Raw genomic sequence first — 57,671 nt, forward strand, 5'->3', positions numbered from 1 at the left:
AGAAGGTTTTCCACACAAGGGCTGTAGCTTTTGATCGCCTCAAAATAAATTGAAATTCGGGTAAAAACGATTAAAGCTATTGCTGTCCAATACTTGGGCAAATCTAACTAACAATTTAGCACACTAACTACGGAAGACCCAGAAAGCGCCAGAGCCAGAATGAAAGTTATGGTCAAGCGTCTACTGCGACAATATGGCTATCCACCCGATATGCAGGCTTTGGCGATTGAACTGGTCTTAGAGCAAGCCAAAGTATTTACCGAGTCACAACTCTAACAATCCTAATCCCAAAATTGCCGCCGTCGTTACACAAAACATCGACTTCTATCCCTGAGCAGCTTCTACCTGTTGCCTGTGACACACCGAGCGAAGTCGAGGTGTTGCCTGGTGCGTAGCGCTATATCAGCAAAACCTACCCCTACACCCCTGTGTAATACAAAAAATCTCCATTTTTGGTCTATCTGTCTTACAGCGACTCTGCGTAGAAATCACCGAGAGAAAAACTTCACAACCCTTGTGTTGTCTATATTACGTCTATTGTAGACTATAGCAAAATGTTTCAATATATCACAAACTGTTTTGTATTAACACTGAAAGCGTAATACTAAAACTCTCTAATTCTGCCACAAATTGATAAACCATCTAATCTAAAGAAGCATATTTTATCACGCAACTAAAACTATTAACATTTTTTTTAATAAAAATTTTCAATTTACGAGTATTTGCTTAAATATACTTTGAGTTATTTTCACAATTCCGTCTTCTGTCCGAAGGTAGAGGCTATCCCCCCAAACGAACAATTAGTGTTAGTTCTTAAGGGTTTTCCGCCATTTTCCGATAAATCAGCCTTGTTTCAGTAAAAACACTACATATAGCGTTTTTGAAGTTTACACTCCCTACATCTATTACTTTTGCCGCTTATTTTGCCTAAGCATTTAAGTCAAAATGAATCATTTTACATAAAAAAACTGTAAAGTAATACTTTGACTTTTTTAAAGAAATGATGAAGTTTGGCAAAAACTATACAAAGAGGTTGCAAAAGTTAAAACTTATTCGTTAATATGCTATTCAGAACGAAAAAACCAGGGAAACTTGCATGTCAAACTCGGCTTTGCCTCAAGATAATCCGATGCATCTCACCGATTCAAGCGCGAGCAAAACACGAAAAAAGACAAGGAATAAAATTTTAATTGGCACCCTTGCCGTATGTATTGGTGTAATTGGTTTAGGAGGAGCTGGACTGGCGTATCGACAGACCACTCGATATAAGGTCAGCGATGCAATGGAGGTTAATCTCAAGGAATTAACAAATACTCATTATCCCGCCAACACATCAGGTTTAAGTAAAAAATTCCGCCGCTATAACGATCGCACCTTAACCGTTGTCAAACGGGATGACACCCATGTCGATTTTGTCCTAGAGCCGAATAACGATCACACGGCTAAAATTGTGATCAAAAATATTGATTTAGAACTTTTAACCCCGAAAGTCCCCGAATGGACTAAAAACGATGAAGGCTTAGAAGTCATTGCCTTTACTGACCGCGAATGGAACCGTCAACAGGTTAGTTTTCCGGCTGACTCCGAGCATATTGAAATTAGTGGCGGCGATGGATTTGAAAAAGAAAACCTCTACCAAGTCGCCTTAGCCAACAATTGCATCAATGGTGGATTGTGGGAAGTTATTCTCACCACACAAGAAGATGGCAATAAAGCCATGTACTACCAAGGATGGTTTGACTTTCCCCTAGGGATGTACAAGCAAGTCTTTGAAAAAATCAACAATATATCCTATTGGAAATACTGGCGACGCATGGAACATTGGCAAGATCCCAGTGGTACCGTGGTCAAAACTGACTTGCTGCGAGATGTCATCGATGAGCAAGAGGTTCAAGCCGATTTCCCGCTGGATGAAAAAATAATTGCATCCGGTGAGCAAATCCGTAAAGTCCGCACCGTTCTCGCCAATAACTTGCAAACCTGGGGCGATTTCTATAGCGGTGAACATGAAATTCAATTTGGCTCCTTTGTTCCCCCTGGGTACTACAATACCGATAAACCGTGGGGAAATGAATTCTGGCGCATTGGTCAATTTGACCAAGCCGTTCTCCGCAATATTGACCCGGTAGGTGTCGATGAAACCTTACAAGAATTAGAGTTGACATTCACGGATACAAAAACTAATGAACAGAATAAGTTGTTTATTAGTGGTGTCAATATCAAAGACCTACCGCAGTTACCTGTAGAGGAGTATAATAAGGGGTTATATATGCCCCTAGGGATTGGTATTCCTCCGTTCTATCAAGACTACGAAGAACTGAAAGCCAACCATCCCGATAAAAGTCCTTATTTCAGCGTATTACTGGATTCTAAGGGCGGGTGGATTGACCATCACAAAGTTGCCCTAGATGGTGTGGTCATGCATCGGGATCAAGATGACCCAGAACTGTTGCATCTGTACTTCTTGTCCTACGAGCGGATGACCCTAATTGCCCATTTCAAAGTTGATATCAAATCCCTCTACTAGGCACTCGTTGTAACTCACCAATAAGATACCCGATTTCTCTCAGAAGTCGGGTATCTGAAACTCACTTGGTTAGGGCGGATTTAGTCACATCCGGGTGCTAAAGAAAAGATAATCGTGAAACCCGCCCCTACAAAACTCTATGTGAAAAGTCAGACTCATTCTCTTGTGCCTCCTGCTTTCTTGCTGCCTTATCCCAGATGTTGCTGCACCATCTCCAACAATTCTTGAGCTTGAGGCGGTTTCGCTAAAAACCCAGTTGCACCCACCAATTGAGCGCGAGTCCGGTCAATTGACGTATTTTTAGCCGTCAATATAATAATGGGTGTCTTTTTAAACACAGGAGTTTCTCGCAGAAACTTACAAATGCTATAGCCATCAGCATTCGGTAAAAGGAGGTCAAGCAAAATTAAATTTGGCTTATGTTCAATCAGTTGAGAAAACCCTCGCATCGGTTCGGGAATACTCAACACTTGATATCCATTTGGAACTAAAATTTTTCGTAAGGTGAGCGTTAACACCGGACTGTCATCAATGCAAGCAATTAAAGGCGTTTTAGTTTTGAGTGGAGTTTGCTTGATTTCAGGTGGCTTTTTATCAGCAACTATCGGAGTATCCCCACCATTATCGTTGCTGCTTGGTAACGTCAAATCAGGAATGTATTGAAATTTAATCATCCCTCGTTTAGTCCAATCCACCAAAGACTGACTAACTTCAATGATGGATTGATTTCGCTCAACCGCAATATCCCACAAGGTTAATTTTCCATTGAGATACTTGTCTTCAATCGGCAATTCGGATATATCTGCTCCCTCTTGTAAAATAGGAGCACTAGTCGGGTGAAGGTGACTCAACCCAGCCGCTTGCCATTGTTTCTGCATTTGCTCGGCTGTACCCAGAATTGTTTGTATTTCGTTGCTGGATAAAGCAACAACTTTGCAAAATGTCGATATCGCTGTTTGGGTGGGCTTCCAGTCTCTGTCCAAATCCGTGTAAGGCGTGAGTTCAAATAAACATTCTTGAACTAAACTGCGAATGATTAACTTGGCTTGAATCAGGCTAAGTTGTTTTTGGCTCAATCCGCGATCAATGAGCTGACATTCCCAACTAGGATTGTCGGAAAACTGGGAGTAATCAGCCCTCCAGTGCCAATTCGACCGATGCTGATTGATTGCCCGGTTCCAGCGTCTCACGGGATGATGTTTACTCTTCGGATAAAGTAATTGACCCCGAACCAAGTACAATGTCCAAAATGCCTGAGAGTTTTTTAGAATTAGCTCTCCGTTTCCATGTTTACTATAGTCGTTTAACTCTTGAATTAGACGGGTTAAGTTCATTCGTAATAATTAAATTATTTTTTATAAATAGAAATTTGTGACCTGGTACAAGTGGCTTCCCGACCTACGTGATAACACGAGAGTTTCAGGTCACTGCTAGTATTCTTTGCCAAAAGAACTAGCATCTGATTCAAAGATGGAACCGATGCACTAGAAGAGTAGATGCTTGCCTTGAAACGTAAATGTTCTGAATTATACTTCGCGCGGTTAAATTTGTCATTCTGAACGGAGCGATAGCGGAGTAAAGAATCTCACCAGATGTTACGCTGTACTTCACTAAGCTCTGCATGAAAAAAGCTCAGTTTGTAACCGCGAGCAGTATAACTCAACGGCGCGATCGCGCTCAAAAAACGGATACTTAATCGGAAACACCTGTATCTGCTGCTGGAAAGGTTTTCACCCCATGCACCGTCTGACTAGCAGCAAGATACCATGTCTGAGTATAAACTAACCTACTTGGTTAAGATTTGTCTACTTATTCCCCGTTAGCACGTATGTTTGAGCAATTTACCCAGCATCGAATTACCACCTCAGACACCACGATTAATCTGGTGATGGGTGGCGCAGGATATCCTCTATTATTACTCCATGGTTATCCGCAAACCTATGTAATGTGGCATCAGGTTGCACCCGTTCTGGCACAGCACTTCACCGTGATTTGTGCCGATTTGCGCGGCTATGGTGACAGCGATAAACCCAACTCTGATCCAGCCCATCTGGCCTATTCTAAACGGGTAACTGCCCAAGACCAAGTGGAACTGATGGATATCCTGGGTTTTAAGCGCTTTTTTGCCGCCGGACACGATCGCGGCGGACGGGTGTTGCATCGTCTCCTGCTTGACCATCCTAACCGAGTTGATAAAGCGGCGGTTTTAGATATTGTACCCACCCGCACGATTTTTCAAACGGTGGATAAGGAGTTAGCCACGGCTTACGAACATTGGTTTTTTCTGATCCAACCCTATGATTTTCCCGAACGACTGATTGGTGCTGACCCAGAATTTTACCTGAAAACCAAGATGCACCAATGGAGTGCGACACAGGCGGGGTTTACCGAAGCGGCGATGGCGGAATATAGTCGCTGCTTTAGCCAACCTGCTGTGATTCACGCCACCTGTGAAGATTATCGCGCCGCCGCCTCCATCGATCTAGACCACGATGAAGCAGATATTGACCAAAAGATTCAATGTCCTCTATTGGTGTTATGGGGCGCAAAAGGCGTCATGCAACGCCGCTACGATGTCCTGCAAACCTGGCGCGATCGCGCGATCGATGTTTTGGGTCAGGCGTTGGAGTGCGGTCATTTTCTCCCAGAGGAAGCGCCGCAACAGACAGCCAAGGCGCTGTTAGATTTTTTTACTAAATAGGTTGGTGGAAATAAACTCAACCCGATTAAGTTATGCAAACCAGCCTCAAACCCTTACTGTTGCCTATTGCCTGTTCCCTGTTGCCTAATCTCAACCATTAACTTTAATTGTGTCCGACTACTTATCCTATTGACTTCTGAGTTGCCTTGATTCATCATGTTTGACATGGGCGATGCCGTATGTTAATAATAGTCCGTCAAAATAGCTCAAACCATGATGGGGTAAAGCTGGAAACATTGTGTCGTCCATCTGCACCGGAGGAACTTCAGTTTAAAAGTCCCCGGACAATATAACCTCTGCGGGGTCAAGGAATTAGCCATGAACAGAGTGCATCATTTAACCGCCGCTGTTACCGGATTTGGGTTGGGGATTGCAAGTCTGGGTACGTTCTCTGAAGTCCTAGTTCTGGCGCAACCGATTACCTCAGCCAGAGATGGGACGGGGACAATTATTACACCCGATGGCAACCGCATCGATATTTCTGGGGGTAGTCTTTCTGCTGATGGCAAAAACCTCTTCCACAGTTTCCAGCAATTTGGTTTAGATGCCAACCAAATCGCCAACTTTTTGGCTAATCCGACTTTAAACACTATCTTCAGTCGCGTCGTGGGTGGTGACGCCTCTGTGATTAACGGGTTGATTCAGGTCACCGGAGGCAATCCGAACTTATATTTAATCAATCCAGCCGGGATGGTTTTTGGGGCGTCTTCCCGATTAAATGTCCCGGCTGACTTTATCGCCACCACCGCCACGGGTATGGGGTTTGGCGATAATCATTGGTTTAATGCGGTGGGTGAGAATGCTTATCAGAACTTAGTCGGGACACCTAACCAATTTGCCTTTGATCAGTTGGAGGCGGGAAGTATTGTTAATGGGGGTGACTTAGCCGTATCCCAGGGGCAAAATTTAACCCTACTCGCTGGTAATGTGATTAACACCGGGACACTAACTGCACCTGGGGGAACCATTACCGTGGCGGCGGTTCCCGGTGCCAATTTGGTCAAGATTTCTCAAAAAGGACAACTCCTTTCGTTGGAAATTGAAGCACCCAGAACTCCCAGCAGGGAGTTGTTGCCCATCAAACCTCTGGATTTAGCTCAATTGTTAACCGGGAAGGGGGAAGAGGTTGAGACAGGCGTTGAGGTTAACCAATCTGGTGATGTCCAACTGACAGATACGGGAGTCACCTTGCCCAAACAGACAGGATTGACTATTGTATCCGGTGAAATTGATGTTTCTGTCGGGGATTCACGCCTTGACTCCTCATCCTCACTTGGGGGTGAAGTCAATATTATTGGCAATACAGTGGGTTTAATCGCCGCCAACGTAGATGCATCAGGACGCCAGGGTGGGGGTAATGTACGAATTGGCGGCGGTGAAAAAGGTCAAGAACCAATCCCGAATGCAGATGTGACGTTTGTCAGTAACGATGCGACGATTAATGCCAATGCTCTCGATCAGGGGCATGGGGGTCGAGTCATGGTCTGGTCTCAAAAGACAACTCGCACTTATGGTCATATTAGCGCCCGAGGTGGGGTAAATGGGGGGAATGGGGGGTTTGTGGAAACCAGTAGTGCCGGATTCTTAGATGTTCCGGTAGCGCCCGATATCACCGCACCGACAGGGAATGGGGGAACCTGGCTGATTGACCCTTACAATATCACCATTAGTGGGGTAGCTGATCAAACGAGTGGCACTGCGCCTAATTTTACGGCGACGGCGGATAACTCCGTCCTAAATATTAATACCCTGTTAGCGGCATTAACTCAGGGTGATGTCACTGTGGATACAGGATCTTCCCCACCGGGAATCGGTCAAGCGGGGAATATTACCCTAGCAACAGACTTAGATTTTAATGGCAAGGGTGGGAAAACCCTAACCTTAATCGCGGCGAATAATATCTTCATCAACGGGCAGATATGGGATAGCGATAGGATCACGACACCGACGGATGGATTGAATTTAGATTTTCGCGCAGGTGGCGCTGTCGAATTTAATCAAAGTATTTCAACAGCAGGGTTTGACCTAACCGTTACGGCGAAGGGGGCGATTACCCAAGGGAATGACAGCTCATTGGATATTGGCGGTAGAACCCGATTAACCGCCGGTGATGCGGAGAATCCCACGAATATCACGCTTAACCATGCCAACAACAACTTTAATGAAGTCGTGATCACCAACGCCAACCAGGTCAAACTGACCGATGTGAATGATATTGCTTTGGGTTCTAGTCAAGCGCCTACTATTTCTAATATTCAAGGCAATTTTAGCTTGACCAGCCAAGGTGTGATTCAACAGGTAGATGCCAATGATTCTCTGGTTGTCGCAGGGAAAACTCGGTTGGATGCTAACGGGAACGACATCATCCTCAACAATGATAATAACTTGAATCAGGTTATCGTTACCCGTGCGAATAATGTCTCCCTCAACGATATCAATGAAATACAGCTAGGAACGTCCCCGGATGATCCAGAATCTACCATCTCTGGGACACTTGATGTCACCGCGACGGATGTGAGCATCAACTCCACAGTAAATGTGGGAAATGCTACTTTTGAGCCAATTAATCCTACCTCAACAATCGGTATTGGGGACGGTGCGCCAGGGAATTTCCTCCTAACTGAAGCTGATTTAACTAACTTGGAATCAAGGGGTACAGTCAAAATTGGCAGTCCCCGTGTCACAGGAGAGGTGACTATCGGTGATGTTAACTTGAGGCGGGAACGGTTTAACCTGACCGTGCAAGGTGGCAATCCAACGTTCCAGGGAAACCTTAATGTAGCGAATGACCTAACTGTTACCGCCACCACAGACAATATTAACCAAAATAGTGGCACGATAATAAAAGTCAACGGCACAGCTACCCTGGCAGCAGGAAATAACCAGGATATCACTCTTGATAATACCGATAACGACTTTAATACTATCGTGGTTAATCGGGGCAATGATGTCACGCTCAACGACAAAGATAACCTGAATCTGAATTCAGTCTCGATTGCGGGAACCCTAGGGGTGACAGCCGAAAATACTATCTCGACGACGGGAGACATCAATGCCGGAGCGGTTAACTTAAGGGGTGACGGGATTACTCTAAACAGTACGATTGAAACGTCAGATCGAGTGGATAACAATGTTATCTTAACTGGATCGGTGAGGTTAAGGGAAGAGGCGACGATTAATACGGATAATCCCAATAATGACGGTGATATTACGATTAATCAATCCATTAATGGTGCAGGTGACTTGACCCTGGATGCGGGAAACGGCGATATAACCATAAATGAAGCCATTGGTCGCACCACAGCGCCCTTGAACGTAAGCTTAAATGGGGGAACGATTACCTTAGCGAATATTGGCAAGGTAACCGAAGCCGGCGTGAGCGACACAGCGACAATCAATGCCACAGAAGCGATTAATTTTACCGGAGAAATTTACAACGCCCAGAACCAAAACTATACAGCAGGTACAGCCTTTAATCTCAACCAAACCACAACGTTTACCTCGGATGGGGGTGCGATCGCGTTCAACACAGGAACAATCCGGGGAACGGAAACGAACCCAGCCAACCTCGCCCTGGACGCCGATACAGGTCGGGTGACAGTAGGTGCGATCGGTAATGGCAATGAAATTAAGAACCTGAGGATTCAGGGGCGTGAGGGGATTACCCTGAATGGCGATATCACGACGGCTGATGCGGCGAATAATACAATTAACCTCAACAGTCGAGTCACTCTAGGTGAAGATATTACCGTGACTAATCAAGGGGGTAAGATTAATTTCAACGATTCTGTGGATGGATCTCAAGATTTAACCGTAAATGCCGATAATAGCACTGTCGTGTTTGCCGACGATGTGGGTAATCGCACAGCGTTAACAAATTTGACGGTTAACAAGGGGGAATCTGTAACCTTTGATAACCGAGTCACCGTAGCCGACAGTATAAACCTAACGGCTGATGAAATTGACTTCAATGGCGGAGTTAACTCGGTCAGTACCCCGAACCAAGGCACCATTTCTCTGAAGCCAACCACCGATAAGGCTTCGATTGATATTGGTTCACCCGCCAACGGAGAAGGAAGTTTAGATATCAGCGATCGGGACTTAGGGGCTATAGCAGACGGCTTTAGCCAGATCACGATTGGACGGGAAACGGGTAATGGAGAAATTGTCCTCGACTCCCAGGGCGTCAGTTTCCACGATCCAGTGACGATTCAATCCCCGACTTCTGGGGGCGAAATTAAGGTAAATGGCAATCTGACTGGAACCGATGATGCTGCCATTACAATTAATGGTGAAAATATCTATCTGGGGAACCCCAATCAGCCAAACGTCACCCTAGAAACTGCCGGACAACCGATTACCTTAAGTCAAACCATCTGGTTGTACGCCCAAGAAGACGTAGAGGTGAAAATCGGTGGGGGAGGCGGTGATGTTACCTTCAGGGGTGATGTCACTGGCAGAAAGCCTGAGACGCAAAGTCTGATTGTGACACCAGGGACAGGGAATGTTTCCTTTCAGGGGGAAATCGGTCAGCCTCATGCCTTGAAAACGTTAAGGATTGGTGATGATACGACTATCAATGCAGATATTGTCGGCACTTCGACGACGGTTTTTGATAGTTTATTCGTGAATGCCCAACAGAGTCGAGTTTCGGGTAGGATTAACACTCGTGGCGGTTCAATTGAATTTACAGGTGATGTGATTCTGGTGCGAGATACCCAATTCGATACAATTTCTCAAGCATCACCAGGATCGAGGGGCGGTGATATCAGCTTCGGTGCTACCGTATCCAGCGCCAAGGAAACCCTTGGGAATTCGTCCTCTACATCACCGTTTGACTTGCACCTAAACAGTGGGTCGGGAAATGTCACCTTTGCTGGTGCCGTCGGCGCTCAAAACTTTGGCGGTGGATGGACGACAACAGATTTGGGGGCGCTGACGATTGAAAGGGCGACAGAGGTGATTGCGGATTCGACAATGACTACCCTTGACTCAGACGGGATTAAGATTACCGCTGATACGATTCAACTTCGAGACGATATCCAGGCGACAGTCGTAGAACTGAATGGGACGGATGATATCAGTACCGCCAGTATTACTGCAACTGAAGACGGTATCACTATCGATAGTGCAACAGGTTCTATTGATACAAGTCAAGGAAAACTCACAGCACCTCAGGGTGATGTCAATCTCACCGCTAACCAAGCTGGTATTACGACAGCCGATATAGAAGCCGAAAGCGTCAACCTGCAAGCCAATAACACAATTACCACAGCGGATGTCTCTGCCACCCAGGGCGGAATTACCATGACCAATCCCTTCGGCTCTATCCAAAGCGGCGATTTAACTGCCCAGGGAGAGACTCCAGAAAATGCCGTGATGCTGACGACTCCAGGTAATATTACCACGGGTCACATTGATACATCATCAGCAATGGGGAAAGGGGGTGCGATCGCCCTGACGAGCCAAACTGGAGATATTACCAGTGGAAATTTGAACTCATCGGGTGCATTGGGGGGTGGTGCGATCGATGTTTCCAGCTTGGGTCAACTGACAGTCGCAGAAGTTAATTCCAGTTCGACGGCGGGTTTAGCAGGTTTAATTACCCTGAACAACCGTCAACCCGAATTTATCAAAAACTCTCCTGGCATTGATTTAATTTTTATCAATGCTCAGGGTTTGCCCAGAAATCAGGGTGCGATCGCCACCCGTCCCTCGGAAACAGAAGGGATTGAAATTACAATTAACATTACCACCGATGGGTATTTTAGAGCAACAGGCACATTCCGTTCTCAAACTGGCATAGAAGCAACCCTAGCCACAGGTGGTGATCCGATTGTGATTCGCCATGGTGGTGGTACCGCCTTTGACCCCTTTGAAGTGGGAAATCCGACGCAAAATGGCACCACCGGGGCAATTACAAATGGTAAGGGAGTTCTTGGTTCAATTTTACCCATGCAATCGTTTACGCTTCCGGTTGTTCAAGACAATATTGAAATCATTCCTCGGATACCCTCTCAAAGCAATCTGCCCTTAAGCAACATCTCTCCTCAACTACCCGTGAGTAGTCAAGTCGCGGATGCTGACCTAGCCATTTCCACCCTTGACCGTCTGCTTGCCGATACCTTTTCCGGATATTTAGGACCCAAACCCAGCGTTAATAACCCCGCCGATGCCGCCGAAATTCTGGAGCAAATTGAGCAGCAAACCGGGGTTAAATCCGCGTTTATTTATGCCATCTTTGTTGCCGATAACCTGGAACTGATCATGGTTTCCGCTCAGGAGAAAAAGGTTGTCAGTCTCCCGGATACGACACCAGAGACGATCCGGCAAACGGCACAAAAATTACGCCGAGAAATTACCAATCCGATTAAACGGAGAACCAGTAGTTATTTAGCACCGGCGCAGCAACTGTATCAATGGTTAATCGCCCCCTTAAAAGCAGATTTAGACACCCAAGGGATTCAAAATCTGGTGTTCATCATGGATAGGGGCTTGCGTTCCTTACCCGTGGCGGCGCTGCATGATGGTCAAGGCTTTTTGGTGGAAAACTATAGTGTGGGGTTAATGCCCAGTCTGAGTATTACTGATACTAGCTATAACAATATTCAGAATGTTCCCGTTTTGGCAATGGGAATTGCGGAATCGAGTGATCTAGCCAAGGAACTGAACCTGAGTTCTTTACCCGCTGTCCCCCTGGAACTACAAACAATTGCCAGCATTCGCGATGGAGAATCATTCCTGAATGAAAAAGTCACCCTAGAATCACTCAAAGCCCACAGCCAAAATGCTTCTATTGTGCATTTAGCCACCCATGGTGAATTCAAACCCGGTTCTCTAGAAAATTCTTATATTCTGTTATGGAATGATCTACTGCGCCTGAACCAACTGCGAGAATTAGGCTGGAATAATCGTCGCACCCCCATTGAATTGTTAATCCTTTCCGCCTGTCGTACCGCCGTCGGTGATGAAAAAGCGGAGTTAGGTTTTGCTGGATTAGCCGTGCAAGCTGGGGTCAAGTCAGCGCTGTCAAGTTTGTGGTATGTCAGTGATGAAGGAACCTCTGGATTGATGACGGAGTTTTATCGCAAGTTGCAAACCGCTCCGATTAAAGCCGAAGCCTTACGCCAAGCGCAGTTAGCGATGATCAAGGGAGAGGTGCGTTTGGAAGGGGGACAATTACGGGGAAGTGGACAACCTGTTCGATTACCGCCAACATTAGAAACTCAAGAGGACAAGTCTCTCTCCCATCCCTATTATTGGGCAGCATTTACCCTGATTGGAAGTCCTTGGTAAATCCTATCAATTTCCCCACATCCTACACCCCACACCCAGTCTCTTAGGTTTTTTCATCGGCGTGATCGCTAAATTTATCAAATTCATCATATTGACTTTGTTTTTCCCTTAATTTACCCTGCTAGACAGGGACAGATGCTGGAACGGTATGTGGCGCAACTGAGAAATCAACCTCTTGACGAGGAACTGGGGTTTTCACCGAACCTGGAAGAAGCGGTCAACGTATTCCAGCCACCCGCCTTGACTCAGCTTTGTCGTGCCTTGGGACTATCGCGGTTTGAGCGCTATGTGCTGCTATTGTGTGCGGCGATGGAATTAGACCCGATAATTGGGCGCTTATGTGCCGAGGCGCAGGGGAATGAACAGTGGACGTTCCCTACACCTTAGGGAGCTGCGTAAAAATAAAGTACCAGTGAGGAAAGCTGTATTCATCAACTCAGCCAAGCTTGATTGGTATATTATTAAGCCGCAAGTCCCTAAGCAGGTGGACGTTCAGTAGAGAAGCTTTCTGATTTTTCCTCTTCCGTCACATAATCTGGACTTTGCATGACAAACGGTAAACAAGCACCCGATAACCCTTGTTGAATCCGTTGGGGTGTTTCCGGGAAGATGACAAATAAGGGATAAATCCGGTCAACGCCTTCACTGAGAATATGTTGATGGCGGGGGGGCATTAGCCACTCATAGTCTTTATCGAGCAACACTTGCGTCTGACGCCAACGACTCAATAAATCCGAAAAATCTTCATGAGGGCGATGAATGAAAATGATAATTTCCACCCCCATTTTTATTTTCCATTCTGGGTCACACATTAACATGGCAACATCACAGGGTAAGCCAACCGTTCCATTCAAGCTGGTTAGATTAGAATGTCCTGTTGATGATTGAAGATGGCGTAGGCGCACAATGGGTAGAGGAATCGTGATCACACTTTCTGAGGGGCGGCGCATACTCGGAATCATTTCCAAGTAAGGTCGATGTTGTTTCAGCAGCGCCAACGCCCCCTCATGGTGGCTATATTCGGCTAAACTTGTTTCGTAATTAGATGGCTTAACTGGCATTTTTAAATAAGTGGTAACGTCTTATGGACTAGTTTAAATACTATTCACGAACCGTAGTGGAGAATCAGTAGAGGTTGCTCAGGTTGTTAGTACCGTTCCCTGGGAATGCACGCATTCAAAATGCTTTCCTTATCAGCGTTTCAGTAATACGTGAAGGATAAGTTTTTTTTCCGTCATGCTCTACGAGTAGCTGAATCAACACGGCAAATCCTCTACCATCAAACGGTTGTAGGAATGGACGCCCCATATCCTGGAAATGCTGTCCAATTTAACCCAACGTTTCAAACACTTTAAACATGGGCAGATACATAGAGACCAGAATTGTACCCACCATTCCCCCGATGACAATAATCATCACAGGCTCTAAAATACTGGTCAACGCTTTTACAGTTTGCTCAACTTCATCTTCATAGAAATCGGCAACCTTCATCAGCATTGAATCCAATTCCCCAGTTTCTTCACCAACACTAATCATCTGAATAGCTAGACCGGGGAAAACTTGCTCATTTTGCATGGCAACACTGATCAAACCCCCTTGCTGAATTTCCTGCTTGGTCGCTTCCACCGCGTTAGCAATCACTTGGTTTCCTGAGGTATCCCGAACAATGTCTAAGGCATTAAGAATGGGAACTCCGGAACGAGTTAACGTACCGAAGACGCGGCAAAACCGGGCGACTGATGATTTTTCATTCAGTTCACCAAACAGAGGTACTTTTAATAGGAGTGCATCGATTTGCAGGCGACCGGGTGGGGTTTTGTAGTACTGCTTGATGGCAAATGTGGTAACGATGATCACCCCAACTGGAATCAGAGCGTACCAGCTTCTGAGAACACCACTCAACCAGAGCATAAAGGCAGTCAGGGCTGGTAATGTTCCGCCGATTTCTTCAAAAATCCCGGCAAAGATAGGGATGAGAAAAATGGTCATTCCCAAAAACACCAGTACAGCAAAGCCACCAACCACCAGAGGATAAGTCATTGCCGACTTAATCTGGTTTTGCAGCCGCGCCATATCTTCCAGCAGCTTGGCTAATCGGTTGAGAACTTCATCTAGGACACCCCCAACCTCCCCCGCTTGCACCATACTGACATAGAGTTGGTCAAAACAGGCGGGATGTTCACGCATGGCATCTGAGAGACTGGTTCCCTGCTGAACTTCACTACTGATTGCTGTCAGTGATTTTTTCAGCTTAGGATTGTCACATTGATCCGATAAGATACCCAGACAACGCACGATGGCGACTCCAGCATTAACCATTACCGCAAATTGCCGGGAAAAAACGGCTCGGTCTTTGACACTGACGCTCGTCATTTTTTCCTGGAGTGCGTCTAAATTTAGGTCTTCCAGGCTAAACGCTTTCTGAATACTGCCGACAGTGGGATATTGATTTTGCAAGTGGGCGCGGGCTTGATCCGTAGAAAGAGCTTGAACTTTCTCTTTTTTGGCGTTTCCTTTGGAATCCCGAACCTCAGCAATAAAGGTAGGCATAGCTTGCGTCTGAATGAAAAAAGGATTGAAGGAAAGGGTTAGTTGTCCGGTGATATTTTTTGCAGTTCACGAGAGAACTAACCCCGATAACTTAACGAGTCTTAGCACCAACTTTTCCGCCTTTGGCACCAGCACCAGCCATGCCAGCAGCACCGCCGAGAATACGCTGTAACTCGTCAGGCTTAGAACTCTTGGACACGGCTGTTTCAAAGGAAATCGTGCCTTGTTTGACTAAATTGGCTAATGTCTGTTCCATGGTGATCATGCCCATTTTCATCCCGGTTTGAATGGCGGAATACATTTGGGACACTTTCCCTTCACGGATCAAGTTAGAGATAGCCGGGGTGACGATCATAATTTCCTGTGCCATTGCCCGACCAAACTCACCAGGTTTCGGGTTTTTCTTGGGTACCAAGGTTTGACTGAAGACGGCGACCAAGGAGTTCGAGAGCTGAGCTTGGACTTGAGCTTGTTGTTCAGGAGGAAACACGTCCAGCATCCGGTTCACGGTTTGAGAGGCGGAACTGGTGTGCAAGGTTCCCATGACCAAGTGACCCGTTTCTGCAGCTGAAATCGCCAGTGAAATGGTTTCCAAGTCCCGCATCTCGCCGACCAGAATCACATCCGGGTCTTCCCGTAAGGCGGCTTTGAGCGCATTGGCAAAGCTTTTGGTATCTTCACCTTTTTGACGTTGGTGAACTAAGCTTTTAATGTTGGGAAAAACGTATTCCACCGGGTCTTCGACGGTGAGAATATGTTCAGGTCGGGTGCGATTAATTAAATCAATCATTGCCGCCAGTGTGGTGGTCTTTCCTGAACCCGTTGGTCCGGTCACCAGTACTAACCCCCGAGGACGTTCGCTCATTTCCCGTACAATATCAGGCAGACCTAGCTGATCAAAGTTGGGAATCTTGGAGGACAAGGCTCGCAAGCAGGCGGCGTAGTAGCCGCGCTCCTTATAAACATTGACTCGGAAGCGAGCCAATCCCTTCACCCCATAAGAGCAATCCAATTCCCAGTTCTGCTCCAATTCTTTGCGTTGACTATTATTGAGCATACTGAAAATCAGCTTCTGACATTCTTGGGGATTCAGTGGGTCTTCCCCAAAGGGTTGGAGTTTACCACTAATGCGGAAATAAACCGGTGCCCCAGCTTGAATATGCATATCTGAGCCACCCATTTCAACGAGCTGCTCCATCAAGTCTTCAATCATTAAATCCATTGGCATGGCATTGTCTCCCAATCAGAATCAGTTGTTGCTTTTTACTGTTTTTGGCTTAATCAATAATTGTTGGAGGTTGAAGTCTACAACAATTCAGGAATACCGCAGCACTTAGTCCCGGAAACGTGGGGTCATACAGTACGGACAGTCTAACCACTCCTGTTCTAACCCAGCGCCGCAAGTGCTACAGGAGAGGGATTGCTTACGTTTGGCTTTCATTTCTGCCTCAAGACCGGAATCAGTAAACGTGACTCGTTCAACTTCTTCCAACGTGGTATGACCGTCCTGCACCAGGTTTAAACTGTAGGATAATAGGGTTTTCATCCCTTCTTCAACCGCTGCTTCTTTGATCCGTTCGGTAGGCGCTCCTTCATTGATTAGGAGTTGCAGTCGTTCGGTGTTCCGCATGACTTCATACACACCTACTCGTCCTTTGTACCCAATCCCATTACATTTTTGACAGAGTGTGCCTTTGGCACGAGCGTCGGTAATTTCTTCGGGTTGTAGGGTATTGGCTTTATAGAACGTGACTTCCCCTTCGCTGGAAGCGGCTAAACCAAATCGAGCCAGTTCAGCAGCAGTAGGCTGGTATGGTGTACGACACTCCGTACAAACTCGCCGCATCAGGCGCTGGGCTAAAACTCCTAGAAGCGCACCTGATACCATGAACGGTTCAACTCCCATTTCATCCAGGCGGGGAATGGCACCAGCCGCGTCGTTGGTGTGCAGCGTGGTCAAGACTAAGTGTCCGGTGAGCGCCGCTTCAATCGCGGTTTTTGCCGTTTCCTTATCTCGCGTCTCACCCACCAGAATTACATCCGGGTCTTGCCGTAGAAATGAGCGTAGAATCGAGGCAAAGTCCATGCCTTTTTCCCGCAGTACCTGTACCTGGGTAATACCGGGTAAGGAATATTCAATCGGATCTTCTGCGGTGCTGATATTGACTCCTGGGTCATTGCGCTCAGCCAGCATAGAATATAGGGTTGTGGATTTCCCGGAACCCGTCGGACCCGTGACCAAGATCAGCCCAAAGGGTCGTGCTGTCATTTCCCTGACCATTTCTAAGCTTTCTGGGTCAGTGATCAAAATATCCAAACCGAGTTGGGTGCTAGAGTTATCTAAAATCCGCAGGACAATCTTCTCACCATAGCGGCTAGGTAAGGTACTGACCCGGAAGTCAACCTTGCGCCCTTGGAACATGCGCCGAATTCTGCCATCTTGGGGCAATCGGCGTTCAGCGATGTCCAAATCTGACATAATTTTGAAGCGGGCAGCAACGGCATTTTTGATTGTTTTAGGTAAGTTCTCAAAGGCTTGCCGCAGTACGCCGTCTTTGCGGAAGCGAACCCGCAAGTATTCTTCTTGGGGTTCGATGTGAATGTCCGAAACGTCTTCTTGTAAGGCTTTGGCGAGGATTTTATTCACCAAGTTAATTACCGGGGCACCACCGGCATCACCCGCGACTTTCGATATGTCTTCTTCCGTCGTTTCCTCTGGTGCATCAGACAGGGTTAAATTATCAAGATCCTGACTGATGTTTGTCTGCTTGGCGGCTTCCTGTTCCTTCTCTTGTGCCAGTTTTTTATCCCGATATTGATTAATCAGATGCTGATAATCTTCCTGGGTAATCACCATCCGCCGTAGATCAATCCCGTGAGGGCGCAAAATCCGGTTCAGATCATCTTGGGCGTCAAGGTTATCCGGATCAACCATTGCTACCAAAAGCGATGGGGGTTGACCATCATTTTTGGATAACGGCACTAAACGATAGCGACTACAGATATCAATAGGAATTAGGCGTTCGATGAGTTCCTTGACTTGGTGACCAGAAATATCACCAAGTTCCGGATCAAGAGATTCAACACCGTAAAGTATTTTGAGTTCAAACAGTTGCTGTTTCTTGTACTGACGGATTAAGTCGGGTGGCAACTGACGCCCGGTAATTGATTCAACGACATCGGTTAGAGGTCGTCCTGACTTACGGCTTTCCGCCAATGCCTGCCGCATTTGACCGTCATCAACGTAACCTGATTGAACCAGTTTATTTCCAAAGGGCGAAAAATCGTTTTTGACAACAAGGGCACGTCTTGCTGATGATGATGGGGATTGAGTCATAGTGGGTGAGACTATCTCCTTAGTTACAGAATTCCTAAAAGTTTTAGCGTTTGTCGTACTGGAGGAAGCGACAACGGTAACCCCATTGCCTTGCCGCCAATTTGAATAAAAGGGCTTGACGGATCTCAGAATGGCTCCCTTCTCACTGGGTTTAGATCAGAGTACCCATGCTGGGAAACACTTTGAGGCGTGAATAAGGTTGGATGCCAACATGCTGGAGTTACCAATATCCTGGCAAGGGTGAAATGCAAGTCTTCAGATCATCTAAATGTGATAGAATTCTGACTGAATTCAAAATTAGTCCTCTATACCCTGATAGAATACTCTATTCCTTATTATAGATGGGGATACCGCCTCAAGTTTTATCTTAACCGTTTCCTCGGACTCCTAGAGTACCTCTGCCCCCAAATCCTCAACGTAACAGGCTATGTCTCTACGGCGAGAACTCCTGTTTAGCTGTGATTGAATCAATAGACACATTAACAACAGACAATTTTCCCCAGTATGTACTAGGATTTGAGGAGGTAGCAATCCGGACTTGATGCCTGGGACTTTAGCCTACCCAAAATCTTGCCGTTAATCTGGGCAAGGTAAATGTTGCCATCCCTTGAAGGAGCAGGAGATTGATTGAGTTTTTAGTACGAGTGAATTATGAGTGACGAAGACAAACAACCAAATACTACGTTGCAACAAACAGATGAGCAGAAGGCCGTGAATTCAGATAACCCCGATTTAAATGAGGCAACTTCTGAGGAGGAGGTTGGCACACAACCCGATGTTGAATCACCATCAACGGCAGAAGCGGCAACCGCTGAAGTGACAACGGAAGCGGCAGAAACTTCGGCAGGACAAGGCGTGGAGAGTGAGTCTGCTGAATCGGACTCTGCCGGATTGCCCGGTCAGCAGGAGGATGTCGCGGTTATCGAAACCTTGCAGCAGGAAAATGAACTCCTCAAAGCTCAACTGGAGGAAGTTAATCAGCAATTTGAAGCCTTTAAAACCCAATCCATGCGGATGGCTGCCGATTTTGATAACTTCCGCAAGCGGACGGCTAAAGAAAAAGAAGATTTAGACCATCAAGTAAAGCGTAATACTCTGGGCGAGTTATTATCCGTGGTCGATAACTTTGAGCGGGCGCGATCGCAAATCAAACCTCAAAATGATGGGGAGATGGCGGTGCATAAGAGTTATCAGGGGATCTACAAACAACTGGTGGAATCCTTCAAACGTCTTGGGGTTTCGCCGATGCGTCCGGAAGGAACAGAGTTTGATCCCAATTTCCATGAAGCAGTAATGCGACAGCCGAGTGAGGAATATGACGAAGGAATCGTCATCGAACAACTGATGCGTGGCTATTTCTTGGGCGATCGCGTATTGCGTCATGCCATGGTTAAAGTTGCTGCGGCTCCAGAGCCCGTGGTAACCTCAGAGGAAGAAACCTCAGAACCAGAAAGTTAAGCGGCACGGGGATACTCCCCCCTTGGCTGTCCGTCTCTAAAACAATCAACCCCAAACAACGGTTGAGCGAACGTTAGGTGAGTGCTGTAGCCACAGATTACCACCTTAAAAAGAAAACCTTACCGATCAGATAGGCCGAAGCGCTATGGGAAAAGTCATTGGCATCGACCTGGGCACAACAAATAGTTGCGTGGCTGTCCTCGAAGGAGGTCAGCCCCTCGTCATTTCCAGTACGGAAGGCGGACGAACCACACCGAGTATTGTGGGATTTGGTAAATCGAATGAGCGCTTGGTTGGTCAACTAGCGAAGCGTCAGGCAGTTCCCAATGCTGAAAATACTGTCCATAGTATTAAACGGTTTATTGGTCGCCGATGGGAGGACACGGTAGAGGAGCGATCGCGAGTTCCCTATAACTGTGTTAAGGGTCGCGACGATACGGTTGATGTCCAGATCCGCTCCCATCAATATACCCCGCAGGAAATCTCTGCCATGATCCTGCAAAAGCTGAAAGCCGATGCCGAAAACTTTCTCGGTGAACCCGTAGAACAAGCGGTGATTACAGTCCCTGCCTATTTTACCGATGCTCAACGGCAAGCAACCAAAGATTCCGGCACCATCGCCGGTTTAGAAGTGCTGCGGATCATCAACGAACCAACCGCCGCAGCATTGGCGTATGGGCTGGACAAGCAAGACGAAGAACACCAAGTTCTCGTCTTTGACTTAGGCGGCGGTACGTTTGATGTCTCGGTGATGCAACTGGGCGACGGCGTATTTGAAGTCAAAGCCACGTCTGGCAACAACCATTTAGGGGGCGATGACTTCGATAACGTGATCGTGCGCTGGATGATCCAGGAGTTCAAGGAACAAGAAGGCATCGACATCGGCGCAGATAAAATGGCGCTACAGCGTTTGCGAGAAGCCGCAGAAAAGGCAAAAATTGAACTCTCTAGCATGTTGAACACCTCGATCAACCTGCCGTTTATTACCGCAGATGAAACGGGTCCGAAACATCTAGAAATGGAATTGTCGCGAGCGAAGTTTGAAGAACTGGCGAGCGACTTGATCAAAGGCACAGTTGAACCCGTAAAACAGGCGCTCAAAGATGGCGAACTGAAGCCCGATGATATTGACCGGATTCTGCTGGTCGGGGGTTCGACTCGCATCCCCGCCGTCCAGAAAGCGATTAGTAAGTTTTTTGGCGGTCGCCAACCCGATAAGTCGGTCAACCCCGATGAAGCGGTTGCTCTAGGTGCAGCCATTCAAGGGGGCGTCTTGGGCGGTGAAGTTGAAGACTTGTTGCTACTGGATGTAACTCCATTGTCACTGGGGATTGAAACCTTAGGCGAAGTTTTCACCAAAATTATCGAGCGTAACACCACGATCCCCACCAGTAAATCGCAAATCTTTTCCACGGCGACGGACGGACAAACCTCTGTGGAAATTCACGTCCTCCAGGGTGAACGGGCAATGGCTCGTGATAACAAGAGCCTGGGTAAGTTTCTACTGGCAGGCATTCCTCCGGCTCCCAGGGGTGTGCCTCAAATTGAGGTATCCTTTGATATTGATGTTAATGGAATTCTTAACGTCTCAGCGGCGGATAAAGGCACAGGACGAGAGCAAAGCATCCGGATTACCAACACCGGTGGATTAAATAGTGGTGAAGTGGAACGGATGCGCCAAGAAGCCGAGCAATTTGCCGAAGAAGACCGCCGTCGGATGCAACTGGTGGAACTGAAAAATCAAGCCGAAAGCCTCTTCTACAGTTACGAATCGACCCTAAAAGACAATGCCGATTTGGTACGCGAGGACTTGAAGGCGCAGGGAGAGAAGAAAAAGCAACAGCTACAAGCTGCACTCAAAGACCCCTCGATTGCAGTGGAGGACATTAAACAGCAACTAGAAGATTTCCAACAAACCCTGTTTACCATTGGTGCAGCCGTCTACCAAGAGAGTGCGCCCGATTTGGAACCCGATGAGATTAGCGAAAGCGAGGAGGAAATTGCCTCACCTGTAGAAGTTAGCGAACCTTCTGAGTCGGAACCCGAAGAAGAAGAGTTAATTCTGAACTTTGATGATGAAACGGTAAATAATACTGACTATGAAACAGTTGACTAAGGCAATGCCTACATGTAAGTAGCAATTCGCTGGTTTTTTATCCAAAATGGATAGACGTGCAGGTGATCTGGATATCAGCCCTCGGTGGCGATCAAGCCGATTCTCTGTACAAACTATCCCGATTAACCCACCTCCGTAACGTAATCCAACCCTCCCGCATTGCTCTATGCCTGACTACTATGAGACTCTCGGCGTCTCTCGCGACGCTGACAAAGAAGAAATAAAGCGGGCTTACCGTCGCCTTGCCCGAAAGTACCATCCCGACGTTAATAAGGAACAAGGAGCGGAAGAGCGATTTAAAGAAATTAATCGAGCTTACGAAATCCTTTCCGAACCCGAAATGAAGGCACGATACGACCGCTTTGGTGAGGCGGGTGTATCCTCAGGTGCTGCTGGAGCCGGCTATCCCGATTTTGGGGATATGGGTTTTGCTGATATTTTTGAAAGCTTCTTCAGCGGTTTTGCTGGGGGTATGGGTCAGCAAACGGGACGTCGGCGGGGTGGACCGACGCGAGGGGATGACCTGCGCCTAGACTTGAAGCTAGAATTCCGGGAAGCTGTATTCGGTGGGGAAAAGGAAATTCGCATTCCTCACCAAGAAAACTGTAATACCTGTAACGGTACGGGGGCTAAACCGGGAACTCGACCGCGTACCTGTTCGACCTGTAGCGGCTCAGGACAAGTGCGTCGCGCCACTCGTACCCCCTTTGGCAGTTTCACTCAAGTGTCAGTCTGTCCAACCTGTAATGGCGAAGGACAGGTGATTGAGGATAAGTGTGAAACCTGTGGGGGAGCAGGTCGCAAACAAGAAACCAAAAAGCTAAAAATTACGATTCCGCCCGGTGTGGATAATGGAACCCGGCTACGGGTTTCTAAAGAAGGAGATGCTGGATTACGCAGTGGTCCTCCAGGAGATTTATATGTCTACCTATTTGTTGAGGAAGATGCGGAATTTCAGCGAGATGGAATTAATGTTCTGTCGGATCTGAAAATTAGCTATTTACAAGCTATTTTGGGCTGTCGCCTCCAGGTTAATACTGTTGATGGTCCGGTGGAGTTGAAGATTCCCCCAGGAACCCAACCGAATACGGTGTTGACATTAGAAAATCATGGCGTGCCAAAATTAGGAAATCCGGTGAGCCGGGGCGATCATTTGATTACAATTCAAATCGACATTCCTACCCGAATCACAGCGGAGGAACGGGAGTTGCTGGAGAAGCTGGCAAAAATTAAAGGCGATCGCACGGGTAAAGGAGGGCTAGAAGACTTTTTGGGAGGACTGTTTCGCGGATGAGTAAGCCCACGGGATCGACAATTAATCAGACACCTGATGCTCAACTGGATTTGCGAGGAACACCTTGCCCCATTAACTTTGTGCGGACTAAGCTACGTCTAGAACAAATGACGCCCGGTTCTTTATTAGAAGTATGGCTTGATCCAGGGGAACCGATTGAACAGGTTCCCGATAGTCTGACGATGGCAGGGTATCCGATTGAGGCACTCGATGATCGCAAAGGCTACTTTGCTCTAAGAGTACGGCGTCCTCAAGTCTCTGCATGAGCGAAGTAGTCGATATCCCACCGTCTGAGTTATCTGCCCCCTTATTGGGGACAGTTCTGGCAGTTCAGGCGAATTTCTATCAGGTTCGATTAGAGTCAAAACTCAGCCAGGGCGGGTTTTGTACAAACGATACAATCCATAACCAGCAGCAAATCCCTAAACCCGCCCCTACAAATCAGGTTCCCGATCAACCTAGCTTTGGGTCAACACTCAACACTCAACACTCAACACTTTACTGTGTACCCGTCGTTCCCGATTGAAAAAAATTGGTCAACGGGTGATGGTGGGCGATCGCGTGGTCATTGAGGAACCCGACTGGACGGGTAACCGAGGTGCGATCGCAGAAGTTCTCCCCCGGAAAACCCAACTGGATCGTCCTCCTGTGGCTAATGCTGAACAAATTCTGTTGGTGTTTGCTTTAGCAGAACCTACCCTAGATGCGTATCAACTGAGTCGCTTTTTAGTCAAGGCAGAATCGACAGGTTTCCAGGTATGTTTGTGTCTCAATAAAAGTGATTTAGTCACACCAGAAGAACAACAGCAGTGGCAGCAGCGCTTGAATGCGTGGGGATACCAACCCCTATTTATCAGCGTTTACAATAATATCGGTTTAGCCGAACTGAGCGATCGCTTAAACCAGAAAATTACCGTCTTAGCTGGATTGTCTGGCGTGGGAAAATCTAGCTTAATTAACCAACTCGCCCCTGAAGCCAACCTGCGCGTGGGAGAAGTAACTGGAAAATTAGGACGGGGACGCCACACTACCCGCCATGTAGAATTGTTTGAATTACCCCAAGGGGGTTTATTGGCAGATACGCCGGGATTTAATCAGCCTGACTTGGATTGCACGCCAGCCGATTTAATCCATTACTTTCCCGAAGCGCGACAACGGTTAGCGGTAGCCAGTTGTCAATTTAGTGACTGCTTACATCGAGATGAACCCAACTGTGCGGTACAGGGAGACTGGGAACGCTACGATCATTATCTGGGTTTCTTAGAGGAAGCGATCGCACGTCAAGAACGGTTGAACCAACAAGCTGATCCAGAGTCAACTCTCAAGGCAAAAACCAAAGGAAAGGGACAAACTGAGTACGAACCCAAGTTACAAACAAAGAAATATCGGCGGCGTTCTCGGCGGACTCAACACCAGGATTTAGAGGAACTGTATCAGGAAATGGAAGATTTATAACTGAGTATTTGCCTCTGACTCATTCTCAACTGAGAGTTTACCGGGAATAATAATTTCATTGGATGGTGTATGAGCAGGGTGATTTTGAGCCAAAAATTGCCGTAATTGTACCATTAAGTTAGTGTTATACTGAGGATATTCTTGATAGTTAGGTGCAGGGCTAGAATAAGAAACCAGGAATATTAATGCTGGAAAAGTCAGGAAAAGACTTGTATACGCAACTCCCATAGGGCTAAGTAATTTTTTAAAGTGATTCAAATTATTTTTTAGCATATCATTTATCTTTATTGTTGATAAAAGTCACTTTTTGGGGCTATATGCTCTGCCTAGTCTCCATATATTAATCCTAATTCTCTATTTATAGCGTCTACCCCAAGTTTCAAGTTTAAATTAAATATTTATATCTATAGACAGATGGAATATTATGGAAAAACTGTTCCTGTTCTCTGTTTCCCTTTCCTTACTTCACCAATCTACTTATTCAGCAGTCCCTAACTTAGTCCCACAAATTTTGCAAAACTGAGCATCAGAATCATGAAAAGGTAAACCACACCCGCCACAGACTTTTTCCACTTGGTTAGCCGTTTTAAGTAAGTGCTTGACTAAATCGCCCAATTGCCAAGGAATCAAAGCAATGCCTGTCAAAATCATCAGCACTGTTAGTAATCGACCCCCTTCTGAAATTGGTGTTAGGTCACCAAATCCAACGGTGGTCATCGTTACTACAGCGAAATAGAAGGCATCTAAAAATGTCTTGAATTTTTGAGGATTTATTCCATGTTCAACTTGATAAATTAATCCTGAGTAAACAAATATTATGGTGAACAATGTAAATAATATTCGAGCTAAGATAATGGCATCTTGATTGCTAAGTCTAAAAACATAAATTTTTAAAGTCAGGAAGCGAATTAACCGTAAGATCCGAAACCAACGGAAAATTAAAATAAATCGGATATCCGTCACGCCAATAAAGAAAGGCACGATCGCGATTAGATCGATGAGAGAAACAGGGCTAAAGAAGAAATTAACTTTAGATTCAGCAACCCAAAAGCGGAGTAAATACTCGGCAACAAAAACAATTAAGATAATTCGATCGATAATATCCAGACTTAGGCGAAGCAGCGGCGGTATGGGATAAGTCTCGCACACGAAAATTGCTGAAGATAAGAGGATTAACCCCATAATCAGCAAATTAATCCGCCTACCCACAGGCGATTCAATATCTTCTACGTAAAGAGCAATAGTTTGTCGCAAATTATCGGGCATTAATCTGGCACTAGCAAAGGAAACTTAAAGACTGGAGTTGAGGTATTTACCAAGATGCCCTCAATCAAACCCAACCGATTCAGCACTAACTTAAATTGTAAGATAGACCACTATCTGTATGAGGCTCGAATTGCGTCCGCCCGACAATCTCGCAACCAGAGCTGCACAGCTCGACCCATAATACCATCGCTACTCTCTCGTGGCGGCGTGGGTGGGCGTTCTGGTGAAGGTGAACCTAGGCGCGTAAACATCAGAGCCAAACGCCATCCACTATCGGTATTGGTTAAAAATAGCCAGTGAAAACTTTCTCGTTCGATCGCACCTCCCTCGACATATTGGCGTTCTAGAGTGGTGAAAAACACTTGCTGTGGGGGTTCTACGTTGGTAGCTGTCACAGAATTATAGGAACCGGGACCAAGGGTCAGGGGTTGAAATTCCGCTCGCCCTGCCACGATGATATATAGATCTATATCGATGTCCTCATTTACAGGTCGCGATCGCTGAATCACCCGATTCGCGTAGTCAGGTAAATCCCGCAGCATTAGAGAAGTTAAAGTTTCTACATCTGAGGGACACGCCGATTGAGCTAGAAGTGTGGGTTTAGGAAGACAGGGGTGCAGGAGTGCAGGCGTACAGGGAAGGACTCTTAGCGTTGTTGGTTTCGTCTTCAGCGTTTGTGAGCCGGGGGTAACATTGGGGTTAAATGCCCCACAATCCATCTGAAATCCCAGCCAACAGGCAACTGTTAAGCATTGGATTAACTTATAATTCATACCTTACTAGATAGGGCTTACACTTATCAGGCGGGTTTTGTTGATACGTTATCGGTGAGCTAGGGCGGGTTTTATTGATACGTTATCGGTGAGCTAGGGCGGGTTTTATTGATACGTTATCGGTGAGCTAGGGCGGGTTTTATTGATACGTTATCGGTGAGCTAGGGCGGGTTTTGTTGATACGTTATCGGTGACTAGCTGAATTGAGTCCCTAAACCCGCCCCTACAATTAACTGATGACTTCCTGTAACTCCTCACAAATTCTTTTCCACGCTGCAACGGGGTCAGGCGCAGCCGTGATGGGGCGCCCAATCACCAGGTAATCAGCCCCCGCTTTCAGAGCATCTGCTGGCGTCATCGATCGCTGTTGATCGCCCTGTTCCGACCAACTGGGACGGACACCGGGACAAACGAGGAGAAAGTCATCGCCACACACTTGGCGAAGTTGGGACACTTCTTGAGGCGAACACACTGCACCATTTAATCCGGTTTCTTTTGCCAAAAGTGCCATCTGTAGGGCGTATTCGGGTAACTCAATCGGAACTTTTAAATCAAAGGCTAAATCTCGTGAGTTTAAACTGGTGAGTAGGGAAATAGCAATTAACTTCGGTGGTGAACAAGCGGCGGCTTCTGCTCCTTCCTTCGCTGCTGCTACCGCTCCTTTGAGTGCCATGCGACCTGCTACGGCATGAATTGTCAATAAATCTACCCCGTATCCAGCAGCCGCCCGTGTCGCCCCAGCTACCGTATTGGGAATATCGTGAAACTTGAGATCTAAAAATATCCGTCTTTGCCGATCTTTGAGAACCTGAAGAATCGCGGGTCCACTACTGACAAATAGCTCCAGTCCGACTTTCCAGAACCTCACCTGCGGTAATTGTTCCACGAGGGCGATCGCTTGGGCTTCGGTCGGTACATCTAAGGGGACTATAATCCGCTCTGCTACTGACATGGAAAATGCTTGGTGATAAGTAGCCACAGATTATCCCATTTTTCTTTAACCGCGCAACTTATACTCAATTCGGGTTGACCTCGCCCCTACACTTGAATAAGGGCGGGTTTAGTCAAGTTATTGGTTTTTGTCAAAGGTTATCTGTAAAACCCGCCCCTACAATTTACATTTCTCAAACCCATAGAAAGTTTAAGGGGAAAGAAATTTCTTTCCCCTTTTTTGGTAGTTATATGCGTGAAGTGTCTCTCCCCAATAGGGAAAAGACTTCTCCCGACCCACAGGCATATAGCCTGTTTTGTACGAAACTATTGAGGAACGATACTCAGTTCCGAGGCACCGCTTTACAGGAATCCGACTCCCTCGGATGTTCGTTCTCTTCTCAGTATAGCAAAGCTAGTTGTATCTATGCTTTTTGCTATTCTTTCTATGTTTTTTAGCGCTAAGTAATGGCTCTGCCTTCTGCATAGATGCTAGATAAAAAAGCCATTCCTAGAAAAACCCATAGCAGTATTAGCGGCAATAATGGTGACATGAGCGAACCTCCTCTGGAACACACAGTCTGATTATCTTTATAATATCACTTGCCCCACTGATTTTATTGACAAATTTGTCAATTTGCGCTATTTTACTGCTTGCCCTGCTCCCACTGCTTGCACGCCCGGTAGTCAAAAACTTTTGCAGTCATTAGGATGTCAACCGCACAGATTTCTTTTTCCCTACCTGTAACACCTTGCCCTCTAAAGCCTCTGGGGAATCAAAGGTGCAGTCTACATCCGTAATGCGATCGCCCTCTAGTTTCACACCGCCACCTTTAATCTGTCGCCGCCCTTCGCCACTACTACTACACAACCCACTGGCATTAAGGATATAAAACAACTTGGCGGGAAACTCCACTTGAGAGAGGGAAAATTCCGGGATAGCGCCCCCGCCTTTTGCCTCATCTGCTTCCTTTTGACCGTGATATTGGGTGACAATTGTCCAAGCCAGAAGTTGTTGGCGATCGCGGGGATTTACTGGCAGTTCCTCTAAGGATAAGTCGGTGAGTAGCTCAAAATACTCCTCTAACAGATTATCCTTCGTCCCCTCCAGCTTCTGATACATGGGTTGAGCCGCCTCCCGCAACGCCACATAATTGTTCAGCGACTTCGACATTTTCAGCACGCCATCCGTACCAATTAAAATCGGCAGCAGTAATCCAAACTGGGGAGTTTGACCAAAATGCCGCTGTAAGTCTCGCCCCACCGCAATATTAAATTTTTGATCCGTTCCGCCTAACTCCACATCCGCCTGAACTGCCACCGAATCATACCCTTGCATTAAGGGGTAGAGAAACTCATGCAGGTAAATCGGGTTTTCCTGTTTAAATCGTTCTGCAAACCCCTCCTTCGCTAGCATCTGCCCCACCGTCATCGTGGCTAACAAATCGAGAATCTCTGCCAAATCCAACTTACTTAGCCATTCCGAGTTATAGCGAATTTCCAGGCGTCCTGGTGTTTCAAAATCTAAAATCGGACGCACCTGATCCAAGTAGGTTTGGGCATTTTGCTGCACCTGTTCGTCAGAAAGATGCTTCCGTACTTCTGATTTACCACTTGGATCACCGATTCTTGCGGTAAAATCGCCAATAATTAGGACAGCCGTATGACCCGCATCCTGAAACGCCCGTAATTTCCTTACGGGAATACTATGACCCAAGTGGATATCTGTCCCCGTCGGGTCAATTCCCAACTTGATCCGCAAGGGACGCTCAGTTTGGCGAATCCGTTGCTCTAGGTTCTCACTCGGGTCTTGAGAATCCGGTTGGTTGGGAAAAATGTCACTAACACCTCGGTATAACCAAGATAATGACTGAGACATTGTGTTTAAAGAATTTGACATTCGTCTGGGAAATCTTTCAGGATTAACGTGCAGGAGAATGGCAGATGTTTAACTGCTGAGGGGTTTGGGGAACGATAAGTCCCACGATTAGCGTTGGGATGCTTCGACAAGCTCAGCAACAACATGGATTCCCCAAGTCAATTGAGTGGGATTCAATATCCCCGAAATTGACATTTACCACTTCAATGATAATGTGGTAGAACCTACCTATGATTCTAAACCACACCTACCGCCTATATCCTGATAACCAACAAGCCCAACTTCTAGATGAGTGGTTGGAAACATTGCGGGTGTCCTACAACTATGCGTTGCGGGAAATCAAAGACTGGATTGCTTCTCGCAAGTGTCCAATGGATAGGTGTAGTTTGGAGTTTGAGTATATCATGAGTGCCGATTATCCCTTTCCTAGCTACCACCAACAACAAAACAATCTACCTAAAGCTAAGAAGGAATTTCCACGACTCAAATCTGTTCCCTCCCAAGTCTTGCAGACTAACATTAGAAGGTTACATGATGCTTGGGACTTCTTTAGGGAGAGGGGTTATGGCGGATACTATATTTGTTGAAGACATAGATTTCCGAATCATGGCAAAGGGTTTTCTGGGTAAGCAGACGATTGATGCTGGTTTTGGGCAGTTTCGCTCTATCCTTAAGTGGGTCGGTAAGAAGCGAGGAGTATTTGTGGGCGAAGTAGATTGCCGAGGTACTTCCCAGACTTGCCCGAATTGCCGAATCACGGTCAGGAAAGAACTCTCTGAGAGAATACATTCTTGTCCTGAATGCAAATACGAGGTAGATCGGGACATTGCTTCAGCTCAAGAAATCTGTAATCGAGGTATAGAAACGTATCCAGGGACTCTGGAAAAGCAAGAAATTGGCTCTCAAGTTGAGGTGTCGGGGGCTATGTGCCTAGATAACTGGCGTAGGGGAGCAATGCCCAATCGTGAGGTTGGGAAGCCCACAGCCTAATCTCCGATTTGGTGTGGGAGGATGTCACGATTTACCGTTTTTCATGCCAATCCAGAACAGTAATGTTACCATTTTTGCAGCCAAAAGCCAAAATACTTCGGTTTGTTATCATGAACGATTATCTCAGGCTTAATATTAAGATCTAAGGGAAAACCCGTCCACTGATCCAATGCTGGGAGCAACGTCTACAGGGGACAAGAATCGCCAAAACCGAATTGATCGCTAATCCTGACTTTGCCATAAATTTCTGTAATCATCTATAGAAGGTATAGAACGTATCCCCCCTAAGGTTGCCTCCCACACAGCCATTCAGTATTTTTTTCTTGAGTGAGGAAGTGAAATCACAGTGTCGTCTAGTACCATCCAACAAAAACAACAAAGAGATAGTAAAAACGGATTGCCACCCGCTTTCCGATTCGTGCAAGGAGTCGCTCAGGTAACAGGCGGAACCATTCTCGGCATTACAATGCTAACTAGCTCGGTTGTGGCTGGTGGGCTGGTGGGCTTGGCGACAAGCTTCCGCAATCTTCCCGATGTGAGAGTCCTCAGGGGCTATGTTCCCACCGAAACGACCTACGTCTACGATATCAAGGGGAAGCACCTGGCTAGCCTGCATGATGAAGCCAACCGAGAGGTGGTTAAGTTAGAAAACATTAACCCCAATCTCAAACGAGCAGTGATTGCCATGGAAGATAGCCACTTCTATATTCACCATGGCGTTAACCCCAACAGTGTGGGTCGAGCCTTTTTAGCTAACTGGGAGAAGGGGGCTGTGGTTGAAGGCGGTTCCACCTTGACGATGCAGCTGGTGAAAAACTTATTTCTGTCGCGGGAGAAAAAATTCTCGCGTAAAATTGCCGAGGCAGTCATGGCAATCCGGCTGGAGCAGATCTTCACCAAAGATCAGATATTGGAAATGTATCTGAATCAGATCTATTGGGGTCATAACAATTATGGCATCCAAACCGCCTCGGAGAGTTACTTCGCCAAACCCGCCCGCGAGTTGACCTTGGCAGAATCCGCCATGCTGGCTGGATTGATTCAGTCTCCGGAAGAATATAGCCCCTTTGTCAACTATCCCTTAGCCAAACAACGGCAAGCGATCGTTCTGGCTCGTATGGAGGAATTGGGATGGATTACGGCTGTAGAGAAAAAAGAGGCATTAGCTCAACCATTGGGCGTGGGTAAGCCCACTTCCTGGCAAACCAGCCAGCTTCCCTACATCACAGAAGCTGTCGTGGCAGAGTTGAATGAGCGATTTGGTCGAGATGCGGTTCTCAAAGGGGGGATGCGTGTCCAAACCACGGTGGATTATAATTTCCAGCGCATGGCGGAAAAAACCATTGCTCGCGCTCACAGTAACTTGCGCCGCCGAGGGCTATACGCTGATCAAGTAGCACTAGCCGCCGTTGATCCGCGCACCCATTATGTCAAAGCTTTGGTTGGGGGGATTGGATACGAAAAGAGCCAATTTAACCGAGCGATTCAATCCCGACGCCAACCGGGTTCAGCGTTTAAACCCTTTGTTTACTACACAGCTTTTGCCAGTGGTAAATATACGCCTTATTCCACGGTGATGGATACCCCCGTCAGTTACCGGGATGGGAGTGGCTGGTATTCGCCGAGAAACTATGGCGGTGGTTTCGGTGGGGCGATGAGTATTCGTAGTGCGTTGGTGCAGTCGCGAAATGTGCCAGCGGTTAAGCTTGGCAGAGCCGTTGGGTTAGATAAAGTGATTGAAGTATGCCGCACCCTAGGGATTAAAAGCCCGATGGAACCCGTAACCTCCTTACCCCTCGGTGCAATTGGGGTGACGCCCTTGGAAATGGCAGGATCTTATGCCACCTTTGCTAATACGGGTTGGCATTCTGATCCCACGATCATTGTCCGAGTCACCGATAGTATGGGCAATGTGTTATTAGACAATACCCCGAAACCCCGTCTCGTGCTTGATCCCTGGGCAACGGCTTCACTGAATGCGGTTCTCCAAGGGGTGATTCAAGGTGGAACCGGAACCGCTGCTCAAATTGGACGCCCAGCGGCTGGGAAGACGGGAACAACCAGTTCAGAACGGGATGTCTGGTTCGTCGGATATGTGCCACAATTAGCGACGGCGGTGTGGATTGGTAATGATAACTACAGACCTTTAGGGGGTGGAGCGACAGGGGGTGGATTTGCGGCACCGATTTGGCGCGACTTTATGAGTCAGGCGTTGAAGGGTGAGCCAGTACGCTACTTTGAACCTGCGTCTAAGTATCCGCGTCCTTAGTCATTGGTCATTCGTCATTGGTCATTTGCCCTTAGAATTATTGGACTCTGTTGGGGCGGGTTTAGTAACATCCGGGTGAAAATCAAATGTTAATGGTAAAACCCGCCCCTACAACAGACGTTCCACCGGAAAGAAAGACGTTCCACCGGAACGTCTCTATAACCCCATCTCCCTTGTAGGATCAAGGAAATCTTAGTAATAAATGTCCCATGACGCTAACACAGGTTTGGGGTGCTTTACTCATTTTTGTCCTCTGTCCCCTGCTAGGTGGACTTCCCCTGATTTCCTGGATTACCTACTTACTTACAAGACGCCAACTCTCTCAAGTCGGTACGGGTAATGTATCTGTATCGGCGGCGTTCTACCACGGTGGACGTTGGGTGGGTATCTTAGCGGTATTATCAGAAGCCTTGAAGGGGATTGCGGTTGTCTTGCTGGCGCGTTATTTCTTCCCCACAGAACCCGTCTGGGAAATTATTGCCCTGATTATGCTGGTGATGGGGCGCTACTGGATGGGCAAAGGTGCCGGAACCACAAATGTGGTCTGGGGATTTGTGGTACATGACCGGCGCGTCGCGTTATTGGTATTTTTAATTGGGGGCATAGGTTTTACGATTATCCGCGATCGCACGACGGGGCGTATCGGTGTTTTAGTCCTATTCCCGATAATTTTGGCACTGTTGCACCCTCATGACTTCGCTAGAATTGTCAGTGCGATCGCGCTGAGTCTAATTATCGGTTGGATTTATCAGAAAATTCCCGATGACTTAGACCTTCCCACCGAACAGGCAAAATCAGAATCTAAATCAGTGTTTCGTTTTTTCCGAGGCGATAAAGCTATTATTCCGCTTGAACGCGAACTTGATCCCCAACAAGTTGGCTCAAAAGCCGCTACTTTATCCCAGCTTAAGCGCTGGGGTTATGCTGTACCACAGGGATGGATCTTACCACCAGGGGATGATATGCAACCCTTGGTCAAATATCTCCCGGTTTCAGAATCCAATCCCCTCGTTGTTCGTTCCTCAGCTATCGGCGAAGATGCGGAACTCTCTTCATCCGCCGGACAATATCAAACGGTTTTACAGGTAACCAGCCGCCCCGCTTTACAGGAAGCGATTACCCAAGTCTTAGCCTCGTATCATCACCCCGCCGCCAGAGGGTATCGCCGTAACCGCGATTTACCCGACACGGCGATGGCTGTCTTAATTCAAAAACAAATCCCAGGCGTCTTTTCCGGTGTCGCCTTTAGTCGTGACCCCATGCAGCAACAACCCGACACCGTAGTCCTCGAAGGATTACCCGGAGATGCCTCCCAAATTGTATCCGGTCAAGTCACCCCAGAACAGTATCGGGTATTTTTCCAGCAACCCCAGCTTGTAGGGGCGGGTTTAACCGATAACCTTGAGGACAAAACCGATAACTCGACGAAACCCGCCCCCCTTGATCAACAGGAGACTGGAGATAATCGTTCCCCATCGGTTGAAATTGAAGGAGAGGGGGATTTACCCCCAGCGTTAATCCAAGAGGTGGCTACTTTAGCGCGGGAATTGGAAGACCGCTATCATGGGATTCCCCAAGATATTGAATGGACTTATGACGGTCAGCAGTTATGGCTACTACAAACGCGACCAATTACCAATCTCCAACCCATCTGGACGCGCAAGATTGCCGCAGAGGTGATTCCCGGACTGATTCGACCCCTCACTTGGTCAATTAATCGTCCCCTCACCTGTGGTGTTTGGGGGGAAATTTTTACCATCGTGTTAAAAGAACGATCGCAGGGATTGGAGTTTAATCAAACTGCTACGCTGCATTATTCTCGCGCCTATTTTAATGCCACATTGTTAGGTGATATTTTCCGGCGCATGGGTTTACCGCCAGAAAGTTTGGAGTTTCTGACCAGGGGAGCGAAATTTTCTAAACCCCCTCTGAAATCCACGCTGCGGAACCTTCCCGGATTACTTCGTCTATTAGGTCGGGAATGGAATTTAGATCAGGATTTTGAGCAAGATTATCACCACCATTTTGCTCCGGCTTTAAGTCAACTGCAAGAGCAATCGGTTTCAGAATTATCAGACGCCGAAATTCTGGAACGAGTGAACCAAATACTATCGGAATTACAGCGAGCCACATATTATAGTATTCTGGCTCCATTAAGCCTTTCCCTGCGACAAGCGTTACTCAAGGTAAAGGATGAAGAATTAGATAGTAGCCAAACTCCAGAAATTGCCAGTTTGCGATCGCTCGCCCAATTAGCCGATGATACCCGCCATTTATTAAGTCCCAAACAAATTAATTGTGATAATCCTGCTTCTGTATTTACCACCTTGTCGGAAATTCCCGATGCTCAAAGTGTTTTAGAACAATTCGACCAATTTCTGGCACAATATGGCTATCTCAGTGATGTCGCCACAGATATTGCCGTTCCCAGATGGAAAGAAGACCCGCGACCGATACGCCAACTCTTTGCTCAGTTTTTATGTGATCCTCCCCCAGCCACTAAACCGCCAAAGCGTCAGCGCTGGAAAGCGGAAGTGGTACAAGCGCGGTTGAATTTAAAAGGGCGAGTGACTGAAGTCTATTCGCAATTTTTAGCCGACTTGCGTTGGAGTTTTGTAGCGCTGGAGAAGCGGTGGTTAGAATCCGGTTTACTCGCTGAAGCTGGGGATATTTTCTTCTTAGAATTTGCGGAGATTCAGCGTCTAATCGCTGAAACCGATCGGGTTTTGCGAGAGGAACTTCCCAGATTGATTAACTATCGGCGATCGCAGTTAGATGAGCATCGTCAATTACGCAGTGTTCCGCCTCTATTCTATGGTAATCCTCCCGCCGTTTCATTTCTGATGCAAACCCAATCAGAACCCGCTCAACAGCGTCTTGTCGGGATTGGCGCAAGTGCGGGACAAGTGGAAGGTTTGGTTAGGGTTTTAAATAACTTACAATCAGTTCCAGACATTGACCGTCAAACGATTCTGGTTGTCCCCTACACCGATTCCGGCTGGGCACCCCTATTGGCGCGTGCAGGCGGTTTAATTGCTGAAGTTGGCGGGCGGCTATCCCACGGCGCGATCGTGGCGCGGGAATATGGGATTCCGGCGGTAATGGATATTCATAACGCGACTCAGATGTTCCGCAATGGTCAACGGGTAAGAATTGATGGGCGATCGGGTATTGTGGAGGTTTTGGAGTGAGTAAAATTATCAATTAGATTGAATAAATATGGGTCTTCCGTTTTGTATCTGTGGGGGAACAGGGGAGATATTAGCTGTTTCGTTATTTCTGTTTTCTTGCACTCTCTTACATTCATAAGTTAAAGGAGATATTTAATTATGACCACTAGAATCACGGAAGTTATGGGCGATGATGGCGAAACTATTTATATCCAATATGATGAGGAAGACAGTGATGAACTGCAAGCTGTTGGGTTTATTGATGATATTCAAGACAGAACGAATAAATTAAAGCGAACGATGAAGAGTACAGTCAAGAGTTACTCTAAACTGGTACTCGATAGTGTCAAACAGGGACTGACTGATAACCTTGCACCGAGTAAAGTCGCCTTAGAATTTGGCTTACAAACAGGAGGAGAAACCGGAATCCCCTTTGTCACCAAAGGAACCGCCCAAGCCAATGTCAAAGTCACCATTGAATGGGACTTAACTCAAAAAAATACACCCAGTTCGTAGTAATGGCTTTAGCCTATCAAACCACAAGAACCCAACCCAATGCTCTTGTCGTTCGTAGTAATGGCTTTAGCCTATCAAACCACAAGAACCCAACCCAATCCTTTCATCATACCCAAACACCAGAACCAAACATCATCTATGATGAAATAAGATAACTCCCCCATACCTAACACTTCACCGGAAAACACCAAACCAGAGAATCGGGGCGGGTGTAATTGCCTCTAGGTACAACCGAAAAGATAGTCGTAAAACCCGCCCCTACAAATTGACGCGCTTATCCCATAAAACGTCAACCCCATCCCAGTTTAAGATGAGTTACTATGGTCTTGACCAACTCCGGGAATCCATGGTGAAAATCCTGAATCCCGATAAAGGAGAAACCGCAGGTTCAGGTTTCATCATCCGTTCTGATGGTTATTTAATCACTTGTCACCATGTTATTTATCTACTCGATCGCCTTATAGTAGAGTATCAGGGACAGGAATACGAGGCGCAATGGTGCCAAGCCTTATCCAATCCTGATGTCGATATTGCTATTCTCAAGATAACGATTGAAAACGCCCCCGCCGTACCGATAATTAATCCGCAACACTTATCAACCTCGGTAACCGTTTATGGATTTCCGCCTTCGCAAAAGAAATATTTTCCCGAAGGGATTAACTTTTCCGCCCCAACCATTCGCTCCAGTGCGCCTGTTAACATTCTACCCACCTATCGCATCCAAACTGTAACCGCCACAAACCCTTGGAATCGATTACCTCAAGAACAGTCTACCTTTGTGTCCCATCGAATTGATACCAAAGTCGATTCAGGAACTAGCGGCGGCGCTGTTTTTGCTGAAGAATTGGGCGGTGTGGTGGGCGTGATTCAGTGTAGTAAAAGCGATGAAAGTTATCTGATTCGCTGGGACAATTGTTTAGAGAGTTTAAATGCACTGGGTTTAGAACCGGAGAAAAATGCCGTTTGTCAATTTCTGGAGGCGATTGAAAATGATCAACGATTTAAATCCATTGGCTTTTTCCACACGCCGCAAAACGTTGTATTGCAAGAGCAATATATTCCGATTCAAGTCACCCTGGAGCGGAAATATAAGCATGAGGTAGAAACGAGTTGGGGGTATGGGGAATCTGAGGCAGAAATTAAACGAGTTTATGCGCTAAAAGGTGGGGTAGAAGAAGTTGAGGAATCGCGACAAACTCAGGTGGATTGGCAAGAAGCGAAAAAAGATCATTCAAGAGTAATGGTTTTGGCTGATCCGGGGATGGGAAAGTCTACATTATTAAAAATGGAGGCGGGATTAATTGCTAAACAGGAGAGGGAAAACCTAACGCCCCACCCCCCTCGTTCCCCCCTCGAAGGGGGGATGGATAAGGAGGATCAATATTCTCCTATAAGAAGTTCCATAACCCCCCTTTTGAAGGGGGGTAGGGGGGATCAAAAAGCTTTAGATAAGACTTCAACTGTAGACTTGAACAAGGTAGAAATCCTGGGAATAGATGATGTAATATTCCCCCTATTTCTGCGCCTATCCGATTTAGATGAAACTCCCCAAGAAATCATTGATGCAATCCCGCAACTGATCCAGCGAGATTATCCGAAAAACTATCCGGCTATCGACACACTGTTACAAGAAAAATTAGAGAACGGCAAATGTTACTTACTATTAGATGCCTTAGATGAAGTCCCCAAACAGAATCGAACTCGTTTAGCCGAAAAGCTGAACCGATTTGCCCGAAATTATAACTGTCCGATGATTTGCACCTCTCGCATTGTTGGCTATGGCGGTGCTTTTTTGCCGGATGCGAAAGAAGTAGAAATTGTTCCGTTTAGTCAAAAGCAAACCGAAGCCTATATTCAAACCTGGTTTAAAAATGCGGCGGGTTATCTAGAGGATGATTCTGTCTCAGCCGAGGGATTGATTGAAGAACTCCGCCATAAACCCCAAATTGGGGGATTGGCTCAAAATCCATTATTGTTGTCGTTACTGTGTAGTTTATATCAAGTCAAAGGATTGACGCTTCCAGCACGGCGGACTCAGGTGTATGGCAAAGCCGTGGATTATATGTTGGGAAAATGGGGAATTGACAATCATCGACAATGGGTGAATGAGGCGCGAGTATCAGCTAAAAAAGAGCTTTTGCAGGAACTGGCTTATCAATTTAGTTCTGAGAATAAGGAAATTTTTTCCATAGACGAACTCAGGCGCAAGATAGAAAACTATCTGGGAAGTGAGCAGGTGTGCAGTGATTTTAAACCCCTGAGTGCGGCGAGTTTGATTGAGGAGTTGTCCGAGAATGATGGTATTATTCAACTCTTGGATAGAGGGGGCGATCGCTATCTTTTTCTCCACCGCACGTTTCAGGAGTATTTGACGGCGGCTTATTTGAGTCGGGTTGGCAATGGGGTGGCGTTAGCGCGGCAGCATTTTTGGGACTATGACTGGCATGAAACCCTAAGTTTGCTGGCGGGATTGATGGCAGATCCGATTCCTTTGCTGCAAGTGATTATGAAGGAAAAGGATGATATTTTTAAGACACTTTTATTGTTGGCGGGGCGATGTCTGGCGGAATGTTCTGAATGTTCTCACCCTTTGGTTACTAAGGTAATTGATAGATTATACAAGTTTTGGCTGTCTTACCCAAGTGTTGGGTTTATTACTTCCACGCTTGTGGCATTAAGTCAGGTTAATTCGCAGATGGTTCAGAAGTGGCAAGCAGCCCTCAATCATTCCGATAGTTACCTCAGAAGGGAAGCAGCAGAAGCTTTGGGCAAGATAGGTAATACTCAAGCTGTCGAGGGTTTAATCGCTGCCCTCCATGATTCCGATAGTTACGTGAGATGGGAGGCAGCAGTGGCTTTGGCTAAGATAGGCAATCCTCAAGCTGTGGATAGTTTAATCGCTACCCTCCATAATTCCAATCGTGACATGAGATGGAATGCAGCAGAGGCTTTGGGTAAGATAGGGGATGCCCAAGCTGTGGATAGTTTAATCGCTGCCCTCAATCATTCCCATCGTGAGGTGAGAAGGTATGGGGCAGTGGTTTTGGGTACGATAGGCAATACTCAAGCTGTCGATGGTTTAGTCGCTGCCCTCCATGATTCCGATCGTGACGTGAGATGGAATGCAGCAAAGTCTTTGGGTGAGATAGGGAATGCCAAAGCTGTGGATAGTTTAATCGCTGCCCTCCATGATTCCCATAGTGATGTGAGATGGAATGCAGCAGTGGCTTTGGGTGAGATAGGCAATCCTCAAGCTGTGGATAGTTTAATCGCTGCCCTCAATGATTCCGAGAGTTACGTGAGATGGAATGCAGCAGAGGCTTTGGGTGAGATAGGCAATCCTCAAGCTGTCGAAGGTTTAATTGCTGCCCTCAATGATTCCGATAGTTACGTGAGAAGGAGTGCAGCATTCGCTTTGGCTAAGATAGGCAATACTCAAGCTGTCGAGGGTTTAATTGCTGCCCTCCATGATTCCGATAGGAACGTGAGAATGGAAGCAGCATTCGCTTTGGGTAAGATAGGGAATGCAGAAATATTGGCAAAGCTAATTAAGTACCTGGACATCAATATTTATGACAATGACATATTTCCCCTAGCGCGGACATTAGCGGTTCGATACAGCAAGGAAAACCTGCCCTTTATTCCCGTCTATCCTAAGTTGGTTCGCTTTAGCTATTCACCTATATTGGCAACAGTGAAGCGTCGTTGGCGATTGCTCAGACAAAAGGCAAGGGAAAAGCGTTCAACTGGGTGATTGGTTCAGGATGCGATTTTGAACTGGGGGAGGGCGGGTTTTGTACAAAAGTTATCGGTTACATCCCACAAGTTAGTCCCTAAACCCGCCCCTACGGATTGTTTTTGCTTGGATTTGACGTTTAAATCGGGCGCACGTCGGTCATCTGTGTCAACTTAAGGTAGAAAACCAATGCTGGCAAGGTTTTAAGTTGTGTCTATCTACTCCTCGACATTTTCCCCCTCATCCCCTAACCCCAACTCCGGACCGTGGGGAGAAGGGGAACTGGACTCTCTTGCTCCCCTCTTGCTCCCCTCTCCCAAGCTTGGGAGAGGGGCTGGGGGAGAGGGGTTGAGCTTAAGTTGACGCGGGCGCACGTCGGTGCGCCCCTACAATTACTAATTAAGGTGTGCCACGCCAGTAGTCTGTTATGCCAATCACAGCCAGAGTTTTACGACTTCAGGAATAAGGAGGCGATGATCGCACAACGATGACAACACCCCTAGATCAAACCATTACCTTAGCCGAATTCCTCAACCTGCCAGAGACAAAACCTGCCAGTGAATTTATTAATGGTCGCATCTACCAAAAACCAATGCCTCAAGGCAAACACTCTCGCCTACAGTTTCAACTTTGCAATAAGATAAACCACGTCGCTGAAGAGTCGCAAATTGCCCTCGCTTTTCCTGAACTGCGTTGCACCTTTGGCGGGCGTTCAATTGTTCCTGATGTTACTGTATTTCAATGGCAACGAATACCCATTGATGCTAACGGTGAAATCGAAAATGTATTCGCGCTTTCTCCTGATTGGACAATTGACATTCTATCTCCTGATCAGAATGCCACAAAGGTGATCAGAAATATCCTCCATTGCCTAAGACACGGTACTCAGTTAGGATGGTTTATTGACCCGGATGAGCGGTTAATTCTGGTATTCTTGCCGGGACAACAACCCATTGAGATGACAGGTGATGATCTCTTACAAATACCTGAGTTTTTGGATTTAAATCTAACCGTTGATCAGGTATTTGCTTGGTTAAAAGCTGGGAAATAATATCCTTATAAGCTGTTCGGCATTTAAACCTTAATATCAATAATAGGGAAATCCTTGTAGTGCGTTAAGCGAAGCCATGCCGCAGGCTTTGCATCTTGATCGCTACTAATACCCAATTTAAATGCATGACAGCTTACCAATTAAGTTAAGGTGCGTTACGCTTCGCTAACACACCCTACTGGCTACGGATTGTTTTTACAATGACGCGATACAATAAGAAATCTCTACCGGATTGATCCATGATCAGAAGTCTAGCCATTGGAGACGATATTACAACATTCCGTCAAGTCCAGGAGAAACTAGGGTTAACCTTGACGGAAGATAGCCAGTTTTTTACCGAATGGATGGCTGAATTACCTGCATTGAGTGAGTCAGAGCAAGCGCGGTTAGATCAGGTGCGTTGCAACTATCTCTACCAAATTTCCGATGGGATTATGCTGGAAGAAACAATCAAAATGGTTGTGCTGTCGCCATTGCTGGAGTTAGCAGGTTTCTATCAACCGCCTTACAAATTCAAGACAGAGGTTTCCGTTGAAATTGAAGCAGAAGGAGACAACGAAGAAATTTTACGAGGACGAATTGATGCGCTAGTGTTGCAGGGTAAACTGTGGATTGTTCTAATTGAATCCAAAAAGACGACGTTTGATTTAGAGTTAGCGATTCCGCAAACATTGGCTTACATGGCAGCGCATCCAGCGCCAGAACAACCGCTCTATGGTATGGTAGCCAATGGTAGCAGCTTTTTGTTCATCAAAACATTAGGCAAACAGTATGGAATTTCGGATTTGTTTGCCACGCGATCGCAATATCGCAACAATCTCTATGAAGTGTTGAGAATCTTGAAGCATTTGGGACGTTTAATTTAAGAGGTATTGACAAATTGAATAAAATGTGAATTAGCCAGTCAATTAAGGGTGGGGGAGGGCGGGTTTTGTTCCACAGTTATTGGTTACATGCCAAAGGCTAGTTCCTAAACCCGCCCCTACAGGTTGGGTGGATGAGGGCGCGATCGCATGTCTTGTTCTTTTATCCCAAATCCGGGTTAGCTACCCCGTTGTAACCTAGTCCGCGCAGGCGGACTTTGTTTGTGTAGCAGCGATTTCAATCGCCATGGCAAACTATTATCGTTTCTTTTTTACCCAGATGTGACTAAACCCGCCCTGACCGAATGGTACAGTTCAAGTAGGTTGGGTTGAGTAAAGGGCGACCCGAGCCAATTAAATGGACACCGTTGTTGATTTTTGCAAGCGGGTCGCCCCTACAGGGAAACCAAAGGTAACATTAAAGCCCACAGGGACTATCGCTACCGTTATTCTCCATGGGCGCTACCGTATGACTCAAACGCATAAAGAAGGATTGAGGTGTGTCTTCCACATCAGACACCACACCATGTAAACGCCGCACCAATGCCATAATCTTATTCCCATATTCCGGATCAGCACTCCAGCGCCGACTTAAGTCGTACACCGAAGGCGCACTCCCGCGTAAGACGAACTGGAACCGAGGACTGACGATGGGCGGATGTTCAATCGGTGCCGTTGTTCCATAGGCTTTGAGATGCTGAATGTGCGCTTTCACACCCGTGCGGATATCCGGGAAAAATGCACCCGCCGGATCACTATTGGCTGTCCCTAAACCGCCAAAATTATTTTGTTCAGGTTGTAATAAACCGCCAAAGCGTAAGAAATCCGTCGTCAGACACATCTGACAAAAGGCAATGTCGTGATTGACATCTTCTTTTTCCGCTTCTTCAATGTAAATGGTATGGATGTCGGGGAACTGGTCGAGTGCTTTGTCATTATTACTGGTGAGAAAGGCTTTCAAATCCGCTTCTGTGGCATTGCCAAACCAGATAATCTTGTCAGACTCATCCAAATCAGTTTGAGTGGCTGTATTTAGTAATACCGTTCTGGTATCACTATCCCAGCCGACAGAGATATTAAAAGGTTGCAGATCAACCGCTTTCACATACACGACATTGCCATAACTGATTTGGCGAATATCCGATTCCACAGTCAGATCAACACCTAAATTCTCTACCAGATCCGCCGGAATATAGGAATTCCCATTGACGAGAAGCCCTTTTTCGTCATGGTCGTAGTTTTGAATTTGGATATTAATCAGTCGGAAATGGGGTGAAGTTTGATCCGATTTTGCCGTTTGACCACTCCATTGCAGCAAGCCATCAGCTAAACCTTGGGCAAAGCGATCGCGGTTTTCTTGAAGTAAGGTTAAGTCTTCGGGATTGTCGAGGAAACAGAGATTGAAGATAATAGATGATGCCGCGACTTCACGACAAAACGGAAGCTGATTTTTGGCACTCAAGGTGTCCGGTTTAACCCCGCGTGAAAGGGATTTTCCGGGTAAACGCAGTTCGGGGACTTTCTCCAAGAATGCCTCTAAGACCAACTTAGCATCGTCTTTGCGGTCTTCGTTTCCATCAATATAATAGGCTTCAGTACCCCGCACCGAACCATTAAAGGCATTACCACCCAGTTCTATCGCCACATCCCCAGGCAGGACGCGATCATTGATCCATTTGATTGTACCGCCCAGATCCAGGTCATCGGGTACGGTAAGGAAATTAACCCCTCGTGACTGGAGTTCCTGCACCAAGGCGTTACGAGTAAGAATCATTTCCTCGGCTTCCGTCGTCCCTAAAGCAACAACGCCGGGATCTTTAAGGTCATGACCCGCAGAAATAAAGATGCGCCCGACAGCCGTTGCTGGTGGAGGCGTGGGTTTAGTGGGTTCGGGTTCGGGTTCAGTAGGTTCAGTAGGTTCAGTGGGTTTAGTGGGTTCGGGCGGTGAGATAACCACAGGTGCACCGAAAAATCCCAGTTGCACCAGAGTGGCGGGTCCCACCACACCATCGGTAATTAGGTTTCTTGCCTTTTGAAACAGCTTTACTGCTGCTTGAGTTCCTGGTCCAAACACGCCATCTACCCCAACATCAATTTTGGCATCTGCTAACGCTTGCTGGATTTTGCGGACATCTATACCATGCATGTATGGACTTGTCAACTTAATGATTTCAAAGCCCTGCCAGACTTCCCCAAAACCGCCGATAATACTCCGATTCAGTCGCCGTTCGGTAGCGGGTCCATAGCCCCCATCTTCGGCAATTCGATCCTGGGGATTGTATCGATTCCAAACCCGTTGGAACGCCTGTACCGCTAGGCTACGAATATCACGTCCGCCGCGAATATAGTCGAAGTGAGGATAATCCCTCGGACCCAACCATCGCCAGCCATGTCGTTCTAGAAAGGAACGCCAGCCATCGGTATCTTGGATATCCAGCGCTAAACCACTTTGGTGATTACTACGAGGCGGACGGGCGGCGAGTTGAATCCCACAGCGACGACCTCCTCGATAGTGATTGTAGAGGATAAGCTGTTGGGCAATGGTACGATATCCGGAGTTGATGACTAGAGGAATTCCGCGATCGCGAATTGCCCGCCCCAGGGCGGCTTTAGCAGCAGGCTGGAGGAAGGGCCACACGGCTTGTCCCAGACGCACATTCAAGTCTTCAAAACTGACCAGGGTGTCAGGTGTGAGGAAGTTCATCTCATCAATCACCTGCTGATCCAGTCCCCGCACAACATGAGTGGAACAGGAACGCACATTAAACAGAACTTCGGTAGAACCCGGCGGAGACACTGGGGGTAGCAAGACGGTTTCGCCGTCCCAAATCTGAATATGGTCGGCAAAGGCGTACCATGTATTCTTGTTGTTAAATCGGTCTGTGGCAAAAGCAACCCGGATATGGTGAGGTTCTCCGTCCTTAGGGTCCCAACTGTGCAGTGCTAACTCTGTCCCTTGCGTCAGACCATAAAGGTCGTCTGGGTTAGAGATTTGACTACTATCGACAGGTTGCTGTTTGAGGAGGGTATCTTCAAATATTTTAAGCGTTAAAGCCATTGGCTGTTGATAAAATAATTTGGATCAATTGTCGTAATTTTACTATAGTGCGTTGTGGAATTTCTTGTTTAAGAGAGGTTAGAGTAGATCGAATTAAAGTTAAGGATTCAACTCTTAAGATTTGATTAAGAAATAGCCCCGAAACCTGCGATCGCGCTATACCGAATCCAGGTTTTCTAAGGAGTCAGACCCAATTAAACTTGACGGTTTGAGATGGGGGAACACCTCGACTTACCTCGACTTCGCTCGGTAACACGCTCGGTGTGTCACAGGAAACAGTAAGGACTTAACACTTGTTAACATTTCTGAGTACAGCGGAAAGAATTTATGTCCAGGTAATGATGTCCCGTCGCCAAAATCTCAAAGGGTTACTTATGATTCACGGACCATCTCCCCATAGCAAATATCCGTTAACTGACCAAACTCGGTTAGTTTTCTTAAATAATATTATTAAGAATCCTAACATTATCGTTGGTGACTACACCTATTACGATGATTTCGAGAATCCCGAAAATTTTGAACAGAATGTTTTATATCACTTTGATTTTGTCGGTGATAAGCTACGAATTGGAAAATTTTGCGCGATTGCCTCAGATGTCAAGTTTATTATGAATGGGGGAAATCATCGCACCGATTGGTTTACCAATTATCCTTTTCCAATTTTTGGTTCCGGCTGGGAAGTTGCTATGCCTGATAGCTGGCCCCACAAAGGGGATACAGTGATTGGGAATGATGTCTGGATCGGGTATGCCGCAACAATTATGCCCGGTGTTCATGTAGGGGATGGGGCAATTATCGCCACAGCATCAGTTGTAACTCGCCCTGTCGAACCTTATACGATTGTGGGGGGAAATCCGGCACAAGAAATCCGTAAGCGTTTTGACGATAACGTTATCGATGAACTGTTAGAGATTCAATGGTGGAACTGGGATATTGAGAAGATTACCCGTAATCTGAATGCCATTTGTGGTGACAATATACAGGCTTTACGGGAAGCTGTATGACTGGGTTTTGGTCGAGTGCGATCGCATGTAATATTCTCCTCCTAAGGAATAACAGATTTATTTTGGAATTTCAGGGGTGTTTATTTATTCTCTACAATTGAATCAGGGCGGGTTTTGTTGTTCAGTTATGGGTGACAAGCTAGCTTGAATCCCTAATCCCACCCCTACAATTTACTTGATCAACCCTCTAGTAGGGACACGATATATTATGCCCCTACAGGTAGCCCCTAAACCGTCAAGAAAACGTTACTCATAATCCAGTTGCGGATTAACTTTAAACGTTCCCACAGACGCCTGCAACTCTCGCGCCACTTCCACCGTTTTTCGCAGCGAATTTGACACTTTCGTCGAAGAATCCGAGGTTTGGGCTGAAACCATAGCAATCTCATACATCAAACTACTCACCGCTTGAGCCGTTTGAGTCTGAGACACTGTAGCCGTAGAAATTAACTGCACTAATTGGTCAATCTGATAGGATACCTCTAACATTTGACCTAAACTATTCTTGGCATCATCTACTAACTGTGTCCCTTCTACCACCTGCTTGGTACTTTGTTCCATCGCCTCAACTACCATCGCGGTTTCCCGTTGAATACTCTCAACAATTTCCTCAATTTCTTGAGTCGCCGCCGCCGATTTTGCCGCCAATTCTCCTACTTCTTCAGCAACAACAGCAAAGCCTTGACCCTCTTCACCAGCCCGTGCTGCCTCAATCCCGGCGTTAATGGCAAGTAAGTTGGTTTGTAGGGCGATTTTCTCAATGATAGATACCACCTTAGCAATCTGTTGCGACGACTCACCCAAACGCTTCACTTTTTTCGCCGTCTCCCCAATCGTACTCCGCAGATTTAAGATATTCTCTACCGTTAAATCCATCGCCGCTTGACCCATTTGGGCGGTATTGGATGCCGTACCCGCAACCACCGCCGCTTGGCGAGCGTTCTCCGCCACTTCTTCAATCGACTGGGTCATTTGTTCGACAGAATTTAAAATCTGAGTCGTTTCTTCTGCTTGTTTTAGTGCCGCTTCTGCCAATTGCTGAATTGCTTGTTCGTCTTCACCAACCGCCATATTCACTTGAATTGCTGACTCTTGTACCCGCGTTACAATCTGCCGCAAGTTCTCCACAATTGAGTTGAAAAAGTCAGCAACGGTGCCAATTTCACCAATGTTGACCTCTGCCCGTACTGTTAAGTCCCCTCTGGCTGCGCCTTCCACATCATTGAGCAGTTCAACTAATTGCATTTGAATCGCTTCTTTCTGTTGACGTTGCTCCTCTGCCAGTTGTTCGGCTTTTTGACGAGATTGCTCAATTTGGGCTAGGAAATCTAAACGGTCTAAGGCTGAACCGAGTTGAATTGCCACCTGTTTAAAGAAGGTCATTTCTGACTCTTGCCACACCCGGGTACTGGAACATTGATGGGTAACTAACAAGCCGTGAAGATCACCATACGCCAAAATCGGTGCGACTAAATTGGCTTTGACGTTAAAGGGTTCCAGTTGACCCAAATAACACTTGCTTAAGCCCGCCTTTTGAATATCTTCAATCGCCTTGACCCGCCCCTGCTTATATTTCTCCACATATTGCTCCGCAAAACAGGGGTCAGCAATATTCGCGCCCAAGGCTTTAGGAAACCCTTCCGCCACCGATTCAGCTAAGATCGTTCCTTTCCAGTTTTTATCAAATAGATAAACGATCGCGCGATCGGTTTTCATGGTTTTGCGAATTCCTGTAATCGCGGCATTATAAATTTCTTCCACGGTCACGGATTCCCGAATACTGGATGTAATTTCATTCAGTTGTTGCGCCCGTTCGGTTTCCGCTTCTTTCTCCACCAAGAAGTTCACCCGGTCTAAGGACAAACCAACTTGAATCGCTAATTTCTTGAGAAACTCAATTTCCGACGGTTGCCAATTATGGGGTGCATTACAGTGATGGGCAATCAGTAACCCAAATAACTGCTCATCCTTGAGAATGGGGGTGACCAAATTGGCTTTAATTTGTAACCGTTCCATTAACTGGAGGTGATCCGGATGAAATCCCGCTTCAAAAACATTATTGGTGGGTACGACTCGTCCTTGTTTGTAAGCTTCGATGAGAGCATCCCCAATACAAGCGTCTTCAATTTTATCCCCCAAGGCACGAGTCCAAGCGGGAACGACGGCTTCATTGGAGATGTATCCCCGCCAGTCGGGTTGGAACCGATAAATTACTACCCGATCAACGCCCAGAATTTGCAGAGCCCCTTGAACAGCCGCCTGGAAGACTTCCTCTAAATCTTGTTCAGTCCGAGCGCGGGAAATGGCGATATTGGCAAATAATTCTGCCTGTTGTGTTTCTGCCGATTGCTGATATAGTAATCCCTTAACACTGGTGACAAGATTATTAAACGCTTGGGACAAGAGGCGAGTTTCCGTCGGACCGGATGGTTCAGCGTGAACATTGAGATCCCCTGCAATCATTTGTTCCGCCGTGCCAACCAATTGTTTTAAGGGCATTGCCAAACGACGGGCTAAAAATAACAGGATTGCTGCGATCGCACCGCCTAAGAGCAGAAACGCTAAGGAAAAGGTCAGCGCGGCTTGAGATCCAGTGCTGCGGAGGTCACTCAGTTCCATAGAAACCGCAATCACCCAGTTGGTTTTGGGAACGGTGACCAGAAGATAACGGCGACCCGCGTATTCAAAGTTAGCCCTGTTGAGGGAATCGCCAACCTGAGAGGGAGCTGACTCTATGGTTAAATTCTTGAGTGGCACATTACTCGCTACTGATTCCGCCTGAGGATTCTGAGACTGTAGGCTATCGAGCAATATTTTGGCACCTTGCGCGATCGCATCACCGCCCACAACTGTCGGTTGACCTTCTCCGTCCTGAATCCCGACGTTATGAATGACAGTGACATTACCCTCTTCGGTCAGGGCTAAAAGTTGGACGATTTGAGAATCAACTAAGTGTAAATCTGAGAGCAAATTATTCAGCACTGTACCGAATGCTGTAGCGGGTAAGACCCCTTTGACCACACCCAGAAATTCACCTGAGTTCGGATCAGTAATTGCTTGGCTCAGTTCAATTCCAAAGGTATTTGCCGATTGATCAAACGTCGGTTCGATTAACCGACCCTCACCTGTTTTCGTTGCTTGCCACCATTGTTCATCCCGTTGTACAAAGTCCGAGGTCGGGCGACTATAGGCGACGTTAAACCCGTGTTTGTCGGTAAAAAATAATTCCGCAAATTCGCTAACTTCTGCTGTTCTTTGCAGATAACTATTCAGAGCTGAATTGGGTTGAACAATTTTATTGGTAGCGAAGGTTTGTTCAAGCTGCTCAATCGGAATGGTCGGCAGCCCTTCAGTTTGAGCCACTGTTGCCGTATTCTTAGCCGCATTAATGACTAACGGATTATGCGCCACAATTGCGGGAATTTTTTCGGCTTCGGCTAACAACTCAGTGACCAGATCACTGGTTAATAATGCTTCATTTTGTAATAACTGCTCAGTTTGTTCTTGGCTGCGTCCCGAAATAATTCCAGATGTCACCAATCCCGCTAATCCCAAGGGAACCAGTACAGCAGGTAAAATGGTTTGCAATAACTGAATCCGCAGGGGAGTACTGTTCTGGGATAATAAACGATTGTATCTCGGAAGAGTACGCCCCAGGAAAGAAGGCTGTTTCTTCGGCTCTGGAGGCGTCATTCCTGGGGGGGGAACGGATTCGAGAGGGAGTTGGCTGTTAGGATAATTCGTTGCATTATTTTGATACCCTCTATTCAAAGTGTCTTCATGGGATTGAGAATTATAAGTGTTAAGTGGATCAAATTTAGTAGCCATGAAATGATGTCCTTGAAATGAGAGTCTTGGTTAATTCTTGATTGTCATACTCGCTTTTTGATAAGCAAGCTACGTTAAAGAATTCTGGCATCGGCGCGGGACGGTTTGAGTAACATCAGGTCAAAAAACAATAGAGTGAAAAATTTACCCTACTCAACAGAACTCAAAAGGGTTTATAACTCAACTGAAATTGGTAGAAGATGCAGGTAAAAGTATGCGAATTGGTCTTTCTGGAAGTGGGTGGACACAACTCAAGTTAACGGTTGAGATTAGAGAACTCGATCTAAATCTAAAATTTACAATCCAAAACGGTATCAGAGGAATTCTGGTGTTATAAAACACGACAGACACTTATCCTCCCAAGGCGTCTAAAAAGACAGCTATACTTGTTGCTGAATCCTAATTCACCAATGACATAAGACGATATTGGATTAAAGCACTCGTCTGCACGCCACACTAGCCGCCTTGACACCCCCACCCGAGGCAATTAAAGCGCCGATGGGACCGCCAACCGCTTCCCCGGCGATCGCCATTTCAATCGCCACCGCCAACGTACAAACATCTAAATCCGCTTCTGATGCAGGTTGCGCTTCTGGATGGTTATCTTTCCAGGCTTGGGCTAAAGGAACGGCAAGTTCTGCTAATTGATTTTCGAGGTCAAATTGCTGTACTTCTTCAGAAGATACAGGTTCAGAGGTTGAGGGATTGAGATTACGTAATTGGTTGTCGGATTTGAATGAACTCATAGTGCTAGTACCTAAAAAAACACCACACTCAGGAATAGTGGGATTGAAGCGAAAACGATAGATTTACCCTGGTGGTGTCCAACCTTGAGGAGAACAGAAGCAAAAGAGGCGAGCGATCGCAGACCCTAGGCTTTCATTCCCAGATACGGTTGAATCTGTAAGACAGTCGTATAACTTGTAATACACTTTCCTTATCATAGGTCAACTACACGAGCATCAGCAACTAAGTCTTAGAGGTTTCATCGAGTCTTCATAAACTAGGGGATAAGGCCGCAGGGGTGTGACAGTGGAGGGAAGTGAACTCACGCGCCATGCCTGGCAGGGGCGAAGAGTCATCCTCCTAATGTCCCGTGTCACTCAAACAGCACCGTCACCTCACTGGATTGGGTAAAGTAATTCCAAATCGCGATCGCTAAATCATTCTCATATTCCAGCTTTTCGATACCCTGACAATTCCGGCAATCCCCTATACATGATGACGCTTGACCATCTAATGCCCCCTCTGGAATTGCTAAACAAATGTTTACAACAGGTATCTCTTGTCCCTCACCCAATCCGTTGTAGGTGCTGAACGTCACTGCTGCAACATAGTCCATATTGATGATCAAATCGGCGAGTCGGATGAATGCCAAGATAAACTCCTCGCACAGATAATTCAATAACTGTTTTGTCAAAAAAACCCTACATAAAAAGGTTAAGTCATACACCCAATTGGCGTAGTCACGATTGAACTGTTCAATTTGGTGTCGTAGATGCGCTGACTAGCAACGGAATAGATCAGAGAGTTTCCCCTAGCTTGAGTTTTTCTCAAAGGTCGGGTTTCTTTTCTATGCCATTGCGATGACCCTGAAACCTTACTTAACCGTAAGATAGCGTAAAACACGTAATACACCAATAGCATCATAGTCAATCTGCACGCTGATCAGCAAGAGTTAGGGATTAGGGACTGGCAATTGAGGATTGGCGATTGGAAAAATTCTCCATCACCTCCCTCATCTTGGGTCTTCCGTACTTAGTGTGCTAAACTGTTAACATATTATACCTAAAATACAGGCTAGTAATGGTGAAAAGAGAAATGACAAAGCTCCTCAACTTACCAGGAGTCATAGTCGAAAAAATTCAAGAGACAGAAGGAGCATTGATTTTATCGGTTAAAGTACAAAAGAAAACAGCTAAATGCCCCCGCTGGGGTCATACTAGCCATCGCCTTCATCAAAATAAAAGGCATTTGGTGAGGGATTTACCTATATGCAACCGAGAAGTAATGCTTTATTTAAATCGTCGAAGATTTAAGTGTGATCATTGTAAAAAACCTTGAGCGTGAAAGTTTAGATTTTGTCGGATATAAAAAGGAATTCACTCATAGATATGCTCATGCTATAACCAAACAAGTTATTCATAGTGATGTTATTAATGTAGCTAAAAACAATAAATTAACAGAAGAAGAGGTCGTCTGCCTCCCCTCCCTTTACACTGACTGGTATTCTATTTTTCCGCAAGTCCCTTAGTACAGGGAAGATAGGGGAGATGGGAAAGATAGGGAAGAGTAGGGGCGGGTTTAGGGACTAATATTGGTTGTTATCCCTAGCTGGGCTGCAAAACCCGCCCTGTGTGTAGGGGCGGATTTTACCATTAATGTTTGGTTTTCGCCCTAATGTCACTAAACCCGCCTCAACGGAGTGCAAAAATTCTTCGACCAATGACCAATGACCAATGACTATCGAACAAAATGCGGCATCACTTCAGCCGCTGTAAATAAACCGTAAAGACCTCGTTGATGTAATGATATACCTGCTTTGAGATAGCCAAAAGCTGGACCACAGACATTAGCCGCCATACTGGTTTCGTCGCCGAGGGTAAAGGTGTGGGTGGAGATTTTGCCCTCAAAGGTGCGTCCGGTTACCTGGACATTCGTACTCAAGGGTTTTTTGGGATTACGGGTATCAACAACGCCGCCTACGGTGACGCGATCGCGAGAGCATATCCCAGCTAATTCCAACATGATATCATCGGCATGTTCCATATTCTCTAAGGTGAGGATGCCATTGGTTTGATCCAAGAGCGCTTCCACATCCGCATCACTCATCTGACGTGCCTGTTCCACATCGTAGCCGGGAAGATGGGCAATATCTTCTCGAATCGTGGCGCGATAGGCTTCCCAATTGGCAATACCGACACCAAAGGTAATTTTAACGCTGTGTATTTCAGCATAGCTTTGAGCCGCGATCGCAGCCGCCGCCGTTAACAGTCCTGGTGTAGCACCACATCCCGCCATGTAGGTAATTCCCGCTTCTTGGAGTTCATCTTTCATGGCGAGTAACTGTTCTACAGCACTGGTGCGCTTAAGGGCATCTACCAGTACTCCACGCCACCCCGATTGGATAAACTGGCGGGCGACTGATGCCATAAACGTATTCGGCAAATTGGGTAGGGCAAGGAAATAGCCATCCACTGCCGCATTTTCGATTAAATCAGCAATCGTGTTATTGCTGAGAGTGCCTGCGGGTTCGAGATACCCCAGTGACCCTTGATTATGATACGTTGCGATCGCGCGATCGGGATCTAGCCCAGTTGCATTATAAGCCCAGCCCTGCTTATCAGCCGCCGCTACCCAAATCATCTCCCGTTTACCAGCCAGCACTCTAGCCGCCGCTTGTCCTAATCCGCCAAAGCCTAAAATACCGACTCGAATGGGTTTGTTTAATGTAGAATCCATCAAATTTGCCTTATGGGTCTCACTCATAGCGATACACCTTGAATCACACAAACCTTCATTATCTCTCACCACTTCCCCCGCTCCCTCTGCTTCCCCCGCTCCCTCTGCTCCCTCTGCTCCCTCTGCTCCCTCTGCTCCCTCTGCTCCCTCTGCTCCCTCTGCTTCCCCAGCTTCCTCTGCTTCCCCAGTTCCCCCATCTTCCCTGTGCCTCATCTCTATGTATCTTTTTGTTAAGAACACAATTTGGACGATTCTGCCGCTTGACTGGGAGGGCAAGATACGCGAAACTTAACAAAAGATTAGTGTATGATACTAATCAAGTATTAATTTCTGTTAAGGTTCAATTCGCTAGGATGCGAATAATAACGAGAGATTGCTCAACTAGCGAGATAGCTGGTTATGCAGGCTCAGAGGCTGTCGCTTAATTGGTGCTACAGCCCAGAACTGGAGGACTGACCCAACCGTTAACAAACTGATGGAAACCTTAGAATTTGTCATTTATCCAGATGGTCGAGTGCAAGAGAAAGTCACGGGTATCGTTGGCGCCTCTTGTGCTGAGGTGACTGCTGCCATTGAAGCTCAGTTAGGGCAAGTCGTCTCAATGGAGCAAACATCTGAATACTTTGCCCAACCGACTCAGCAGTCGGCAACAGCAACGGCGCAAGCGACCTACAGCGCTTGGTAAGTTTTTTTGTTCAATTAGCTTTCTTTAACCAAAATGTCACATTTCAGCAACATAAAAACTCAAATCCGCAACCTGACCTCTTTACAATCGGCGTTAACAGACCTTGGCGTCGATTGGAAAGCCGGTCCGAGTCAAGTGCGTGGGTATCGTGGTCAAACCCGAACTGCCGAAGTGGTTATCGAACAAGAAAACAACTACGATGTGGGTTTTGCCTGGAATGGCAAAGAATACGAGCTAGTTGCTGACCTCCAATACTGGCAACAGCCTTTATCTGTCGAGGGTTTCCTCAACCGAATCACCCAACGGTATGCATTTCATACGGTAATGAACGAAACTGCCAAGCAAGGGTTTCAAGTTGCCCAACAAGAAAATAATCAAGACGGTTCTATCCGTTTAGTTGTCCAACGCTGGAGTGCGTAATGTCTGATTTCTCCCCGACACCAGAGCGTTCAGGGTTAGAACCCGAACTCGGCGGCGTCTTCCGAGATGCACCAGAGCGTTCCGGTTTAGAACCCGAACTTGGTGGTGAGCTGCGGCAGAAAGGTGTTTATGTCGATGAAATTACCTGTATTGGCTGTAAGCATTGTGCCCATACAGCTCACAATACATTTTACATCGAGCCAGATCATGGACGAGCGCGTGCCTTTCGCCAAGATGGTGACCCAGAAGACTTAATCCAAGAAGCAATTGACACCTGTCCAGTCAATTGCATCCACTGGGTAGACTACACCGAACTCAAGCAGCTAGAAGACGAGCGACAGTTTCAGGTTATTCCCGTGGCTGGATTTCCGATTGAGTCGGCTGTCGTGGCGACCAAAATGCGGCGCAAGAAAGCCCTTAAACAGTATAAGTCAAAAACACGCCCAAAACAATAGACTTTTCGTTACAGTCTCTGGTACAACAAACCTCGATGGTTCATTGCCGTTGAGGTTTTTTTGTCATTGGTTATTTGTTCATTGTTGATTGTTCATGGTTTATTGTTGATTGGTCATGGTTCCACCTTTGAAAATTCTTCTGTCCCCCATCTCCCAGACGTTCCACCGGAACGTCTCTACAACCACATCTCCCCTGCACCTCTGCATTATTGAAGGGGATGATTTTCGTTGAGCAGTTTTTCGATTCTCGCTTCATCTACTCTGGAGATAATCCGTTTCGATTCGTGAATATCGCGGGTGGTTTTGGAAAGACTAATGGTTGAGCCAACGGAGAAGACTAACCCCATTCCCATAAAGCCTTTTGTCCAGCTATCGACAGGTAGATATAAAATCCCGATACTCATAGCTGAGACAGAAATAATAAAAGAAGCCCAGGCTTGAAATACCCAAGCATTACTGTGGATTTGGTTGTTAAACGGTGATTCCATAGTCCCTTTCTTCATCAAAGGTTAGTTAATTCAATTTACTCAAGGATAGGAATTACTTTTCTGATAACTTATGGGCAACGGGACAGTTTTTGGAGTTGCACAGGAATTGTATGACCCAAATACTCGGAAAATCGTATCGACGATTCGTCTATTGTTGTGCCAGTTGAGAAATTGTTTAATTGTTCGCCATTTGTCCCCGGTAGGGGCGACCCGTCGCATTCAATTAACACCACCCAACCTTTAATTTTATCGGGTCGCCCTCCGTCAGGTATGGGGAATAATCGGACATCGCATCCATAAAAACAATGGTAGGGGCAATAGCCGGATTCAATTAACACCACCTAACCCTTATTTTATCGGGTCGCCCGGTATAAAATATAGGGAAAAATCAGGAATCAGATACATTGAAACCCTGGTAGGGGCGACCCGCCGCATTCAATTAACACCACCCAACCTTTAATGGTATCGGGTCGCCCTCCGTCAGTTATCGATGTGACACCGAATTGAGAAAAGGGCGAGTCGATATAGGTTAATTCTCACACCCAACATTAATGCAGCGACTTGCCCCTACAGCCCCTACATCCCCTACAGCCCCTACATCCCCTACATACCCTACCCTCTACCCCCGACAACCGCGAAAATTCCGCCAATCCTGACAATGGATTCCATAGAAAATAAATATTGTGTGTTCTAATCCCAGCCAACCCCCAAGGATTTATTATATTTTCTATATAAATAAGAAAATCCTTTAAAATGACCACACTCAATTTTGCAGATGACAAAAAATTCTCCACCGGGGATGGTTCAAATGCTGTTGGTATCGGAGACTATAACGGCGATGGACATCTGGATTTAGCTGTTGTTAACCGTCCGTCTTGCCAACAATGTTTCTATTCTCTTAGGCGATGGTACAGGAAACTTTGGCGTCGCCCCTTCATTGAACGTAGGAACTCAACCTTTCGATGTCGCTGTAGCGGATTTGAACGCCGATGGTAACCTAGATTTAGCGGTGTCTAACATCGACTCGCACAACGTCTCGGTGCTTTTGGGAAATGGGGCTGGAGGGTTTAGTGCGGCGACGAACTTACGCCTCAACACCACCAACTTTCCCCCTGTCGCGAATAACGATACCTTCACCACTGATGAAGATACCCCTATTTCCCTCAATCTATTGGCAAATGACAGTGATTTAGACACCAATGACACTCTGACAATTAGCGCTGTCGATACTACCAATACTCAAGGCATCGTCCAAATTAATTCAGATGGCACCGTTACCTACACTCCCGCCACCGCATTTCAATCCCTCGGTGTGGGTGAAAGTGCCACTGACCAATTTACCTATACCCTGGATGATGGCAATAATCATACCGCTACCGCAATAGTTTCTGTAACGGTTAACGGCATCAATGATATCCCCATCGCCAACAACGATACCACCACCACCGATGAAGATACAGCCACGACTATTGCCGTTCTCGATAACGACAGCGATATCGAAAACGATACCGTAATAGTTTCTGGCGTCGATACCACCAATACTCAAGGAAATGTCACCGTCAACGCTGATGGCACCATCACCTACAATCCGAATACAGCTTTTCAAGACTTAGGTGCAGGGGAAACCAGCACAGATACCTTCAACTACACGATTACTGATGGCAACCAGGGAACCAATACCGCCACTGTCACCGTAACCATTACTGGGGTGAATGATGCGCCTGTCGCCCAAAATGATAGCGTTACCACTCCGGCTGATACGGCGATTGGCTTCTTTGCCCCGTTTGCACTTTCAAAAGCTGCTGGCAAGTCGTCAGATTCCTGTGCATTATGATGTGCCGGAATTGGACGCTGAGGTGGAAATGATGCGGGAGATGGGTTATCTTTGACTATTGTTAGTAATACCTCACCGATTACCAATAAAAGCGCGATCGCGCTTTTATTGGGGCTAAAGCCCCTACTACGAATCTAATTCTATAATACATCTGCAAACGCGGGACGTAATTTCTGATAACACCACAGTCCTATCCAAAACACAACCCCAGAAACGCCAAACGCGACTACCCATTCCAACCCATGTTCTACTGAACCCAC

Annotated in this window: 38 protein-coding genes and 4 pseudogenes (1 of these 42 running past the window's edge); 25 read left to right on the plus strand and 17 right to left on the minus strand. The window is 46.6% G+C overall.

Features of this window, described 5'->3' with window-relative positions; translation table 11 throughout:
• Positions 1–141 precede the first annotated feature (141 nt).
• A pseudogene (locus tag RIG66_RS18310) lies at positions 142–276 on the plus strand (type I restriction enzyme endonuclease domain-containing protein); the annotation flags it as partial.
• Positions 277–1,096: 820 nt separating this feature from the next.
• The gene (locus tag RIG66_RS18315) at positions 1,097–2,527 is read left to right on the plus strand and encodes a hypothetical protein (protein ID WP_446380198.1); all 1,431 of its coding nucleotides are present in this window, start codon (positions 1,097–1,099) and stop codon (positions 2,525–2,527) included.
• 188 nt (positions 2,528–2,715) lie between these two features.
• Here RIG66_RS18315 and RIG66_RS18320 read toward each other — a convergent pair whose 3' ends face one another.
• On the minus strand, positions 2,716–3,861 hold the full coding sequence (locus RIG66_RS18320) for a response regulator (protein ID WP_446380199.1): 1,146 nt from the start codon (positions 3,859–3,861) through the stop codon (positions 2,716–2,718).
• A 494-nt stretch (positions 3,862–4,355) separates the two neighbouring features.
• On the opposite strand from RIG66_RS18320, the gene RIG66_RS18325 reads away from it, so the two are divergent.
• The 3 genes from RIG66_RS18325 to RIG66_RS18335 all read left to right on the plus strand — a co-directional run bounded on the left by RIG66_RS18325 (position 4,356) and on the right by RIG66_RS18335 (position 12,911).
• Complete coding sequence (locus RIG66_RS18325; RefSeq protein WP_446380234.1) at positions 4,356–5,228, plus strand: alpha/beta fold hydrolase; 873 nt, start codon at positions 4,356–4,358, stop codon at positions 5,226–5,228.
• A 318-nt stretch (positions 5,229–5,546) separates the two neighbouring features.
• On the plus strand, positions 5,547–12,524 hold the full coding sequence (locus RIG66_RS18330) for a CHAT domain-containing protein (protein ID WP_446380200.1): 6,978 nt from the start codon (positions 5,547–5,549) through the stop codon (positions 12,522–12,524).
• 135 nt (positions 12,525–12,659) lie between these two features.
• Complete coding sequence (locus tag RIG66_RS18335; RefSeq protein WP_446380201.1) at positions 12,660–12,911, plus strand: hypothetical protein; 252 nt, start codon at positions 12,660–12,662, stop codon at positions 12,909–12,911.
• A gap of 89 nt (positions 12,912–13,000) precedes the next feature.
• Here the strand turns inward: RIG66_RS18335 and RIG66_RS18340 are convergent, their stop codons facing one another.
• The 4 genes from RIG66_RS18340 to RIG66_RS18355 form a co-directional block, all read right to left on the minus strand.
• Positions 13,001–13,585, minus strand: a complete 585-nt coding sequence (locus RIG66_RS18340; protein WP_446380202.1) for a hypothetical protein — start codon at positions 13,583–13,585, stop codon at positions 13,001–13,003.
• Positions 13,586–13,853: 268 nt separating this feature from the next.
• Entirely contained in the window at positions 13,854–15,074 is a 1,221-nt protein-coding gene (locus tag RIG66_RS18345) for a type II secretion system F family protein (RefSeq protein ID WP_446380203.1), read from the minus strand.
• A 91-nt stretch (positions 15,075–15,165) separates the two neighbouring features.
• Complete coding sequence (locus RIG66_RS18350; RefSeq protein ID WP_446353602.1) at positions 15,166–16,296, minus strand: type IV pilus twitching motility protein PilT; 1,131 nt, start codon at positions 16,294–16,296, stop codon at positions 15,166–15,168.
• A gap of 111 nt (positions 16,297–16,407) precedes the next feature.
• The gene (locus tag RIG66_RS18355) at positions 16,408–18,411 is read right to left on the minus strand and encodes a GspE/PulE family protein (RefSeq protein WP_446380204.1); all 2,004 of its coding nucleotides are present in this window, start codon (positions 18,409–18,411) and stop codon (positions 16,408–16,410) included.
• A 651-nt stretch (positions 18,412–19,062) separates the two neighbouring features.
• Between RIG66_RS18355 and grpE the strand changes: the two genes are divergently transcribed.
• The 6 genes and pseudogenes from grpE to rsgA all read left to right on the plus strand — a co-directional run.
• The gene (grpE, locus tag RIG66_RS18360; protein ID WP_446380205.1) at positions 19,063–19,869 is read left to right on the plus strand and encodes a nucleotide exchange factor GrpE; all 807 of its coding nucleotides are present in this window, start codon (positions 19,063–19,065) and stop codon (positions 19,867–19,869) included.
• 145 nt (positions 19,870–20,014) lie between these two features.
• Positions 20,015–21,985, plus strand: coding sequence for a molecular chaperone DnaK (dnaK, locus tag RIG66_RS18365; protein WP_446380206.1), 1,971 nt, complete (start codon positions 20,015–20,017; stop codon positions 21,983–21,985).
• 166 nt (positions 21,986–22,151) lie between these two features.
• On the plus strand, positions 22,152–23,279 hold the full coding sequence (dnaJ, locus tag RIG66_RS18370; protein ID WP_446380207.1) for a molecular chaperone DnaJ: 1,128 nt from the start codon (positions 22,152–22,154) through the stop codon (positions 23,277–23,279).
• Positions 23,276–23,545 carry a sulfurtransferase TusA family protein gene (locus RIG66_RS18375; RefSeq protein ID WP_446380208.1) on the plus strand — a complete coding sequence of 90 codons (270 nt, stop codon included), beginning with the start codon at positions 23,276–23,278 and terminating at the stop codon, positions 23,543–23,545. The genes dnaJ and RIG66_RS18375 overlap by 4 nt, the downstream gene beginning before the upstream one ends.
• Complete coding sequence (locus tag RIG66_RS18380; RefSeq protein ID WP_446380209.1) at positions 23,542–23,805, plus strand: hypothetical protein; 264 nt, start codon at positions 23,542–23,544, stop codon at positions 23,803–23,805. Before RIG66_RS18375 ends, RIG66_RS18380 begins: the two co-directional genes overlap by 4 nt.
• Positions 23,769–24,734 (plus strand): annotated as a pseudogene (gene rsgA, locus RIG66_RS18385) (small ribosomal subunit biogenesis GTPase RsgA); the annotation flags it as partial. The gene RIG66_RS18380 and the pseudogene rsgA, both read left to right, overlap by 37 nt.
• Here the strand turns inward: rsgA and RIG66_RS18390 are convergent.
• The 5 genes from RIG66_RS18390 to tyrS form a co-directional block, all read right to left on the minus strand.
• On the minus strand, positions 24,729–24,962 hold the full coding sequence (locus RIG66_RS18390) for a hypothetical protein (RefSeq protein ID WP_446380210.1): 234 nt from the start codon (positions 24,960–24,962) through the stop codon (positions 24,729–24,731). The pseudogene rsgA and the gene RIG66_RS18390 sit on opposite strands and share 6 nt — an antisense overlap.
• 249 nt (positions 24,963–25,211) lie before the next feature.
• Positions 25,212–26,000, minus strand: a complete 789-nt coding sequence (locus tag RIG66_RS18395) for an ion transporter (RefSeq protein WP_446380211.1) — start codon at positions 25,998–26,000, stop codon at positions 25,212–25,214.
• A 110-nt stretch (positions 26,001–26,110) separates the two neighbouring features.
• Positions 26,111–26,773, minus strand: coding sequence for a hypothetical protein (locus tag RIG66_RS18400; RefSeq protein ID WP_446380212.1), 663 nt, complete (start codon positions 26,771–26,773; stop codon positions 26,111–26,113).
• 229 nt (positions 26,774–27,002) lie between these two features.
• Entirely contained in the window at positions 27,003–27,725 is a 723-nt protein-coding gene (pyrF, locus tag RIG66_RS18405; protein WP_446380235.1) for an orotidine-5'-phosphate decarboxylase, read from the minus strand.
• Positions 27,726–28,409: 684 nt separating this feature from the next.
• Entirely contained in the window at positions 28,410–29,582 is a 1,173-nt protein-coding gene (tyrS, locus tag RIG66_RS18410; protein ID WP_446380213.1) for a tyrosine--tRNA ligase, read from the minus strand.
• A 230-nt stretch (positions 29,583–29,812) separates the two neighbouring features.
• On the opposite strand from tyrS, the pseudogene RIG66_RS18415 reads away from it, so the two are divergent.
• From RIG66_RS18415 to RIG66_RS18445, 7 genes and pseudogenes are all read left to right on the plus strand, one after another.
• A pseudogene (locus RIG66_RS18415) lies at positions 29,813–30,572 on the plus strand (RNA-guided endonuclease InsQ/TnpB family protein).
• A 346-nt stretch (positions 30,573–30,918) separates the two neighbouring features.
• Positions 30,919–32,841, plus strand: a complete 1,923-nt coding sequence (locus RIG66_RS18420) for a transglycosylase domain-containing protein (RefSeq protein WP_446380214.1) — start codon at positions 30,919–30,921, stop codon at positions 32,839–32,841.
• A gap of 209 nt (positions 32,842–33,050) precedes the next feature.
• Positions 33,051–36,032 (plus strand): glycerol-3-phosphate acyltransferase, encoded by a 2,982-nt coding sequence (locus tag RIG66_RS18425; RefSeq protein WP_446380215.1) that lies wholly within the window; start codon positions 33,051–33,053, stop codon positions 36,030–36,032.
• A 138-nt stretch (positions 36,033–36,170) separates the two neighbouring features.
• Positions 36,171–36,527 carry a CU044_2847 family protein gene (locus RIG66_RS18430; protein WP_446380216.1) on the plus strand — a complete coding sequence of 119 codons (357 nt, stop codon included), beginning with the start codon at positions 36,171–36,173 and terminating at the stop codon, positions 36,525–36,527.
• 310 nt (positions 36,528–36,837) lie between these two features.
• Positions 36,838–40,281 (plus strand): HEAT repeat domain-containing protein, encoded by a 3,444-nt coding sequence (locus RIG66_RS18435; RefSeq protein WP_446380217.1) that lies wholly within the window; start codon positions 36,838–36,840, stop codon positions 40,279–40,281.
• Positions 40,282–40,750: 469 nt separating this feature from the next.
• The gene (locus tag RIG66_RS18440; RefSeq protein WP_446380218.1) at positions 40,751–41,314 is read left to right on the plus strand and encodes a Uma2 family endonuclease; all 564 of its coding nucleotides are present in this window, start codon (positions 40,751–40,753) and stop codon (positions 41,312–41,314) included.
• Between the two features lie 239 nt (positions 41,315–41,553).
• The gene (locus RIG66_RS18445; RefSeq protein WP_446380219.1) at positions 41,554–42,180 is read left to right on the plus strand and encodes a type I restriction endonuclease; all 627 of its coding nucleotides are present in this window, start codon (positions 41,554–41,556) and stop codon (positions 42,178–42,180) included.
• A 415-nt stretch (positions 42,181–42,595) separates the two neighbouring features.
• Here the strand turns inward: RIG66_RS18445 and tftA are convergent, their stop codons facing one another.
• Entirely contained in the window at positions 42,596–45,235 is a 2,640-nt protein-coding gene (gene tftA, locus RIG66_RS18450) for a hormogonium tapered terminus morphoprotein TftA (protein ID WP_446380220.1), read from the minus strand.
• 374 nt (positions 45,236–45,609) lie between these two features.
• On the opposite strand from tftA, the gene RIG66_RS18455 reads away from it, so the two are divergent.
• Positions 45,610–46,239 carry a CatB-related O-acetyltransferase gene (locus RIG66_RS18455; protein WP_446380221.1) on the plus strand — a complete coding sequence of 210 codons (630 nt, stop codon included), beginning with the start codon at positions 45,610–45,612 and terminating at the stop codon, positions 46,237–46,239.
• A 246-nt stretch (positions 46,240–46,485) separates the two neighbouring features.
• On the opposite strand, the gene RIG66_RS18460 is transcribed toward RIG66_RS18455, so the two are convergent.
• From RIG66_RS18460 to RIG66_RS18470, 3 genes are all read right to left on the minus strand, one after another.
• The gene (locus RIG66_RS18460; RefSeq protein ID WP_446380222.1) at positions 46,486–50,067 is read right to left on the minus strand and encodes a GAF domain-containing protein; all 3,582 of its coding nucleotides are present in this window, start codon (positions 50,065–50,067) and stop codon (positions 46,486–46,488) included.
• Between the two features lie 431 nt (positions 50,068–50,498).
• Positions 50,499–50,813 (minus strand): hypothetical protein, encoded by a 315-nt coding sequence (locus tag RIG66_RS18465; protein WP_006102893.1) that lies wholly within the window; start codon positions 50,811–50,813, stop codon positions 50,499–50,501.
• A 353-nt stretch (positions 50,814–51,166) separates the two neighbouring features.
• Complete coding sequence (locus tag RIG66_RS18470) at positions 51,167–51,487, minus strand: hypothetical protein (protein WP_446380223.1); 321 nt, start codon at positions 51,485–51,487, stop codon at positions 51,167–51,169.
• Positions 51,488–51,876: 389 nt separating this feature from the next.
• Here RIG66_RS18470 and RIG66_RS18475 point away from each other — a divergent pair.
• Positions 51,877–52,264: pseudogene (locus RIG66_RS18475) on the plus strand (transposase family protein); the annotation flags it as partial.
• Between the two features lie 266 nt (positions 52,265–52,530).
• Here RIG66_RS18475 and bioU read toward each other — a convergent pair.
• A complete protein-coding gene (bioU, locus tag RIG66_RS18480) occupies positions 52,531–53,556 on the minus strand; it encodes a (S)-8-amino-7-oxononanoate synthase BioU (protein ID WP_446380236.1) in 1,026 nt (341 codons plus the stop codon).
• A 448-nt stretch (positions 53,557–54,004) separates the two neighbouring features.
• Between bioU and RIG66_RS18485 the strand changes: the two genes are divergently transcribed.
• From RIG66_RS18485 to RIG66_RS18495, 3 genes are read left to right on the plus strand one after another with little or no spacing between them, the layout of a single operon-like run.
• The gene (locus RIG66_RS18485) at positions 54,005–54,214 is read left to right on the plus strand and encodes a DUF2997 domain-containing protein (protein WP_446380224.1); all 210 of its coding nucleotides are present in this window, start codon (positions 54,005–54,007) and stop codon (positions 54,212–54,214) included.
• 33 nt (positions 54,215–54,247) lie between these two features.
• Complete coding sequence (locus RIG66_RS18490) at positions 54,248–54,634, plus strand: DUF1257 domain-containing protein (RefSeq protein WP_446380225.1); 387 nt, start codon at positions 54,248–54,250, stop codon at positions 54,632–54,634.
• On the plus strand, positions 54,634–55,089 hold the full coding sequence (locus RIG66_RS18495; RefSeq protein ID WP_446348306.1) for a ferredoxin: 456 nt from the start codon (positions 54,634–54,636) through the stop codon (positions 55,087–55,089). Before RIG66_RS18490 ends, RIG66_RS18495 begins: the two co-directional genes overlap by 1 nt.
• A 206-nt stretch (positions 55,090–55,295) precedes the next feature.
• Here RIG66_RS18495 and RIG66_RS18500 read toward each other — a convergent pair whose 3' ends face one another.
• Positions 55,296–55,577 (minus strand): YiaA/YiaB family inner membrane protein, encoded by a 282-nt coding sequence (locus tag RIG66_RS18500; RefSeq protein WP_006102895.1) that lies wholly within the window; start codon positions 55,575–55,577, stop codon positions 55,296–55,298.
• An 859-nt stretch (positions 55,578–56,436) separates the two neighbouring features.
• On the opposite strand from RIG66_RS18500, the gene RIG66_RS18505 reads away from it, so the two are divergent.
• On the plus strand, positions 56,437–57,411 hold the full coding sequence (locus RIG66_RS18505; RefSeq protein WP_446380226.1) for an Ig-like domain-containing protein: 975 nt from the start codon (positions 56,437–56,439) through the stop codon (positions 57,409–57,411).
• Positions 57,362–57,466, plus strand: coding sequence for a hypothetical protein (locus RIG66_RS18510; RefSeq protein WP_446380227.1), 105 nt, complete (start codon positions 57,362–57,364; stop codon positions 57,464–57,466). The genes RIG66_RS18505 and RIG66_RS18510 overlap by 50 nt, the downstream gene beginning before the upstream one ends.
• An 85-nt stretch (positions 57,467–57,551) precedes the next feature.
• On the opposite strand, the gene RIG66_RS18515 is transcribed toward RIG66_RS18510, so the two are convergent.
• Positions 57,552–57,671: the end of an ABC transporter permease gene (locus RIG66_RS18515; RefSeq protein WP_446380237.1), read on the minus strand. 729 nt of this gene lie beyond the right edge of the window; the window shows 120 of its 849 coding nt (coding positions 730–849); the start codon falls outside the window, past its right edge; the stop codon is at positions 57,552–57,554.

The sequence above is a fragment of the Coleofasciculus sp. E2-BRE-01 genome (genome assembly GCF_040221695.1).
Taxonomy (GTDB): domain Bacteria; phylum Cyanobacteriota; class Cyanobacteriia; order Cyanobacteriales; family Coleofasciculaceae; genus Coleofasciculus.

Bases quoted from the DNA above. Each gene is read 5' to 3' on its own strand.
- RIG66_RS18490 (WP_446380225.1), top strand. From the start codon at position 54,248: ATGTCACATTTCAGCAACATAAAAACTCAAATCCGCAACCTGACCTCT.
- RIG66_RS18435 (WP_446380217.1), top strand. From the start codon at position 36,838: ATGAGTTACTATGGTCTTGACCAACTCCGGGAATCCATGGTGAAAATC.
- RIG66_RS18495 (WP_446348306.1), top strand. From the start codon at position 54,634: ATGTCTGATTTCTCCCCGACACCAGAGCGTTCAGGGTTAGAACCCGAA.
- bioU (WP_446380236.1), bottom strand. From the start codon at position 53,556: ATGAGTGAGACCCATAAGGCAAATTTGATGGATTCTACATTAAACAAA.
- RIG66_RS18330 (WP_446380200.1), top strand. From the start codon at position 5,547: ATGAACAGAGTGCATCATTTAACCGCCGCTGTTACCGGATTTGGGTTG.
- RIG66_RS18485 (WP_446380224.1), top strand. From the start codon at position 54,005: ATGGAAACCTTAGAATTTGTCATTTATCCAGATGGTCGAGTGCAAGAG.
- tftA (WP_446380220.1), bottom strand. From the start codon at position 45,235: ATGGCTTTAACGCTTAAAATATTTGAAGATACCCTCCTCAAACAGCAA.
- RIG66_RS18355 (WP_446380204.1), bottom strand. From the start codon at position 18,411: ATGACTCAATCCCCATCATCATCAGCAAGACGTGCCCTTGTTGTCAAA.
- RIG66_RS18335 (WP_446380201.1), top strand. From the start codon at position 12,660: ATGCTGGAACGGTATGTGGCGCAACTGAGAAATCAACCTCTTGACGAG.
- RIG66_RS18375 (WP_446380208.1), top strand. From the start codon at position 23,276: ATGAGTAAGCCCACGGGATCGACAATTAATCAGACACCTGATGCTCAA.
- RIG66_RS18340 (WP_446380202.1), bottom strand. From the start codon at position 13,585: ATGCCAGTTAAGCCATCTAATTACGAAACAAGTTTAGCCGAATATAGC.
- RIG66_RS18350 (WP_446353602.1), bottom strand. From the start codon at position 16,296: ATGGATTTAATGATTGAAGACTTGATGGAGCAGCTCGTTGAAATGGGT.
- pyrF (WP_446380235.1), bottom strand. From the start codon at position 27,725: ATGTCAGTAGCAGAGCGGATTATAGTCCCCTTAGATGTACCGACCGAA.
- RIG66_RS18425 (WP_446380215.1), top strand. From the start codon at position 33,051: ATGACGCTAACACAGGTTTGGGGTGCTTTACTCATTTTTGTCCTCTGT.
- RIG66_RS18315 (WP_446380198.1), top strand. From the start codon at position 1,097: ATGTCAAACTCGGCTTTGCCTCAAGATAATCCGATGCATCTCACCGAT.
- RIG66_RS18445 (WP_446380219.1), top strand. From the start codon at position 41,554: ATGATCAGAAGTCTAGCCATTGGAGACGATATTACAACATTCCGTCAA.
- RIG66_RS18400 (WP_446380212.1), bottom strand. From the start codon at position 26,773: ATGAATTATAAGTTAATCCAATGCTTAACAGTTGCCTGTTGGCTGGGA.
- RIG66_RS18395 (WP_446380211.1), bottom strand. From the start codon at position 26,000: ATGCCCGATAATTTGCGACAAACTATTGCTCTTTACGTAGAAGATATT.
- RIG66_RS18455 (WP_446380221.1), top strand. From the start codon at position 45,610: ATGATTCACGGACCATCTCCCCATAGCAAATATCCGTTAACTGACCAA.
- RIG66_RS18440 (WP_446380218.1), top strand. From the start codon at position 40,751: ATGACAACACCCCTAGATCAAACCATTACCTTAGCCGAATTCCTCAAC.
- RIG66_RS18390 (WP_446380210.1), bottom strand. From the start codon at position 24,962: ATGGGAGTTGCGTATACAAGTCTTTTCCTGACTTTTCCAGCATTAATA.
- dnaJ (WP_446380207.1), top strand. From the start codon at position 22,152: ATGCCTGACTACTATGAGACTCTCGGCGTCTCTCGCGACGCTGACAAA.
- RIG66_RS18320 (WP_446380199.1), bottom strand. From the start codon at position 3,861: ATGAACTTAACCCGTCTAATTCAAGAGTTAAACGACTATAGTAAACAT.
- RIG66_RS18380 (WP_446380209.1), top strand. From the start codon at position 23,542: ATGAGCGAAGTAGTCGATATCCCACCGTCTGAGTTATCTGCCCCCTTA.
- tyrS (WP_446380213.1), bottom strand. From the start codon at position 29,582: ATGTCTCAGTCATTATCTTGGTTATACCGAGGTGTTAGTGACATTTTT.
- dnaK (WP_446380206.1), top strand. From the start codon at position 20,015: ATGGGAAAAGTCATTGGCATCGACCTGGGCACAACAAATAGTTGCGTG.
- grpE (WP_446380205.1), top strand. From the start codon at position 19,063: ATGAGTGACGAAGACAAACAACCAAATACTACGTTGCAACAAACAGAT.
- RIG66_RS18465 (WP_006102893.1), bottom strand. From the start codon at position 50,813: ATGAGTTCATTCAAATCCGACAACCAATTACGTAATCTCAATCCCTCA.
- RIG66_RS18460 (WP_446380222.1), bottom strand. From the start codon at position 50,067: ATGGCTACTAAATTTGATCCACTTAACACTTATAATTCTCAATCCCAT.
- RIG66_RS18430 (WP_446380216.1), top strand. From the start codon at position 36,171: ATGACCACTAGAATCACGGAAGTTATGGGCGATGATGGCGAAACTATT.
- RIG66_RS18500 (WP_006102895.1), bottom strand. From the start codon at position 55,577: ATGGAATCACCGTTTAACAACCAAATCCACAGTAATGCTTGGGTATTT.
- RIG66_RS18325 (WP_446380234.1), top strand. From the start codon at position 4,356: ATGTTTGAGCAATTTACCCAGCATCGAATTACCACCTCAGACACCACG.
- RIG66_RS18345 (WP_446380203.1), bottom strand. From the start codon at position 15,074: ATGCCTACCTTTATTGCTGAGGTTCGGGATTCCAAAGGAAACGCCAAA.